The sequence below is a fragment of the Pseudomonas sp. BCA17 genome, from assembly GCF_004519405.1.
GTDB lineage: Bacteria > Pseudomonadota > Gammaproteobacteria > Pseudomonadales > Pseudomonadaceae > Aquipseudomonas.
The window spans coordinates 564987-622657 of sequence record NZ_SGWI01000003.1 but is presented as its reverse complement, the minus strand read 5'-3'; the positions used below and the strand labels follow the sequence as shown (position 1 = coordinate 622657).

General features: G+C 60.6%; 50 protein-coding genes and 1 riboswitch (1 of these 51 only partly in view). Of the genes, 31 read left to right on the top strand and 19 right to left on the bottom strand.

The annotated features are described in order from the left end of the window. Positions 1 to 40 precede the first annotated feature (40 nt). Entirely contained in the window at positions 41 to 985 is a 945-nt protein-coding gene (locus EXW71_RS15410; RefSeq protein WP_167659689.1) for a GlxA family transcriptional regulator, read from the bottom strand. A 193-nt stretch (positions 986 to 1178) separates the two neighbouring features. On the opposite strand from EXW71_RS15410, the gene EXW71_RS15405 reads away from it, so the two are divergent. The 6 genes from EXW71_RS15405 (at position 1179) to EXW71_RS15380 (ending at position 6610) form a co-directional block, all read left to right on the top strand. Then, on the top strand, positions 1179 to 2123 hold the full coding sequence (locus EXW71_RS15405; RefSeq protein ID WP_123717245.1) for a choline ABC transporter substrate-binding protein: 945 nt from the start codon (positions 1179 to 1181) through the stop codon (positions 2121 to 2123). Between the two features lie 77 nt (positions 2124 to 2200). Further along, on the top strand, positions 2201 to 3088 hold the full coding sequence (locus EXW71_RS15400) for a 3-keto-5-aminohexanoate cleavage protein (protein WP_134659082.1): 888 nt from the start codon (positions 2201 to 2203) through the stop codon (positions 3086 to 3088). Positions 3089 to 3169: 81 nt separating this feature from the next. After that, on the top strand, positions 3170 to 4135 hold the full coding sequence (locus EXW71_RS15395; protein ID WP_134659084.1) for an L-carnitine dehydrogenase: 966 nt from the start codon (positions 3170 to 3172) through the stop codon (positions 4133 to 4135). Positions 4136 to 4196: 61 nt separating this feature from the next. Beyond that, positions 4197 to 4673 (top strand): thioesterase family protein, encoded by a 477-nt coding sequence (locus EXW71_RS15390; protein ID WP_134659086.1) that lies wholly within the window; start codon positions 4197 to 4199, stop codon positions 4671 to 4673. Positions 4674 to 4699: 26 nt separating this feature from the next. Then, entirely contained in the window at positions 4700 to 5857 is a 1158-nt protein-coding gene (locus EXW71_RS15385) for a gamma-butyrobetaine dioxygenase (protein WP_134659088.1), read from the top strand. Positions 5858 to 6346: 489 nt separating this feature from the next. Further along, the gene (locus EXW71_RS15380) at positions 6347 to 6610 is read left to right on the top strand and encodes a hypothetical protein (RefSeq protein WP_028618238.1); all 264 of its coding nucleotides are present in this window, start codon (positions 6347 to 6349) and stop codon (positions 6608 to 6610) included. Between the two features lie 104 nt (positions 6611 to 6714). Here EXW71_RS15380 and EXW71_RS15375 read toward each other — a convergent pair whose 3' ends face one another. Then, positions 6715 to 7818, bottom strand: coding sequence for a GlxA family transcriptional regulator (locus EXW71_RS15375; RefSeq protein WP_060753382.1), 1104 nt, complete (start codon positions 7816 to 7818; stop codon positions 6715 to 6717). 502 nt (positions 7819 to 8320) lie between these two features. Beyond that, positions 8321 to 9697, bottom strand: coding sequence for an L-serine ammonia-lyase (locus EXW71_RS15370; RefSeq protein WP_134659090.1), 1377 nt, complete (start codon positions 9695 to 9697; stop codon positions 8321 to 8323). Between the two features lie 415 nt (positions 9698 to 10112). On the opposite strand from EXW71_RS15370, the gene EXW71_RS15365 reads away from it, so the two are divergent. The 3 genes from EXW71_RS15365 to choV all read left to right on the top strand — a co-directional run bounded on the left by EXW71_RS15365 (position 10113) and on the right by choV (position 13150). Then, the gene (locus EXW71_RS15365) at positions 10113 to 11060 is read left to right on the top strand and encodes a choline ABC transporter substrate-binding protein (protein ID WP_123717240.1); all 948 of its coding nucleotides are present in this window, start codon (positions 10113 to 10115) and stop codon (positions 11058 to 11060) included. Positions 11061 to 11129: 69 nt separating this feature from the next. After that, complete coding sequence (gene choW / locus EXW71_RS15360; RefSeq protein WP_017139374.1) at positions 11130 to 11975, top strand: choline ABC transporter permease subunit; 846 nt, start codon at positions 11130 to 11132, stop codon at positions 11973 to 11975. Continuing rightward, positions 11972 to 13150 (top strand): choline ABC transporter ATP-binding protein, encoded by a 1179-nt coding sequence (choV, locus tag EXW71_RS15355; protein ID WP_123717239.1) that lies wholly within the window; start codon positions 11972 to 11974, stop codon positions 13148 to 13150. The genes choW and choV overlap by 4 nt, the downstream gene beginning before the upstream one ends. 151 nt (positions 13151 to 13301) lie before the next feature. On the opposite strand, the gene EXW71_RS15350 is transcribed toward choV, so the two are convergent. Then, positions 13302 to 15236, bottom strand: coding sequence for a BCCT family transporter (locus EXW71_RS15350; protein WP_256657130.1), 1935 nt, complete (start codon positions 15234 to 15236; stop codon positions 13302 to 13304). 390 nt (positions 15237 to 15626) lie between these two features. Here EXW71_RS15350 and betI point away from each other — a divergent pair, with 390 nt between their 5' ends. From betI to yccS, 10 genes are all read left to right on the top strand, one after another. Continuing rightward, positions 15627 to 16220: a transcriptional regulator BetI gene (gene betI / locus EXW71_RS15345; protein WP_123717237.1), complete on the top strand. Its 594-nt coding sequence runs from the start codon at positions 15627 to 15629 to the stop codon at positions 16218 to 16220. Between the two features lie 108 nt (positions 16221 to 16328). Further along, positions 16329 to 17801 (top strand): betaine-aldehyde dehydrogenase, encoded by a 1473-nt coding sequence (gene betB / locus EXW71_RS15340; RefSeq protein ID WP_134659094.1) that lies wholly within the window; start codon positions 16329 to 16331, stop codon positions 17799 to 17801. A 128-nt stretch (positions 17802 to 17929) separates the two neighbouring features. Further along, complete coding sequence (gene betA / locus EXW71_RS15335; RefSeq protein ID WP_123717235.1) at positions 17930 to 19636, top strand: choline dehydrogenase; 1707 nt, start codon at positions 17930 to 17932, stop codon at positions 19634 to 19636. Positions 19637 to 19808: 172 nt separating this feature from the next. Next, positions 19809 to 21251: a TldD/PmbA family protein gene (locus EXW71_RS15325; RefSeq protein WP_134659096.1), complete on the top strand. Its 1443-nt coding sequence runs from the start codon at positions 19809 to 19811 to the stop codon at positions 21249 to 21251. Beyond that, positions 21251 to 22567 (top strand): TldD/PmbA family protein, encoded by a 1317-nt coding sequence (locus EXW71_RS15320; protein ID WP_134659098.1) that lies wholly within the window; start codon positions 21251 to 21253, stop codon positions 22565 to 22567. The genes EXW71_RS15325 and EXW71_RS15320 overlap by 1 nt, the downstream gene beginning before the upstream one ends. Before the next feature lie 291 nt (positions 22568 to 22858). Next, positions 22859 to 23707, top strand: a complete 849-nt coding sequence (locus EXW71_RS15315) for an alpha/beta fold hydrolase (RefSeq protein ID WP_123717232.1) — start codon at positions 22859 to 22861, stop codon at positions 23705 to 23707. Between the two features lie 35 nt (positions 23708 to 23742). Further along, entirely contained in the window at positions 23743 to 25149 is a 1407-nt protein-coding gene (gene mdtD, locus EXW71_RS15310; protein WP_134659100.1) for a multidrug transporter subunit MdtD, read from the top strand. Between the two features lie 207 nt (positions 25150 to 25356). Continuing rightward, a complete protein-coding gene (gene dbpA / locus EXW71_RS15305) occupies positions 25357 to 26694 on the top strand; it encodes an ATP-dependent RNA helicase DbpA (RefSeq protein WP_248731085.1) in 1338 nt (445 codons plus the stop codon). Positions 26695 to 26844: 150 nt separating this feature from the next. Continuing rightward, positions 26845 to 28023 (top strand): NAD(P)/FAD-dependent oxidoreductase, encoded by a 1179-nt coding sequence (locus tag EXW71_RS15300; protein WP_134659102.1) that lies wholly within the window; start codon positions 26845 to 26847, stop codon positions 28021 to 28023. A 234-nt stretch (positions 28024 to 28257) separates the two neighbouring features. Beyond that, complete coding sequence (yccS, locus tag EXW71_RS15295) at positions 28258 to 30441, top strand: YccS family putative transporter (protein WP_134659104.1); 2184 nt, start codon at positions 28258 to 28260, stop codon at positions 30439 to 30441. Between the two features lie 96 nt (positions 30442 to 30537). On the opposite strand, the gene EXW71_RS15290 is transcribed toward yccS, so the two are convergent. Beyond that, positions 30538 to 31275, bottom strand: a complete 738-nt coding sequence (locus EXW71_RS15290) for an ABC transporter substrate-binding protein (RefSeq protein WP_123717228.1) — start codon at positions 31273 to 31275, stop codon at positions 30538 to 30540. A 198-nt stretch (positions 31276 to 31473) separates the two neighbouring features. On the opposite strand from EXW71_RS15290, the gene EXW71_RS15285 reads away from it, so the two are divergent. Further along, positions 31474 to 31926, top strand: a complete 453-nt coding sequence (locus EXW71_RS15285) for a GNAT family N-acetyltransferase (RefSeq protein ID WP_134659106.1) — start codon at positions 31474 to 31476, stop codon at positions 31924 to 31926. Positions 31927 to 31947: 21 nt separating this feature from the next. Here EXW71_RS15285 and EXW71_RS15280 read toward each other — a convergent pair whose 3' ends face one another. Genes EXW71_RS15280 through EXW71_RS15270 form a run of 3 tightly spaced genes read right to left on the bottom strand, consistent with a single transcriptional unit; the run spans position 31948 to position 34913 of the window. Continuing rightward, positions 31948 to 32244, bottom strand: coding sequence for a helix-turn-helix domain-containing protein (locus EXW71_RS15280; protein ID WP_123717226.1), 297 nt, complete (start codon positions 32242 to 32244; stop codon positions 31948 to 31950). A gap of 19 nt (positions 32245 to 32263) precedes the next feature. Continuing rightward, positions 32264 to 32764: a M48 family metallopeptidase gene (locus EXW71_RS15275; protein ID WP_123717225.1), complete on the bottom strand. Its 501-nt coding sequence runs from the start codon at positions 32762 to 32764 to the stop codon at positions 32264 to 32266. 43 nt (positions 32765 to 32807) lie between these two features. Beyond that, positions 32808 to 34913 (bottom strand): bifunctional diguanylate cyclase/phosphodiesterase, encoded by a 2106-nt coding sequence (locus tag EXW71_RS15270; RefSeq protein ID WP_134659108.1) that lies wholly within the window; start codon positions 34911 to 34913, stop codon positions 32808 to 32810. A 313-nt stretch (positions 34914 to 35226) separates the two neighbouring features. On the opposite strand from EXW71_RS15270, the gene EXW71_RS15265 reads away from it, so the two are divergent. Continuing rightward, the gene (locus tag EXW71_RS15265) at positions 35227 to 35892 is read left to right on the top strand and encodes a polysaccharide lyase family 7 protein (protein ID WP_123717223.1); all 666 of its coding nucleotides are present in this window, start codon (positions 35227 to 35229) and stop codon (positions 35890 to 35892) included. A 73-nt stretch (positions 35893 to 35965) separates the two neighbouring features. On the opposite strand, the gene fba is transcribed toward EXW71_RS15265, so the two are convergent. The 6 genes from fba to tkt all read right to left on the bottom strand — a co-directional run bounded on the left by fba (position 35966) and on the right by tkt (position 42339). Continuing rightward, the gene (fba, locus tag EXW71_RS15260; RefSeq protein ID WP_134659111.1) at positions 35966 to 37030 is read right to left on the bottom strand and encodes a class II fructose-bisphosphate aldolase; all 1065 of its coding nucleotides are present in this window, start codon (positions 37028 to 37030) and stop codon (positions 35966 to 35968) included. 214 nt (positions 37031 to 37244) lie between these two features. After that, positions 37245 to 37577 carry an MliC family protein gene (locus tag EXW71_RS15255; RefSeq protein ID WP_123717222.1) on the bottom strand — a complete coding sequence of 111 codons (333 nt, stop codon included), beginning with the start codon at positions 37575 to 37577 and terminating at the stop codon, positions 37245 to 37247. Positions 37578 to 37638: 61 nt separating this feature from the next. After that, positions 37639 to 37866, bottom strand: a complete 228-nt coding sequence (locus tag EXW71_RS15250; protein WP_134659113.1) for a hypothetical protein — start codon at positions 37864 to 37866, stop codon at positions 37639 to 37641. A 29-nt stretch (positions 37867 to 37895) separates the two neighbouring features. Further along, positions 37896 to 39059 carry a phosphoglycerate kinase gene (locus EXW71_RS15245; protein ID WP_134659115.1) on the bottom strand — a complete coding sequence of 388 codons (1164 nt, stop codon included), beginning with the start codon at positions 39057 to 39059 and terminating at the stop codon, positions 37896 to 37898. Positions 39060 to 39076: 17 nt separating this feature from the next. Further along, the gene (gene epd / locus EXW71_RS15240) at positions 39077 to 40132 is read right to left on the bottom strand and encodes an erythrose-4-phosphate dehydrogenase (RefSeq protein ID WP_123717219.1); all 1056 of its coding nucleotides are present in this window, start codon (positions 40130 to 40132) and stop codon (positions 39077 to 39079) included. Positions 40133 to 40341: 209 nt separating this feature from the next. Beyond that, a complete protein-coding gene (tkt, locus tag EXW71_RS15230) occupies positions 40342 to 42339 on the bottom strand; it encodes a transketolase (protein WP_123717217.1) in 1998 nt (665 codons plus the stop codon). A gap of 271 nt (positions 42340 to 42610) precedes the next feature. On the opposite strand from tkt, the gene EXW71_RS15225 reads away from it, so the two are divergent. The 5 genes from EXW71_RS15225 (at position 42611) to EXW71_RS15205 (ending at position 47612) form a co-directional block, all read left to right on the top strand. Then, a complete protein-coding gene (locus tag EXW71_RS15225) occupies positions 42611 to 43606 on the top strand; it encodes a metalloregulator ArsR/SmtB family transcription factor (RefSeq protein ID WP_134659117.1) in 996 nt (331 codons plus the stop codon). A gap of 19 nt (positions 43607 to 43625) precedes the next feature. Next, positions 43626 to 44816: a methionine adenosyltransferase gene (metK, locus tag EXW71_RS15220; RefSeq protein WP_123717215.1), complete on the top strand. Its 1191-nt coding sequence runs from the start codon at positions 43626 to 43628 to the stop codon at positions 44814 to 44816. A 220-nt stretch (positions 44817 to 45036) separates the two neighbouring features. After that, positions 45037 to 45387 (top strand): hypothetical protein, encoded by a 351-nt coding sequence (locus EXW71_RS15215; protein ID WP_134659119.1) that lies wholly within the window; start codon positions 45037 to 45039, stop codon positions 45385 to 45387. 95 nt (positions 45388 to 45482) lie between these two features. Continuing rightward, the gene (gene ligB / locus EXW71_RS15210; RefSeq protein ID WP_134659121.1) at positions 45483 to 47147 is read left to right on the top strand and encodes an NAD-dependent DNA ligase LigB; all 1665 of its coding nucleotides are present in this window, start codon (positions 45483 to 45485) and stop codon (positions 47145 to 47147) included. 69 nt (positions 47148 to 47216) lie between these two features. Then, positions 47217 to 47612 carry a DUF1090 domain-containing protein gene (locus EXW71_RS15205; RefSeq protein ID WP_134659123.1) on the top strand — a complete coding sequence of 132 codons (396 nt, stop codon included), beginning with the start codon at positions 47217 to 47219 and terminating at the stop codon, positions 47610 to 47612. A 6-nt stretch (positions 47613 to 47618) separates the two neighbouring features. Here EXW71_RS15205 and EXW71_RS15200 read toward each other — a convergent pair whose 3' ends face one another. Beyond that, positions 47619 to 48068, bottom strand: coding sequence for a cytochrome c (locus tag EXW71_RS15200; protein ID WP_064454500.1), 450 nt, complete (start codon positions 48066 to 48068; stop codon positions 47619 to 47621). Between the two features lie 128 nt (positions 48069 to 48196). Between EXW71_RS15200 and EXW71_RS15195 the strand changes: the two genes are divergently transcribed. After that, the gene (locus EXW71_RS15195; RefSeq protein WP_134659125.1) at positions 48197 to 49378 is read left to right on the top strand and encodes a murein transglycosylase A; all 1182 of its coding nucleotides are present in this window, start codon (positions 48197 to 48199) and stop codon (positions 49376 to 49378) included. Between the two features lie 175 nt (positions 49379 to 49553). Here EXW71_RS15195 and EXW71_RS15185 read toward each other — a convergent pair whose 3' ends face one another. Then, positions 49554 to 49940, bottom strand: a complete 387-nt coding sequence (locus tag EXW71_RS15185) for an MAPEG family protein (RefSeq protein WP_123717210.1) — start codon at positions 49938 to 49940, stop codon at positions 49554 to 49556. A gap of 180 nt (positions 49941 to 50120) precedes the next feature. Between EXW71_RS15185 and EXW71_RS15180 the strand changes: the two genes are divergently transcribed. Next, positions 50121 to 51380 carry a sodium:proton antiporter gene (locus EXW71_RS15180; protein WP_123717209.1) on the top strand — a complete coding sequence of 420 codons (1260 nt, stop codon included), beginning with the start codon at positions 50121 to 50123 and terminating at the stop codon, positions 51378 to 51380. On the opposite strand, the gene EXW71_RS15175 is transcribed toward EXW71_RS15180, so the two are convergent. The 3 genes from EXW71_RS15175 to EXW71_RS15165 all read right to left on the bottom strand — a co-directional run bounded on the left by EXW71_RS15175 (position 51374) and on the right by EXW71_RS15165 (position 54726). Next, positions 51374 to 52261 (bottom strand): formate/nitrite transporter family protein, encoded by an 888-nt coding sequence (locus EXW71_RS15175; protein WP_134659129.1) that lies wholly within the window; start codon positions 52259 to 52261, stop codon positions 51374 to 51376. The two genes, EXW71_RS15180 and EXW71_RS15175, sit on opposite strands and share 7 nt — an antisense overlap. A gap of 72 nt (positions 52262 to 52333) precedes the next feature. After that, positions 52334 to 54232, bottom strand: coding sequence for a patatin-like phospholipase family protein (locus EXW71_RS15170; protein WP_134659131.1), 1899 nt, complete (start codon positions 54230 to 54232; stop codon positions 52334 to 52336). Positions 54233 to 54321: 89 nt separating this feature from the next. Continuing rightward, positions 54322 to 54726, bottom strand: a complete 405-nt coding sequence (locus EXW71_RS15165) for an acyl-CoA thioesterase (protein WP_060753419.1) — start codon at positions 54724 to 54726, stop codon at positions 54322 to 54324. Positions 54727 to 54915: 189 nt separating this feature from the next. Beyond that, positions 54916 to 55023, top strand: a riboswitch (S-adenosyl-L-homocysteine riboswitch). 21 nt (positions 55024 to 55044) lie between these two features. Here EXW71_RS15165 and ahcY point away from each other — a divergent pair. The 3 genes from ahcY to EXW71_RS15150 all read left to right on the top strand — a co-directional run. Further along, on the top strand, positions 55045 to 56454 hold the full coding sequence (gene ahcY, locus EXW71_RS15160; RefSeq protein WP_123717206.1) for an adenosylhomocysteinase: 1410 nt from the start codon (positions 55045 to 55047) through the stop codon (positions 56452 to 56454). 166 nt (positions 56455 to 56620) lie between these two features. After that, positions 56621 to 57466: a methylenetetrahydrofolate reductase [NAD(P)H] gene (gene metF, locus EXW71_RS15155; protein WP_134659133.1), complete on the top strand. Its 846-nt coding sequence runs from the start codon at positions 56621 to 56623 to the stop codon at positions 57464 to 57466. A gap of 77 nt (positions 57467 to 57543) precedes the next feature. Further along, on the top strand, positions 57544 to 57671 hold the start of the coding sequence (locus EXW71_RS15150) for a hypothetical protein (RefSeq protein WP_134659135.1). It continues 955 nt past the right edge of the window; the window shows 128 of its 1083 coding nt (coding positions 1-128); it begins with the start codon at positions 57544 to 57546; the stop codon falls past the right edge of the window.

Below are 57671 nucleotides of genomic sequence, written 5' to 3'. Positions count from 1 at the left end.
ATAAATTATAGTAACGAGTATAAATTACTATAATTGCCCGTCAAACCACCTCCCGTCGCCGATCCTCCCGCGGGCACTTCGCAAACCGCGCGCGGTAACTGCGGGTGAAATACGACGGTGACTCAAACCCACAGGCAATGCTCACTTCCAGCACGCTCATATCGCTCTGGCGCAACAGTTGCCGGGCCTTTTCCAGGCGTAGACCGAGGTAGAAGTTGCTCGGCGTATCATTCAAGTGCAGGCGAAACAGCCGCTCCAGCTGCCGCCGGGTCACCTTGATCGCCTCGGCCAGGGCCAGGGTGCTCAGCGGCGGCTCGGTGTGCTGCTCCATCTCGCCGATCACTTGCACCAGCTTCTTGTTGTTGATGCCGTAGCGCGTGGCGATCTGCATGCGCTGGTGGTCTTTGCGTGGACGGATACGGCCGAGCACGAACTGTTCGGAGACCTGAATCGCCAGCTCCGGGCCGTGGGCCTGCGCGATCAGGTCGAGCATCAGGTCGATGGAGGCCGTGCCACCGGCGCAGGTGATGCGGCGCCGGTCAATTTCGAACAATTCCTGGGTCACGCTCAAGTGTGGATACGATTCCTTGAAGGCGTCGATGGCTTCCCAGTGCAGGGTCAGGCGATGGCCGTCGAGCAGGCCAGCTTCAGCGAGCACGCAGGCACCGGTATCGATAGCGCCAAGGGTCACTCCATCGTGGTCGAGACGGCGCAGCCAGTGCTCCAGTGCAGGCGTGGCGAACTGCAACGGTTCAAAGCCGGCGACCACCAGCAACGTCGCGCCTTTTTTCAGCGGCTCCAGCGCAGCGTCGGCATTGACCGACATGCCATTGCTCGCCAGCACTGCGCCGCCATCGGCACTCAACACGTGCCAGCGGTACAGCTCGCCACGAAAACGGTTGGCCACCCGCAGGGGCTCCAGCGCGGAGATAAAGCCAATGGCCGAGAAACCTGGCATCAGCAAAAAGTAGAAATCCTGGGACATGGTGGCGCACTCGTCATACGGGCAGCGTGGCACTGTGATACTCCCGTTCATGGGCGGATTCAAGGGGGCAGGTCGCTGCAGTGCAAGAGCTGGTCGCCGCCGTGCGCTTTGCCGCCCCCTGGCTTGCGTAACTTGGGCTCACGGCGCACAAAGACGCCGGAACCCACAATAACGACCTGCCGAGGGAACCACCATGAACCGACTGATCAGCCGCTGCGTGCTTGCACTCAGCGCCAGCGCCATCTTGAGCACGAACGTAATGGCTGCCGACGCAGCGTCTTGCCAGAACGTGCGCATGGGCGTGGTGAACTGGACCGACGTAATCGCCACCAGTGCCATGACCCAAGTGCTGCTCGATGGCCTCGGCTACAAGACCAAACAAACCAGCGCCTCCCAGCAAATCATCTTCGCCGGTATCCGCGACCAGCGCCTGGACCTGTTCCTGGGGTACTGGAACCCGCTGATGACCCAGACCATCACGCCATTCATCGACGCCAAGCAAGTCAAGGTGCTCGACAAACCCAGCCTGGAAGATGCACGCGCCACCCTCGCCGTGCCGACTTACCTGGCGGACAAGGGCCTGAAAACCTTCGCCGACATCGCCAAGTTCGAGAAAGAGCTGGGCGGCAAGATCTATGGCATCGAGCCTGGGTCGGGGGCCAACACCCAGATCAAGGCCATGATTGCCAAGAACCAGTTCGGCCTGGGTAAATTCCAGTTGGTGGAATCCAGTGAGGCCGGCATGCTCGCCGCCGTTGACCGTGCGGTACGCCGCAAGGAAGCCGTGGTGTTCTTCGGCTGGGCGCCGCACCCGATGAACGTCAACGTCGCCATGACCTACCTCACCGGCAGCGACGACGCCCTCGGCCCGAACGAAGGCATGGCCACGGTGTGGAGCGTGACGTCGCCCACCTACGCCGAACAGTGCCCCAACGTTCATAAACTGCTGAGCAACCTCACCTTCACCGCCGCCGACGAGAGCCGGATGATGCAGCCGCTGCTGGATCACAAGGACCCCATCGAGTCCGCCAAACAGTGGCTCAAGGACCACCCGCAAGACCAGCAGCGCTGGCTGGCGGGCGTGACCACTTTCGACGGCAAACCGGCTGCCGCCAACCTGCAGCTGACCAGCAAATAACCTGACCCGAATCACCGTGACGCAGCCACACCCGGCTGCGCACGGCATCACTACGCCCGCCTGTAAGGAACTGCACCATGAACCACGACGTCATCATCACCTGCGCACTCACCGGTGCTGGCGACACGACCGCCAAAAGCCCACACGTGCCGGTCACGCCCAAACAAATCGCAGCGGCCGCCGTTGAAGCCGCCAAGGCCGGCGCCACCGTAGTGCACTGCCACGTCCGTGACCCGCACACCGGCAAGTTCAGCCGCGACGTCGCGCTGTACCGCGAAGTGATGGAGCGCATCCGTGAGGCCGACATCGACATCATCGTCAACCTCACCGCCGGCATGGGCGGCGACCTGGAAATCGGCGCCGGCGAAAACCCAATGGAGTTCGGCCCCAACACTGACCTGGTCGGCCCATTGACCCGCCTGGCCCATGTGGAGGAACTGCTGCCGGAGATCTGCACCCTGGATTGCGGCACCCTGAACTTCGGCGATGGCGACACTATTTACGTGTCCACCCCGGCGCAACTGCGCGCAGGCGCCAAACGCATCCAGGAACTGGGCGTAAAGGCCGAACTGGAAATCTTCGACACCGGCCACCTGTGGTTCGCCAAGCAGATGATCAAGGAAGGCCTGCTCGACAACCCGCTGTTTCAACTGTGCCTGGGCATCCCATGGGGCGCACCGGCCGACACCACCACCATGAAGGCCATGGTCGACAACCTGCCCGCCGACGCGGTGTGGGCCGGCTTCGGTATCGGCCGCATGCAAATGCCAATGGCGGCGCAAGCGGTGCTGCTGGGCGGCAATGTGCGGGTTGGCCTGGAAGACAACCTGTGGCTGGACAAAGGCGTGCTCGCCACCAATGGCCAACTGGTAGAACGCGCCGGTGAAATCCTCAGCCGCCTGGGTGCACGGGTCCTGACCCCGGCAGAAGGCCGCGTGAAGATGGGCCTGATCCAGCGCGGTTAACCCCCGGCCGTAACCGAATCAACAATGTGGGAGGGAGTAAGCCTCTCCCACAGGGATCAGCGAACTCTTCAGGAATGTGCCATGAGCTTTATCACTGAAATCAAAACTTTCGCCGCCCTGGGCAGCGGTGTCATCGGCAGCGGCTGGGTATCCCGCGCCCTCGCCCACGGCCTGGACGTGATCGCCTGGGACCCGGCGCCCGGCGCGGAAGCCGCCTTGCGCAAGCGTGTCGCCAACGCCTGGGGCGCCCTGGAAAAACAGGGCCTGGCACCGTGTGCATCCCAGGACCGCCTGCGCTTTGTTTCCACCATTGAAGAATGTGTGAAAGACGCCGACTTCATCCAGGAAAGCGCCCCGGAAAGGTTGGAGCTGAAGCTGGAGTTGCACAGCAAGATCAGCGCGGCGGCCAAGCCGAATGCATTGATCGGTTCGAGCACTTCCGGCCTGCTGCCCAGCGAGTTCTATGAAGGCTCGACCCACCCGGAACGCTGCGTGGTCGGCCACCCGTTCAACCCGGTTTACCTGCTGCCGCTGGTGGAAGTGGTAGGCGGCAAGCACACCGCGCCGGAGGCTATTCAAGCCGCGATCAACGTGTACGAATCCCTTGGCATGCGCCCGCTGCATGTACGCAAGGAAGTCCCCGGCTTTATCGCCGACCGCCTGCTTGAAGCGTTGTGGCGTGAGGCGCTGCACCTGGTGAATGACGGTGTGGCCACCACCGGCGAAATTGACGACGCGATTCGTTTTGGCGCGGGCTTGCGCTGGTCGTTCATGGGCACGTTCCTGACCTATACCCTGGCGGGCGGCGATGCCGGGATGCGGCACTTCATGGCGCAATTCGGACCGGCATTGCAGTTGCCCTGGACGTATCTGCCGGCGCCGGAGCTGACCGACAAATTGATCGACGACGTGGTCGACGGCACCAGCGACCAGTTGGGTAGACACAGCATTTCGGCGCTGGAGCGCTATCGTGATGACTGCCTGCTCGCCGTACTGGAAGCAGTGAAAACCACCAAGGCCAAGCACGGCATGACCTTCGCCGAATAACCTATGTGGGAGGGGTGCCCCTCCCTCACTTTTGTCCGAGCACAGACCCGGGATTTATGTCATGCCAGCACTGACGACCTACACCACCAGAATCCAGCCGGAGTGGGTGGACTACAACGGCCACCTGCGCGATGCGTTTTACCTGCTGATTTTCAGCTACGCCACCGATGCGCTGATGGACACCCTGGGCCTCGACAGTGAAAACCGCGAAGCCAGCGGCCATTCGCTGTTCACCCTGGAGCTGCACCTGAACTACCTGCACGAAGTAAAACTCGGCGCCGAGGTGCAGGTGCGTACGCAACTGATCGCCTTTGATGCCAAGCGCCTGCACCTCTATCACAGCCTGCATCTGGTCAACGATGAAAAGGAGCTGGCGGGCAATGAGCAGATGCTGCTGCACGTCGACCTTGCCGGCCCGCATTCAACACCGTTTACCGACGCCACGTTGGAAAGACTCGTCGCCATTACCGCAGAGCAGGCCGACCTGCCACGCCCTTCCCTGCTCGGCCGAGTGATTGGCCTGCCTCCAAAAAAATAGCCCGCCAAAATAATTCAGGAGCCACCATGCAAACCGCCGCTGTTGCCGATTTCCGCACTTACCCGAAAATCTGTGACCTCGCCGAGGCGCAGTTGCTGGACGATCAGATTCGCGTGCGCTGGGCCGATGGGCGGGTCAGCCCGTTTCATCATCAATGGCTGCGGGATAACTGCCCTTGTGCAGCGTGCGTGTACAGCGTGACCCGCGAGCAGGTGCTGGAAATCGTCGATGTGGATGAACATCTCAGCGCCATCGATGCCCGTATCGACCAGGGCTTTCTGAGCGTGGCGTGGAGCGGCGGCCATCGCAGCCAATACGATCCCGGCTGGTTGCGGGCGCATGCCTACGACGATGAGTCACGCGCCGAACGGCGTGCGGCAAAGCCTCAATCGCGGTTGTGGGACCATACCTTGAGCCTGCCGGTATTCGATTACGCGGCGGTGATGGAAGCCCCCGATGCATTGCTGCAATGGCTGTTGGCGTTACGCGACACCGGCCTGACGCAAATCCGCGGCGTGCCCACCGAGCCGGGTGCCCTGGCGCTGATCGCCCACCGTATTTCGTTTATCCGCGAGAGCAACTTCGGCGTGCTGTTCAACGTGCAATCCAAGGCCGATGCCGACAGCAACGCCTACACCGCTTTCAACCTGCCGCTGCACAGCGATTTGCCGACCCGGGAGTTGCAACCTGGGCTGCAATTTCTGCATTGCCTGATGAACGATGCGAACGGGGGCGAGAGTATTTTTGTCGATGGGTTTGCCATCGCCAACACACTGCGCACGGAAGACCCCGAGGCGTTTGACGCCCTGTGTGAAATCCCGGTGGAGTTTCGCAACAAGGACCGGCACAGCGACTATCGCCGCCTCGCACCGATTATCGCGCTGGATGCCTTGGGGGATGTGGCGGAGATTCGCATGGCCAACTTCTTGCGTGGACCGTTTGACGCGCCGGTCGAACAGATGCCGTTGTTGTATCGCGCGTATCGACGCTTTATCGCCATGACACGCGAGGCGCGCTTTCGCCTGGTCAGGCGCCTGAATCCGGGCGAATTGTGGTGCTTCGATAACCGCCGCACCTTGCATGCGCGCAATGCGTTTGATCCCGCCTCCGGGGCGCGGCATTTTCAAGGGTGCTACATCGACCGGGATGAGCTGCTCTCGCGGATTCTGGTGTTGCAGCGCTAGACCGCGGTGCGGCCATCGGGGGCAAGCCCTGATGCAGCAGTTAAAAAGACTGAAAAGTAACCTGTGGCGAGGGAGCTTGCTCCCGTTGGACTGCGCAGCAGTCCCATGCTTTGTAAACAAAGAGCGGGGCCGCTTCGCGCCCCAACGGGAGCAAGCTCCCTCGCCACACATACAGCGTTCACCCTTAACTGACTGGCGTTAGGACAAGCCCCCGGTACGGCCCTCCACAATCTCAGGCAAAAAAAAGCCCCGGTCCAGCCGTGACTGGATCGGGGCAGAGCGCTTGGTGTGAGCGTGACATCCCGAGGGTGACCAAACCTTCAAGGTGCGTGCCTGGTATCCAGTGTGCCTATTACTTGGATCGGTAAATGACCCGAAAACGACCTGCCCATAGCCATATGAGCCATTCGGGGATTCTGCCCTTGCCGACCGGTCGCCGGCCTACCAGAATTCCAATCGACCCCCGCTCCCTACACCAGGATGAACGTCATGATGCACGCGGATTTGATTGACCAGGATGACCTGCTGGGCCAACTGCGCTCGCTGGGTTTTGAAGTGTCCAGCGGCGCCACCGCTGAACAAGCCTGCGAGTGTGCAGTGCGCGGTTTGAGCCCGGCGCGGGCCAAGGCACTCAAGGGCATGGTGGAACAGATGTACACCGGCAGCGCGACGATTCTGCCGGCCGTTCGCCAGGCGATCGACAAGCAGTTGTTGCCGGCTCTGGTGCAGTTCAAACAGAACTCGGGCGCCTGATACACCGCACCGCTATCGGGGCACGTCGAACCGTCGCGCCGCCTCTTCCACATTTGAATCGTGAAATGTGGGAGAGGGCTTGCTTGCGATGAAAGCGCCTCGGCCTAGAGCCTTACACTGGCGAAAGTCGACTCGTTCCGCGCCTGGCTCAATGCCGACATAGGCCCCGACAACGGCGACAACACCAGCGCCTGCGGAATCGGCATCATCGCCACCTGTTGGGTGGTGTTGGAGCCCACACGCTCATCCCGTGGCGGAATGCCGAAATACTCGCGATAGCACTTGGAGAAGTGCGGCGTGGAGACGAACCCGCACACCGAGGCCACTTCGATGATCGACATCGGTGTCTGCTTGAGCAACTGCCGCGCACGGATCAGGCGCAGCTTGAGGTAGTAGCGCGACGGCGAGCAGTGCAGGTATTTCTGGAACAGGCGCTCCAGCTGGCGACGGGACACGGCGACATATACCGCCAGTTCATCCAGGTCGATCGGCTCCTCCAGGTTGGCCTCCATCAGCGCGACGATTTCCTGCAGCTTCGGCTGGTTGGTGCCGAGCATGTGCTTGAGCGGCACACGCTGGTGGTCCTGTTCGTTGCGGATGCGTTCATACACAAACATTTCGGAGATGGCGGCCGACAATTCACGGCCGTGGTCGCGGCTGATCAGGTGCAGCATCATATCCAGCGGTGCGGTACCGCCGGAGCTGGTGAAACGGTTACGGTCGAGGGTGAACAAGCGGGTGCTCATCGACACACGGGGAAAGGCTTCCTGCATCGACGCCAGGCATTCCCAATGCACGCTGCAATCGAAACCGTCGAGCAAACCGGCGCAAGCCAGTGCCCAACTGCCGGTGCACACCGCGCCAAGGCGGCGGGACTGGCGCGCCTGGCTCTGCAGCCACGACACGTGTTCACGGGTGACGGTACGTTGGATACCCACGCCACCGCACACAATTACAGTGTCCAGGGCCGGGGCTTTGTGCATGGCGGCATCGGGGGTGATTTGCAGACCGTCGCTGGCCCATACCTGGTTTCCGTCGACACTCAGGGTTGTCCAGCGATACAGCTCGCGGCCGGACAGCTGGTTGGCCATACGCAGGGGTTCCACTGCCGAAGCCAGGGAAATCAGCGTGAAATTGTCCAGCAGCAAAAAGCCGATGGATTGAGGCGCACGGTTCTGGGGTTGGGCCCCGGAGTTGAACGACGTCATCGCGGTATCTCCTCACACAAAGCGGGTGATGGCCTCAGGCGAGGCTCTTGTTATTGCACTCGTCCTGGGCAGGAGAGGCTTTGGATTTGATAGAGCAAATGCCATGCCTAAAGTTGAATGGCCGTCCAATAACTCCTAAAAACGACCTCATGACCTGTCTAAACAAGCCCATGCAGGAAGCGCGGATATGGCCGTAGGAGCGAGCCCGCTCAAGGCGTGTGAGCAGATAGGTAGCACTTGTGGGAAGGCGCTTTGAGAGCGTAGGGAAAGTCTGTCACCCAAAGCACAGGGAAGGGTCTGTTGGGCGAAAAATCGTTTGGGAGCTACTTATCTGTTTGCGACGCGCTAAAAGGTGGCGCTTTTGGATTAGGGTGTTCAATTTATGAGCAATGTCGATCCTTTGTGGCGAGGGAGCTTGCTCCCGCTGGCGTGCGAAGCGCTCCCAAGATTTTGGGCCGCTACGCAGCCCAACGGGAGCAAGCTCCCTCGCCACAAAGGCAGGTCAGCACTCAACCGCGCTGACCGCCAACCCACCCCGCGACGTCTCTTTGTACTTGTCATGCATATCCGCGCCGGTATCGCGCATGGTGCGGATCACCCGGTCCAGGGAGATAAAGTGCTGGCCGTCACCACGCAGGGCCATCTGCGCGGCGTTGATCGCCTTCACTGCCGCAATCGCATTGCGCTCGATGCACGGCACTTGCACCAACCCACCCACCGGGTCGCAGGTCAGGCCGAGGTTGTGCTCCAGGCCGATTTCAGCCGCGTTGCACAGCTGTTCCGGCGTGGCGCCAAGGATCTCGGCCAAACCGGCAGCCGCCATGGCACAGGCCGAACCGACCTCGCCCTGGCAACCAACTTCAGCACCGGAGATCGACGCGTTCTTTTTACACAAAATCCCCACCGCCGCCGCGCCGAGCAAATAGTCGACCACGTTGGCTTCGGTGACCTCTTCGCTGAACTTCATAAAGTAGTGCAGCACCGCCGGGATGATGCCCGCCGCGCCGTTGGTGGGTGCGGTGACCATGCGCCCACCGGCGGCGTTTTCTTCATTGACCGCCAGGGCGAACAGGTTGACCCATTCCATGGCGCTCAAGGTCGAGCCGATCACATTGGGTTTGTTCAACTCCTGCAAACTGCGGTGCAGCTTGGCGGCGCGGCGACGCACGTTGAGGCCCCCGGGCAAGATGCCTTCGTGCTTGAGGCCCTGCTCCACGCAGTCTTGCATGGCACTCCAAAGCTTCATCAGGCCGCTGCGGATCTCCTCTTCCGAGCGCCAGACCTTTTCATTGGCCATCATCAACTCGGCCACGCGCAGGTTGTGGGTCTTGCACAACTGCAACAGCTCTACCGCGCTGGAAAAATCATAGGGCAGTTCGGTGCGATCCATATCGGCCACACCGCTTTGCGCCTGGGCTTCGTCCACCACAAAACCGCCACCGACGGAATAGTAGGTGTCGCGGTACAACTCGCCGTCATCGCCGAACACGACCAACGTCATGGCGTTGGGATGGAACGGCAGGTTTTCGTCCAGCAGGCGCATGTCGCGGGCCCAGATGAAAGGCACCGGCAGGCGTCCGTCGAGCAACAGGGTGTCGGTTTCGCGCAGGGTATGGATGCGCAAACCGATTTGCGACGGGTCGATTGCGTCGGGCCATTCGCCCATCAACCCCATGATCGTGGCGGTGTCGCTGCCGTGACCGATGCCGGTGGCCGACAACGAACCGTAGAGTTGAACCTCGACGCGCCGCACATGCTCCAGCAAGTCACGCTCACGTAATGCTTGAACAAACAACGCCGCGGCGCGCATGGGGCCGACGGTATGAGAACTCGAAGGCCCGATGCCGATCTTGAACAGGTCGAAAACGCTGATAGCCATTGCCGTGGAACCTCCAGATGAGCACAGGCCGGGCGACCAGGAGCTGCTACGCTCAAGTCGCCTGAATGGCGGCATCATCAAGCTTTTTTTGCCGCCCACGGCGTCTCACACCGACGTACCCATGCTCACCAGCGCCGCCCCCGGGCAACGGGCCGTTTTGGCCGTTTTTTGCGGTGCAGATCGCTGGAAACCCTGGATTTGAGGCTTAAAAAATCTGTAAGCGACGTCACCGACACTGGATACGACCCTCCCTGTACTGGATACGACGCGCCCTGTAGGCGTCAGATTTTCACTGGTACATGATCAGTCTCGACTCGTTTGCAAGGCCCCGTGGCGCCGCCTCAAAGCACGCTCCAACCGCAACCCTTATAAAGCGCGGCGAATGCCGTCAGAAAAAACACAGGAGTCTAGCCCCATGAAAGCTTCACCCTCGTTGTTGTTGGCCGCCATGCTGAGTCTGCCAGTCCTGGCGCACGCGGCAGAACCGGCACAATGTCAGACCGTCAACTTCTCCGATGTCGGCTGGACCGACATCACCGTCACTACCGCGACCACCAGCGAAATCCTCAAGGGCCTGGGCTACAAGCCGCGCACCACGATGATTTCGGTGCCGGTGACCTACAAGTCCCTGGCCGACGGCAAAAACATGGATATCTTCCTCGGCAACTGGATGCCGACCATGGAAAACGACATCAAGCAGTACCGTGATGCCGGCACCGTGGAAACCGTGCGCGCCAACCTGGAAAACGCCAAATACACCCTGGCGGTGCCCGAAGAGCTGTACAACAAGGGCCTGAAAGACTTCGCCGATATCGCCAAATTCAAGGATGAGCTGGGTGGCAAGATCTACGGCATCGAACCGGGCAACGACGGCAACCGCACCATCCAGACCGTGATCGACAAGAACCAGTTTGGTTTGAAGGACGCGGGCTTCAAGGTCGTGGAATCCAGCGAAGCCGGAATGCTCTCCCAGGTCGAACGCGCCACCAAGCGCGGCCAGGCCATCGTGTTCCTCGGCTGGGAACCGCATCCGATGAACACCCGCTTCAAGATCAAGTACCTGACCGGGGGTGATGACTCATTCGGCCCCAACTACGGTCAGGCGACCATCTATACCAACACCCGCAAGGGCTACACCCAGGAATGCAGCAACGTCGGTCAGTTGCTGAAAAACCTGTCGTTCACCCTGAACATGGAAAGCTCGCTGATGGGCAACGTCCTGGACGACAAAATGAAGCCCGACGCTGCCGCCAAGGCCTGGCTGCAGAAGAACCCGCAAGTGCTCGAAACCTGGCTTGCCGGTGTGACCACTGTGGATGGCAAACCAGGTCTGGAGGCCGTGAAAGCTTATCTCGCCAAGTAGTAATCGCTGACCCCGGGCCGGTGCGCTGGCCCGGGATGTTTTCCCTTTCGCATGTGGACATTCACTACCATGCTGACTGAACAGAAAATCCCACTAGGCCAGTACATCGCTGCCTTCGTCGAATGGTTGACCAAACATGGCGCCAACTATTTCGACGCAATCGCATCGACACTGGAAACGATGATCCACGGCGTGACGTTTGCGCTGACCTGGTTCAATCCGCTGGCATTGATCGGTCTGATTGCGCTACTCGCTCACTTTATTCAACGCAAATGGGGCCTGACCGTTTTTGTCATCGCCTCCTTCCTGCTGATCCTGAACCTGGGGTACTGGCAGGAAACCATGGAAACCCTCGCGCAGGTGCTGTTCGCCACGCTGGTCTGCGTGGTCATCGGTGTGCCGCTGGGCATTGTTGCCGCGCACAAACCGCTGTTCTACACCATGATGCGGCCGGTACTCGATCTGATGCAGACCGTTCCGACCTTCGTCTACCTCATCCCGACCCTGACCCTCTTCGGGCTGGGTGTGGTGCCCGGCTTGATCTCCACGGTGGTGTTCGCGATTGCCGCGCCTATCCGCCTGACCTATCTGGGTATCCGCGACGTACCCCAAGAGTTGATGGACGCGGGCAAGGCCTTTGGCTGCTCGCGCCGCCAGTTGCTGTCGCGCATTGAACTGCCCCACGCCATGCCGAGCATTGCCGCCGGCATTACCCAATGCATCATGCTGTCGTTGTCGATGGTGGTGATCGCGGCCCTGGTAGGCGCCGACGGTCTCGGTAAACCGGTGGTCAACGCGCTGAATACCGCCGACATTGCCCTGGGCTTTGAAGCGGGCCTGGCGATCGTATTGCTGGCCATCATGCTCGACCGTATCTGCAAACAACCCGACGCTAAAGTAGGGGGTGATGCATGAGCATTATCCGATTCGACAAGGTCGACGTGATCTTCTCCAAAGACCCACGCGAAGCGCTCAAGCTGCTGGATCAGGGCATGAGCCGTAACGAGATCCTGAAAAAGACCGGGCAGATTGTCGGCGTTGAAAAAGCCAGCCTGGACATCGAGAAAGGCGAGATCTGCGTGCTGATGGGCCTGTCAGGCTCCGGCAAGTCGAGCTTGCTGCGCTGCATCAACGGCCTCAATACCGTGAGCCGTGGCCAGCTGTTTGTGGAGCATGAAGGACGCCAGATCGATATCGCGTCCTGCACACCTGCGGAGCTGAAAATGATGCGCACCAAGCGCATCGCCATGGTGTTCCAGAAATTCGCACTGATGCCCTGGCTGACCGTGCGCGAGAACATCAGCTTCGGCCTCGAGATGCAGGGCCGCCCGGAGAAAGACCGACGCAAGCTGGTCGACGACAAGCTGGAACTGGTGGGCCTGAGCCAATGGCGCAACAAGAAGCCCGACGAGCTGTCCGGTGGCATGCAGCAACGCGTCGGCCTGGCCCGCGCGCTGGCGATGGACGCCGATATCCTGCTGATGGACGAACCGTTCTCCGCTCTTGACCCGTTGATTCGCCAGGGTCTGCAAGATGAGCTGCTGGAACTGCAACGCAAGCTGAGCAAGACCATCGTGTTCGTCAGCCACGACCTGGATGAGGCGCTCAAACTGGGCAGCCGTATCGCGATCATGAAAGACGGCAAGATCATCCAGTACAGCGTGCCGGAAGAGATTGTGCTGAATCCGGCGGATGACTACGTGCGCACCTTCGTGGCTCATACCAACCCGCTGAACGTGCTGTGCGGCCGCAGCCTGATGCGCACCCTGGACAACTGCAAGCGCATCAACGGTTCAGTGTGCCTGGACCCGAGCGGCGACTCCTGGCTGGACCTGGCCGAAGGCAACACCATCAAGGGTGCACGCCAGAATGGCGCGGTGCTGAACCTGCAGAACTGGGCACCGGGGCAAGCGGTAGAAGGGTTGGGCCGGGTGCCGACGCTGGTGGATTCGAACATCGGCATGCGCGATGCGCTGCAGATTCGTTACCAGACCGGGAACAAGCTGGTGTTGCACGACAACAACCAAGTGGTGGGGATTCTGGGCGACAGTGAGCTCTACCATGCCCTGCTGGGCAAAAACCTGGGCTGACAGGCACTGCAAAACAACGGTGGGAGGGGGCTTGCCCCCGATAGCGATGTATCAGTAACAGATGTACTGACTGACACACCACTATCGGGGGCAACCCCCCTCCCACATTTAGTTCCAGTGGTGTCAGTGAGGACACCACAAGGCTCAACTATCAGCTATAGACACGGCCAAGGAGCTGCCGATGGCTTTCAAACTGGTCGAGCACATCCCGGGTGATCTGTTCCTGGGTAAAGCCCATCAGGTCGTACTCCTGAGGCCCGTTGTGCAGGTAGACCTCGGCCCGGTAGTAACGGGTGCGCTCTTCCTCGGGCAGGTCGCTCGGTGCCGACGAGTAAGCGTCCAGGCTCACTTCATAGACAAACGGATTGCCCTCCGGCATCTCGATGCGCACACCGATGCAGCGCTTGGACTTACCCAGCAAGGTCTGCACTTCCAGCCCCTGATCACGCAATGCCGTCGCCGCTTCTTCCAGCGCCGGCGTAACGTGCTTGTCCATGAAGCGTTGCACGGTGCCCTGGCTCGGCTGCAGGTCCAGTGCCGTCAAACGCTCGCTGAAACCACGACGGCCACGCTCGGCCAGTTGCGCCTGCTCCTGTTCGATGGCCACATCCTGACGCATGGCCTTGTGCAAACCGAACATGAAGAAAATCAGCACCACCGAGAACGGCAGCCCGGCCAGCACCACCATGGTCTGCATGGCTTCGAAGTTACCGGCAAACAGCAGGCCGATGGTCACCAGGGTGATCACCGCCGACCAGAAGATACGCAGCCAATGCGGCGCGTCTTCGTCCACGTTGCCGCCTTTGCAGGAAAGGTTGGCCATCATCACCGCGCCGGAATCCGCCGGGGTCAGGAACAGCACAAAGCCCACAAAGATCGACACACCGATGACGACTTTCGACGCCGGGTAATGCTCGAGCAGCTGGTAGATCGCCATGGACGGTTGTTCCAACGCCGTCTTGCCCAACTCCACCGCACCGTGGTTGAGCACCAGGTCCAGGGCCGAGTTACCGAAGATCGACAACCACGCCAGGGTGAAGCCCAGCGGAATCAGCAGCACGCCGGCCACCAGTTCACGCACCGTGCGACCACGGGAAATACGTGCGATGAACATGCCCACGAATGGCGCCCAGGAAATCCACCACGCCCAATAGAACAGTGTCCACAGGCCCATCCAGCGCTCGGTCTTGTTGGCATCGCCCTCGTACACATACAGATCGAAGGTTTTCAGCACCAGGCCGTTCATGTAGTCGCCGATGTTCTGCACGAAGCCGTTGAGCAGCTGCAGGGTCGGGCCGAACAACAGCACGAAGATCAGCAGGCCGCTGAACAGCACGATGTTGAGGTTGGACAGCCGGCGAATGCCGTTTTCCACACCCGACACTGCGGCAATGGTCGCCACCGTGCTCATCACGATGATCACGATCAAAAGATTGGTGTTGCTGTGCGCCATGCCGAACAGGTTTTCCAACCCGGACGACACCTGCATCGCACCAATCCCCAGGTTCGTCACCAGGCCCAGCAGCGTCACGAACATGCCGAAACCGTCCACCGCGTGGCCGGCCGCACCTTTTACCCAACGCTCTCCCACCAGCGGGTACAGCGCCGAACGCAAGGCCAGCGGCTGGTTATGACGGTACGCAAAGTACGCCACGGCCAAGCCGACCAGCGCGTAGATCGCCCAGCCATGCAGGCCCCAGTGCAGGAAGGTCAGTTGCAGTGCCTGGCGAGCCGCACTGTTGCTGGCGGCAGCGCCTTCAGGCGGGTTGAAGTAGTGGTCCAACGGTTCCGAGGCGCCGAAGTACAACAGCGAGATGCCGATGCCCGACGAGAACAACATGCCGGCCCAGGCGCCGTAGCTGAAGTCCGGGGTGTCGTCCTTGCTGCCCAGTTTCAACTTGCCGTAGGACGAAAACGCCAGCCCCACCACAAACACCAGGTAGGCGGCGATGACCACCATGTAGTACCAGCCGAAGCTTTTGGAAAGCCACGCCTGTGCGACACCGAGCATGCGCCCGGCCTCCTGCGGGGCGATGATCAGAATGGCGGTCAGCAATAGAATCAGCGCGGTGGAGGTGTAAAACACCCAACCGTTGACCCGCACCTTTTCCGGTGGGGTCTTTATAAGAGAGGCAGAACTCATGGCGCAGATGCTCCGGGCAGTGCGAAAGAGAAACACAAGGCAACGGTTATCCCGGGACATCGATTTTTCGGCAGTCGACGGACGGGTGTTATAAAGACACCCCGAAAATTCTTGTACCCCACCGAAGCGGTGGCCAGGCCCTGATACGGCCTGTTTCAAGGGTTTTTGCAGGTGTCAGATGTTGCGGCTCGCAGGTAGGAAATACCTGTAGGCAGCGACCATTTGTCGCAGATCTTATTCTTTGTTGATTGAACGTTCAATCAAAACAAAATAGACTGGCCTTCAAGCCGACGGACGTCCAACGCCCGCCGCAGGCCTAAGGAGAGGTGCTACATGCCCAAGGTCGGTATGCAACCCATACGCCGCCAGCAGTTGATCGAAGCCACGTTGACGGCCATCGATCAGGTCGGAATGGGGGATGCCAGCATTGCGCTGATCGCCCGTTTGGCCGGCGTCTCGAACGGCATCATCAGTCACTACTTTCAGGACAAGAACGGCCTGATCGCCGCGACGATGCGGTACTTGATGAATGTGCTGATCGAGAACGTCCACGAACGCAGGCTCGCGTTGAAAGACGACAGCCCCCGTGCGCACCTGCAGGTGATCATCGGCGGCAACTTCGACGCCAGCCAGGTCAACGGCCCGGCAATGAAAACCTGGTTGGCCTTCTGGGCCGCCAGCATGCACCACCCGTCATTGCACAGGTTGCAGCGGATCAACGATCAGCGTCTGTATTCCAACCTGTGCTGCCAGTTTCGCCGAGTGCTGCCGCTGCCGCGTGCACGCAAAGCAGCCCGAGGCCTGGCGGCCCTGATCGACGGTTTGTGGTTGCGCGGCGCCCTGTCGGGAGACGCTTTCGACACGGAGCAGGCGCAACGGATCGCTTACGAATACATGGATTTCCAATTGGCCAAGCAGGTGAGTTAGAGCACACATAAACGCTCATCCCCTGAACGCTTCTGATCAGTGTCGCCAGGCCTTACGGCGCACTTTTTGGAGGTTAACGCCAACCACTTATGCACTTGCGAGGACTTTATGGCCCGTTTCGAACTGCAAAAACTCTACATTGACGGCGGCTACACCGACGCTGGCAGCGATGCCACCTTCGAAGCCATCAACCCGGCTAACGGTGAAGTTCTCGCCAAAGTGCAACGTGCTACGAAAGAAGACGTTGAACGCGCCGTCGTCAGCGCCGAAAAAGGCCAGAAGATCTGGGCTGCCATGACCGCCATGGAGCGTTCGCGCATCCTGCGCCGTGCCGTCGACATCCTGCGCGAGCGCAACGACGAGTTGGCCGCCCTGGAAACCCTGGACACGGGTAAAGCCATCTCCGAAACCAAATACGTCGACATCGTCACCGGCGCCGACGTGCTGGAATACTACGCAGGCCTGGTGCCGGCCATCGAAGGCGAACAGATCCCGCTGCGCGACACCTCGTTCGTCTACACCCGCCGCGAGCCGCTGGGCGTGGTAGCCGGTATCGGCGCGTGGAACTACCCGATCCAGATCGCCCTGTGGAAATCCGCACCGGCCCTGGCTGCCGGTAACGCAATGATCTTCAAACCAAGCGAAGTCACTTCGCTGACCACCCTGAAACTGGCCGAGATCTACACCGAAGCCGGCGTTCCGGCTGGCGTGTTCAACGTCCTGACCGGCAGCGGCCGTGAGGTCGGTACCTGGCTGACCGAGCACCCGCGCATCGAGAAAGTCTCGTTCACCGGCGGCACCGACACCGGCAAGAAAGTCATGGCCAGCGCTTCGAGCTCCTCGCTCAAAGACGTGACCATGGAACTGGGCGGCAAGTCGCCGTTGATCATTTTCGACGACGCCGACCTTGATCGCGCCGCCGACACCGCGATGATGGCCAACTTCTACAGCTCCGGTCAGGTCTGCACCAACGGCACCCGCGTGTTCGTGCCCAAGCACCTGCAAGCGGCGTTCGAAGCCAAGATCGTTGAGCGTGTTGCGCGCATTCGCGTTGGCAACCCGCAAGACGACAACACCAACTTCGGCCCGCTGGTCAGCTTTGCCCACATGGAAAGCGTGCTGGGCTACATCGCCAAAGGTAAGGAAGAAGGCGCGCGCCTGCTTTGCGGCGGCGACCGTCTGACCGCAGGCGAATTCGCCAAAGGCGCATTTGTGGCCCCGACCGTATTCACCGACTGCACCGACGGCATGACCATCGTCCGTGAAGAAATCTTCGGCCCAGTGATGAGCATCCTCACTTACGAGACCGAAGAAGAAGTGATCCGCCGCGCCAACGACACTGACTTCGGCCTGGCTGCCGGCCTGGTCACCAAAGACCTGAACCGCGCCCACCGCGTGATTCATCAGTTGGACGCGGGCATCTGCTGGATCAACGCCTGGGGCGAATCCGACGCGAAGATGCCGGTCGGCGGCTACAAGCAATCCGGTGTTGGCCGCGAGAACGGCATCAGCTCGCTGAACAACTTCACCCGCATCAAATCGGTACAGGTTGAGCTGGGCGACTACGCATCAGTGTTCTGATGAGCCCCAAGCGGCAAGCTTCAAGCTGCAAGTAAAAGCAGCTTGGTTTGCCGCACCTCCCAGATACACCGCTCGCTGCTCTTTCCAGCAGCTTGAAGCTTGGAGCTTGCCGCTCCCAAGGAGACCCCATGACTCAAGAATACGACTACATCATTGTTGGCGCAGGTTCTGCGGGCAACACCTTAGCGACCCGTCTGACCGAAGACGAAGGCGTCACCGTTCTGCTGCTGGAAGCCGGCGGCCCTGACTACCGCTTCGACTTCCGCACGCAAATGCCGGCGGCGTTGGCGTTCCCGCTGCAAGGCCGCCGCTACAACTGGGCCTATGAAACCGACCCGGAACCCCACATGGACGGTCGTCGCATGGAATGTGGTCGCGGCAAGGGCCTGGGCGGCTCTTCCCTGATCAACGGCATGTGCTACATCCGTGGTAACGCGATGGACTACGACGGCTGGGCGAAACTGCCGGGCCTGGAAGACTGGACCTACCTCGACTGCCTGCCGTATTTCCGCAAAGCCGAAACCCGCGACATCGGCCCCAACGACTGGCACGGTGGCGATGGCCCGGTCAGCGTGACCACGCCAAAAGCCGGCAACAACCCGCTGTTCCACGCCATGGTTGAAGCCGGCGTGCAAGCCGGCTACCCGCGCACCGAAGACCTGAACGGCTACCAGCAAGAAGGCTTCGGCCCGATGGACCGTACCGTCACGCCAAAAGGCCGTCGCGCCAGCACCGCACGCGGTTATCTGGACACCGCCAAGAAGCGCTCGACGCTGACCATCGTCACTCACGCCCTCAGCGACAAAGTGCTGTTTGAAGGCAAGCGTGCCGTTGGCGTGCGTTACTTGATCGGGGCAGCCGAAGAGCGCGTTGAAGCCCGTGCACGCAAAGAAGTGATCGTATGCAGCGGCGCCATTGGTTCGCCGCAGCTGCTGCAACGTTCCGGCGTTGGCCCGGCCAAGCTGCTGGAAAGCCTCGACATCCCGGTGGTCCACGACCTGCCGGGCGTCGGCGAAAACCTGCAGGATCACCTCGAGCTGTACCTGCAATACGCCTGCACCCAACCGGTGTCACTGTACCCCTCGCTGCTCTGGTACAACCAGCCGGCCATCGGTGCCGAGTGGTTGTTCAACGGCACCGGCATCGGCGCCAGCAACCAGTTCGAAGCGGGCGGTTTCATCCGTACCCGTGAAGAGTTCGAATGGCCGAACATCCAGTACCACTTCCTGCCGGTCGCGATTAACTACAACGGCAGCAACGGCGTGAAAGAGCACGGTTTCCAGGCGCACATGGGCTCCATGCGTTCGCCAAGCCGTGGTCGCATCCAGCTGAAGTCGAAGAACCCACGGGACTACCCGAGCATTCTCTTCAACTACATGTCCACCGAGCAGGACTGGCAGGAATTTCGCGACGGCATCCGCCTGACCCGTGAAATCATGCAGCAACCGGCCCTGGACCCCTACCGTGGCCGCGAAATCAGCCCGGGCATCGATGTGCAAACCGATGAGCAACTGGACAAGTTCATCCGCGAGCACGCCGAAACCGCGTTCCACCCGTCCTGCTCGTGCAAGATGGGCACCGACGACATGGCGGTCGTGGACGGCGAAGGCCGTGTGCATGGCATGCAAGGTCTGCGTGTGGTCGATGCGTCGATCATGCCGATCATCACCACCGGCAACCTGAACGCGCCGACGATCATGATCGCCGAGAAAATCGCCGACAAGATCCGTGGCCGCCAGCCACTGCCGCGCAGCACCGCCGATTACTACGTGGCCGGCAATGCGCCGGTGCGTGGCAAACCGTTGCGTGAAGTGGGCCCTCTGCGCAATAACTGACGTACTTTGTGGCGAGGGAGCTTGCTCCCGCTGGAGTGCGAAGCGCTCCCAAGCTTTTGGGGCCGCTGCGCAGCCCAGCGGGAGCAAGCTCCCTCGCCACAGGTGCTCACCTCCTCCTTGATCGGCTACTCTGTTCGCTTGCCCGCGCCGAGCCGCCCACAAGGAAGGCCCCATGTTCGACCACCACGCCACGCTCAAAAAACATTTCAGTGCCCTGCGCACCACCGCCGAATTCTTCTCGCTGCGCTACGTACGCGAATCCGGCCAATACTTGTCAGTGCGCAAAAACGTCGCCGAACCGCCCCACCTGAGCCACGACGAAGGCGCCATGCTGACCGTGCGTCTCAATGGCGTGGAAGCGTATGCCGCGACCAACGATATTTCCCTGGCCGGCCTGCAGGCGGCCCTCGAACGCGCCGAACAGCAAGCCCGCCTGATCAAGCCCCACGCCCTGCTCGACCTGCGCGACCAACCGGTCTCCAGCGACGTCGCCGACTACCTGTCCCCCGACCTCGACCAGCCCTTCCCGTCCTTGAGCGACTGCTACCAGCTGCTGGGCAACGAATCGGCCGCCGTGCCCAAAGACGAGCGCCTGGTCAGCTGGGACGTGAGCCTGGGCCTGACCCACGTCGAGCAGATCTACCTCAACAGTGCGGGCGCCCAATTGCGCCAGGCCCAGCGCTTTGTGTTCCCCGGCGTCAATGTCACGGCCTATGACGGCAACGACAGCCAGACACGCACCCTGGGCGGCAGCAACTTCGGCCAGCAAGGCGGGTTCGATGTGATCAGCCGCTTCGGCCTGGTCGGCGCCGCGCCGCGCATCGCCGATGAAGCCCTGCAACTGCTTGCCGCGCCGAACACGCCCCACGGCCCGCGCGACCTGTTGCTGATGCCCGACCAGATGATCCTGCAGATCCACGAATCCATCGGCCACCCGCTGGAGATGGACCGCATCCTGGGCGACGAGCGTAATTACGCCGGCACCAGTTTTGTCAAAGCAAGCGACTTCGGCCACCTGCAATACGGCTCACCGTTGCTCAACGTGACCTTCGACCCCGACATTCCCGAACAACTGGCCAGCTACGGCCACGACGACGAAGGCACCCAGGCCAGCAAACAATTCCTGATCCGTGAAGGCCTGCTGCTCAAGCCGTTGGGCGGTGCGTTGTCGCAATTCCGCTCGGGCCTGGGCGGCGTGGCCAACAGTCGTGCCAGCAGTTGGAACCGTCCACCAATTGATCGCATGGCCAACTTGAACATCGAAGCGGGCGACAAGAGCCTCGCACAACTGATCGGCGGCATCGAAAACGGCATCCTGATGTCGACGAACCGCTCGTGGTCCATCGACGATGCGCGCAATAAATTCCAGTTCGGCTGCGAATGGGGCCAGTTGATCGAAAACGGCGAGCTCAAGGGCGTGGTGAAAAACCCCAACTACCGGGCGATTTCCGCGCAGTTCTGGCGCAACCTCAGCGCCGTCGGCGACGCCAGCACCTTCAAGGTGCTGGGCACGCCGAACTGCGGCAAGGGCGAACCCAACCAGGTCATCCGAGTCGGCCATGCCTCGCCCGCCTGTGTATTCAGCAATGTCGATGTATTTGGGGGAGATGCCTGATGAACAACTTCAAGGCACTGGTGGAATGGCTCAAGCAGGCCATCACCGACAAGGAGCAATTTCATTTGGGCTACGCGGATGAAGCGTCCGAGTTCGTACGCTTCAACCACGCGCAGGTGCGCCAGGCCGGGCAAGTGCAACAAGCCAGCCTCAACCTGAAACTGATCAACGAGGGCCGCCACGCCGACCTGGGTATCACCCTGTCCGGCGAACCCGAACTGGACCGCCAACGCCTGGCCGACGGCCTGCAACAATTGCGCGAGACCTTGCCGTTGCTGCCGCAGGACCCGTACCTGCTGCTGAACCACAACGCCTGGAAGAGCCACAATGAACAGGCGCGACCGCTGCCGGAACTGGCCCAGGTATTGGACGCGATCAACCAGGCCGCCGAGGGTGTCGACCTGGTCGGTTTCTACGCCGCAGGTCCGATCAGTCGGGGTTTCGCCAGTTCGGACGGGGCCTTTGGCTGGCATCGAGCCAACAGTTTCAACTTTGATTTCAGCCTGTTCCACGCCAATGGCGAAGCGGTAAAAGCCAGCTACGCCGGGCACACCTGGAACAGTGCCGAGTTCGCCGCGCGCTTCCAGCAAGCCCGCGAACAACTGGCGTTTCTCGGTCGCCCACTGCACCCACTGGCCCCTGGGCAATACCGCGCCTACCTCGCGCCGGCGGCGCTGGAGGAAATCATCAGCATCATCACCTGGGGCGGGTTCTCCGCCCAGGCCATCGCCAGCAAAGGCAGTTCGCTGCAAAAGCTGTATGCCGGTGAACAGTCGTTGAGCCCGCTGGTGACGCTCGATGAGCAAATCAGCGGCTCGCTCAGCCAGGCGTTTTCCACCGAAGGCTACCCTCGCGCGGACGTTACGCTGATCAATGGCGGCAAGGCAGAAGGCCAATTGATCAACTCACGCAGCGCCGCCGAATACGGCTTGAGCACCAACGGCGCCAGCAGTGATGAATCCCCGAGTGCGCTGCAAATGGCCGCAGGCAACCTGACCCAGGCCGATATTCTCAAGCAGTTGGGCACCGGCCTGTACATCAGCAACCTGTGGTACCTGAACTACTCCGACCTGCCGGCGGGGCGCCTCACCGGCATGACCCGTTTTGCCACGTTCTGGGTGGAAGACGGCGAGATCAAGGCGCCCGTCAGTACCATGCGGTTTGATGACAGCGTGTACAACCTGCTCGGCGCGCAATTGGAAGCGCTGACCGCTGAGCGGGAATTGCTGTTGTCGCCGAGCACTTACGACCGGCGCAACACGGCCTCAAACCTGCTGCCGGGGGCGCTGGTCAAGCGCCTTACGCTGACATTGTAAAAACATCCCCTGGTGGACGCGGGATTGCTCACCAAGGGGCTGGTTCAGTCAAATGTTCCAACTGAACCACCCCCTTCGTGAGCAAGCCTGCCCACATTGCTTTGTATTGATTTCAGACACCTCGTTTTGCCCCTTCCTACCGCAAAATCCTATCTCGCCGTTCTCTGCGTGCGGCTGGTTGTCGCACATCTCAAACCTCGTTATAAGGGTTAGTGGCATCCCGCCACCCACCCGATGCGTCCCTCTATGACGCATGACCTTGCCTGGGATTAAGCAAGTTGGAGCGTTGACATGGACCATGGAAGTTTTGTCATCAAGAACCTGTTCAAGCACTACAACGTCCACGTTGAACAGCTAGGTAAGCATCCGCAAAAAAACACCGTGCTCATGGTCAATGGGGCACTGTCCACCACGCGCTCCTTTGCCCGCACCAGCAAATGCCTGGCCGAGCATTTCAATGTGCTGCTGTTTGACTTGCCCTTTTCGGGCTACTCCCGCGAACACAATACCGACCTCGACCTGGTGACCAAGGACGATGAAGTCCAAATACTCCGCGCCCTGGTGGAGCGCTTTGAGGTCAACCATCTGGTATCGGCCTCCTGGGGTGGCATTTCTACCTTGCTGACCCTGGCGCATAACCCGCCCTCCATCAAAAGCTCGGTGGTGATGGCCCTGGCGCCCAACCTTAACCAGGCCATGCTCGATTACGTGGAACGCGTGCGCGTGCTGATCGAGGCCGATGACAAATCCGCCGTCGGGCATCTGCTCAACGAGACCGTCGGCAAATACCTGTCGCCACGCCTCAAGCGCAATAACCATCGACACCTGTCGACCATGGCCACCACCGAGTACCGCCAGGCGCGCTTCCACATTCACCAAGTGCTGGCCTTGGGCGATGGCAACTACCTGCCGGCGCTCAAGCGGATTGAAACACCGGTGCATTTCCTGAACGGCGCCCTGGACGAATACACCCCGGCCGCCGAGGCGCAGTTGTTCAAGCAATACGTGGGGCGAAGCAGCTTTGCCGTGGCCGAACACACGGGCCACTTGCTGGACCTTGAATCCAACGAAGCCGCGTCGGCGGTGCACCGTGAACTGCTGGATTTCCTGGTGGGAAAAGGCGCAACGAATGGCGCATAATCGCCGACACATAGCCTGCTAACAAAAGGGTCCACATGCCGAATCGCGCCCCTCTCGATGCCAAGACCGCCCGCTGGCTACCCTGGGTGGTAGCGATTGCCTTCTTCATGCAGTCGCTGGACGGGACGATTCTCAACACGGCACTCCCGGCCATGGCCCGGGACCTCGCGGAAAACCCACTGCGCATGCAAGGGGTGGTGATTGCCTACATGCTCACCGTCGCCTTGCTAATTCCGGCCTCGGGCTGGATCGCCGATCGCTTCGGCACCAAGAAAATCTTCTTTGGCGCGATCATGCTGTTCAGCATTGGTTCGCTGCTGTGCGCCCTGTCGAGCAGCTTGACCATGCTGGTAGGCGCACGCGTGATCCAGGGCTTGGGCGGTGCATTGATGCTGCCGGTCGGGCGATTGGTGGTGTTACGTGCCTACCCTCGCTCGGAACTGGTGCGCATCATGGGCTTCATTACCATCCCCGGCCTGCTCGGGCCGCTGCTTGGCCCGACCATGGGCGGCTGGATGGTGCAATACCTGACTTGGCACTGGATCTTCCTGATCAACCTGCCGGTGGGCATGATCGGCTGCTACGCCGTCTGGAAACTCATCCCGGACCTGCGCGGCAGCGAGCGCACACGCTTCGACGGCGTCGGTTTTGTGCTGTTCGGCGCGGCAATGGTGCTAATCACCATTGCCATGGAGGGCCTGGGCGAACTGCACTTGCCGCACCTGCGGGTGATGTTGCTGCTGTTCAGCGGGCTGGCGTGCCTGGCGGCGTACTGGCTGCGTGCCGGGCATATCGATAACCCGCTGTTTTCACCGGTGCTGTTCAAGACCCGCACCTTCGCCGTGGGCATCCTCGGCAACCTGTTCGCACGGCTGGGCAGCGGCGCCCTGCCGTTCCTGGTGCCGTTGCTGTTGCAGGTGGCATTGGGTTACTCGCCGTCGGAAGCCGGGATGAGCATGCTGCCGCTGGCGGCGGCGGCGATGTTTGCCAAGTCTATTGCGCGCACATTGATCGAGCGCCTGGGCTATCGCATCGTGCTGACCGGCAACACCTTGTTCCTCGGCATCATGCTGGCAAGCATGGGCCTGGTGAGCGAGCAAACGCCCTACCCGCTGCTGTTGTGCATGCTGGCGGTGCTCGGGGCGATCAACTCCCTGCAATTTACGGCAATGAACACCGTCACCCTGATCGACCTGGACGACGCCCAGGCCAGCAGCGGCAACAGCTTACTGTCGGTGGTCGCGCAATTGTCCCTCAGCCTCGGCGTAGCCTGTGCCGGTGCGTTGCTCGGCGGCTTTACCGCCGAAACCGGCAATGACGGGGTAGAAAGCGTACTCGGCGCATTCCAGTTGACCTTCCTCACCGTGGGCATCATGGCGATGCTGGCGGCAGCGATCTTCCTGCAGTTGTCGCCTAAAAGCGGCGTCAAGATGCAGGCTTGAAGCCTTAAGCTGCAAGCTGCAAGCCTTAAGCTACCGCTCTACACTTGCAGCTTGCCGCTCACAACTTGCCACTGCCCGCCCCCCCTCGTCCGGAACATGCAGGGAATTTCGCGGCGGGCTGATACACTACGCGACATTTTGTTTTGCAGAGCCAGTTCCGTGACTACCATCGCCACCGCTTTTAATACTTTGCCCCTGTCCGCCGCCATGCTGGCTAACCTCGACTCGCTGGGTTATGTCGAGATGACGCAGATCCAGGCGCAGAGCTTGCCGGTGATCCTCAAGGGGCTGGACCTGATTGCCCAGGCCAAGACCGGCAGCGGCAAGACCGCCGCATTCGGCATCGGCCTGTTGAACCCGATCAACCCGCGCTATTTCGGCTGCCAGGCCCTGGTCATGTGCCCGACCCGTGAGCTGGCCGACCAGGTTGCCAAGGAAATCCGCCGCCTGGCCCGCGCAGAAGACAACATCAAGGTGCTGACCCTGTGCGGCGGTGTGTCCCTCGGCCCGCAGATCGCCTCCCTGGAACATGGCGCCCACGTCATCGTCGGCACCCCGGGCCGCATCCAGCAGCACCTGCGTAAAGGTTCGTTGGTGCTGGACGGCTTGAACACGCTGATCCTCGACGAAGCCGACCGCATGCTCGACATGGGTTTCTACGACGCCATCGAAGACATCATCAGCCAGACCCCAGCGCGCCGCCAGACCTTGCTGTTCTCAGCCACCTACCCGGTGAGCATCAAGCAACTGGCCTCGAAATTCATGCGTGCGCCACAGCAGGTGAAAGCCGAGGCGTTCCACTCCGACGACCAGATCGAGCAGCGTTTCTACGAGATTTCGCCGGATGAACGCATGACCGCCGTGACCAAGGTGCTGGCGCATTTCCGCCCGGCCTCTTGCGTGGCCTTCTGCTTTACCAAGCAGCAAGTGCAGGAAACCGTGGATCACCTGACCGCCAAGGGCATTTCCGCCGTTGGCCTGCATGGCGACCTGGAACAGCGCGACCGTGACCAGGTGCTGGCGATGTTCGCCAACCGCAGTACTTCAGTGCTGGTTGCCACCGACGTGGCCGCCCGTGGCCTGGACATTGACTCGCTGGACATGGTGATCAACGTCGAACTGGCACGCGACTCGGAAATTCACATTCACCGCGTGGGCCGTACCGGCCGTGCCGGTGAGACGGGCATCGCGATCAGCCTGGTGGCGCCGTCCGAAGCGCACCGCGCCCAGGCCATCGAACAGTTGCAGAAAACCCCGCTGAACTGGGACCAACTGGACAATCTCAAGCCACAAAGCGGTGGCCCGCTGTTGCCGCAGATGAGCACGTTGTGCATTGCGGCCGGCCGTAAAGACAAGGTCCGCCCGGGCGATATCCTCGGTGCACTGACGGGTGAAGCCGGCATTCCCGGCGCCCAGGTCGGCAAGATTGCGATCTTCGATTTCCAGGCGTTCGTCGCCGTGGAGCGCGGGATCGCCAAGCAGGCGCTGCAGCGTTTGAATGACGGCAAGATCAAAGGCCGTTCGTTGCGCGTTCGCATCCTGTAACGACACCAACGCCCCCTGCAGGAGCGAGCCTGCTCGCGAAAAACCTTGGCGCGCCGCGTTTGACCAGACAGCACGCGTCATCGTTGAAGTTTTTTGCGAGCAGGCTCGCTCCTACGGGAATCGTATCGATTCATGTATGAGGACACCGTTTTGCGCTCGACCGAAGTTGTGATCATTGGCGCCGGCGCCGCAGGCTTGATGTGTGCACTGACCGCCGCCGGGCGTGGGCGCAAGGTGATGTTGGTCGACCATGCGAACAAGGCCGGCAAGAAGATCCTGATGTCGGGCGGTGGCCGCTGCAATTTCACCAATATGTACACCGAGCCGGCCAACTTTCTCTCGCACAACGCGCACTTCTGCAAATCCGCCCTGGCCCGCTACACCCAGTGGGATTTTATCGGGCTGGTGGCCAAGCACGGCGTGCCGTATCACGAGAAGAAACTCGGCCAGCTGTTCTGCGATAACAAGTCCAGCGACATCCTCGGCATGCTGCTCGATGAGTGCATCCAGACCGGCGTAGACCTGCATCTGGACACCTCCATCCAGGAGATCGCCAAGGTCGACGGGAGCTACCAATTGCAGACCACCCTGGGCGAACTGCGCTGCGAATCCCTGGTAATCGCCACCGGGGGGCTGTCGATTCCGACCCTGGGCGCTACCGGTTTTGGTTATCAGGTCGCCAGGCAATTCGGCCATGAAATACTGCCGACCCGCGCGGGCCTGGTGCCATTCACCATCACCGATCAGCTCAAGGAGCTGTGTGGCGAGTTGTCCGGCACCTCCGTGGATTGCCTGGTCACCTGCAACGACCAGAGCTTTCGCGAGAATATCCTGTTCACCCATCGCGGCCTCAGCGGCCCGGCGATTTTGCAGATTTCTTCGTACTGGGAGTCCGGCGACACGGTGGAGATCAACCTGCTGCCCGACCATGACGCCCACACCTGGCTGCAACAGCAACAGGTCGAGCATCCGAACAGCGAGTTGAAAACCCTGCTGGGCGAAATCTTCACCAAGAAGATGGCCAACCTGCTGGCGCAAAGCTGGTTCGTGTCCAAGCCGATGAAGCAGTACACCCACGCCGAAATCGCCGAGATCGCACACAAGCTGTCGAGCTGGCAGTTGGTGCCCGCGGGCACCGAGGGCTATCGCACGGCCGAGGTGACGCTCGGCGGGGTGGATACGCGAGAGGTCTCGTCCAAAACCATGGAGTCGCTGAAAAGCCCGGGCCTGTACTTCATCGGCGAAGTGTTGGATGTGACCGGTCACCTGGGGGGCTTCAACTTCCAGTGGGCCTGGGCGTCGGGCTATGCCGCCGCACAATATGCCTGACGGAACCGCATCAAAAAATGTGCGAGGGGGCTTGCTCCCGATAGCGGTGGGTCAGCTACAGATAAGCGGACTGACCCACTTCCATCGGCAGCAAGCCCCTTCCCATTTGGATTGCATTCCACATTGAGAATGGGTGGCGGGAATAAATTTTGCTGTCGGATGTGATCGCCACGCTTGCCGTGGCGTCATTACTGGCTCAATTTAGCGGCATCGTCCCGGAAGACTCCAGACTTCATGTCATCGACCTCGTTCAAGCAGTCCATGCGGCGCCTGTGGGCGCTGGATAAATTCAGTTACAGCGTACGGGTATTCATCGCCCTCACCGGCAGCATGGCGCTGTGCTGGTATCAGGATGAAATGACGCTGCTGATCCCGTTGTTCCTGGGAATTATCGCCAGCGCCCTGGCCGAGACCGATGACAGCTGGCAAGGCCGCCTCAATGCCCTGGCGGTGACGCTGGTGTGTTTCAGCATCGCGGCACTGTCGGTGGAACTGCTGTTCCCTTACCCCTGGATCTTTGCGATTGCCCTGGCCCTGGCCAGTTTCGGCCTGACCATGCTCGGGGCGCTGGGCGAACGCTATGGTGCGATAGCCTCGGCGACGCTGATCCTGTCGGTGTACACCATGATCGGCGTGGACCAGCGTGGTGGTGCCGTCACGGATTTCTGGCATGAACCTCTGCTGCTGGTGGCCGGTGCAGCCTGGTACGGCGTGCTGTCGGTGCTGTGGCAGGCGCTGTTTTCCAACCAGCCGGTACAACAGAGCCTGGCGCGGTTGTTCCGTGAGCTGGGACGCTACCTCAAACTGAAATCGTCGCTGTTCGAGCCTATTCGCCAATTGGATGTGGAAGCACGGCGCCTGGAATTGGCCCAGCAAAATGGCCGGGTAGTTGCGGCGTTGAACGCGGCGAAGGAAATCATCCTGCACCGTGTGGGCAATGGTCGGCCAGGTTCGAAAGTCAGCCGCTACCTGAAACTGTATTTCCTCGCCCAGGACATTCACGAACGCGCCAGCTCCTCTCACTATCCCTACAACGCCCTGGCCGAAGCCTTCTTCCACAGCGACGTGCTGTTCCGTTGCCAGCGCCTGCTGCGCCAGCAGGGCAAAGCCTGCCAGACCCTGGCCGAATCTATTCAGCTGCGCCAGCCGTTCATCTATGACGACAGCTTCGCCGAAGCCCTGGGTGACTTGAATGCATCCCTGGAGCACCTGCGTATCCAGAGCAACCCGGCCTGGCGCGGCCTGCTGCGTTCGCTGCGTGCCCTGGCGGCCAACCTGTCCACGCTCGACCGCCTGCTGAGCGACGCCAGCAACCCCGACGCCTTGGCCGACGCTACCGACAGCAGCTTGCTCGACCGCTCGCCGCGCAACTTCAAAGAGATGTGGACGCGCCTGCGCACCCAGCTGACGCCGACGTCGTTGCTGTTTCGCCATGCTTTGCGTCTGCCGCTGGCCCTGAGCATCGGCTACGGCATGGTGCATTTGATTCACCCGTCCCAGGGCTACTGGATCATCCTCACCACGCTGTTCGTATGCCAACCCAATTACGGCGCGACGCGACGCAAGCTCGGCCAGCGGATCATCGGCACCGCCATCGGCCTCACCGTGGCCTGGGCGCTGTTCGACCTGTTCCCAAGCCCGCTGGTGCAATCGATGTTCGCCATCGCCGCCGGCCTGGTGTTCTTTATCAACCGCACCACCCGCTACACCCTGGCCACGGCGGCGATCACCCTGATGGTGCTGTTCTGTTTCAACCAGGTAGGCGACGGCTACGGGCTGTTCCTGCCACGCCTGTTCGATACCTTGCTCGGTAGCGTGATCGCGGGTCTGGCGGTGTTCCTGTTCCTGCCGGACTGGCAAGGCCGGCGCCTGAACAAAGTACTGGCCAATACCCTGACCTGTAACAGCATCTACCTGCGCCAGATCATGCAGCAATACGCCGTCGGTAAAAGCGACGACCTGGCCTACCGTCTGGCCCGCCGCAATGCACACAACGCCGACGCGGCGCTGTCCACTACCCTGGCGAACATGCTGATGGAACCGGGGCACTTCCGTAAGGAAGCCGACGTGGGTTTCCGCTTCCTGGTGTTGTCCCATACCTTGCTCAGTTATCTGTCAGGGTTGGGCGCGCACCGTGAAACCCAACTGCCGGCCGAAGTACGTGAACATTTGATCGAGGGTGCTGGCAATACCCTGGCGGCGAGCATCGATGAAATCGCCACGGGGCTGGCCAACAAGCAGCCCATTGCGATTCAGAGCGATGCCGAGGAAGCGATGGCCGCGGAGCTTGAGCAGATGCCGGATGAGATCGACGAAGGGCAGCGTCTGGTGCAGACGCAATTGGCGTTGATCTGTCGGCAATTGGGGCCGTTGCGCACGTTGGCGGCGCATCTGATCAAGGATACCGGCGCAGTCTGAGCCACTATCGGGAGCAAGCCCCGTCTCACGTTGGGTCGGGTTTACACAATCGAAATGTGGGCGAAGGCTTGCCCTCGATGAGGTCCGGGAAAAACACTACATCCCGTGCTCTTTCATCAACCGCTCATAACTGCCATCAGCCTTCATCCTGGCAATCTCCCGATCAAAGCCGGCAACAATCTGGGCATGGTCCGGGTTCTTCAGGCTAACCAGGATATGCAGGCTGTTCTCGCTCAGCGGCTTGGGCAGAAACTCCACGGCATTGCGCACCCGGGGCGACTCCCGCGCCAGGTAGTAGCGGGCAACATATTCATCTTCCAGCGTCAGCCTGACGCGCTGTGCAGCGAGCATGCGCACGGCCATGGCGAAGTTGTGCACCGGCACCTTCTGCAACAGCGTGTCCTGATCGAAGGCTGACGAATAGGCATACCCACGCACGACAGCGACAGGTTCACCGTGCAGTTGCTCCAGGTTCTGGTAGTCGATAGGGTCGTCGCGGCGCTTGATGAAACGCACGCGGTTGAGCAGGTATTCACCGGAAAACTCCCCCAGCTGCGTGCGGGCATCGTCGTACCAGGCATTGATCAGCACGTCGTAGCGCCCGTCGCCAACCCCCATCAGCGCGCGAGCCCAGGGCACCTGCTCGAAATCGCTGGCGTACCCGGCGCGGGCCAACGCCGTGCTGACGATATCGGTGGCCAGACCGCCGTTGACCAAGGTCGAATCAGTGAACGGTGGCCAGGCATCCGCGACCAGGCGCAAACGCTGCGCCAGCGCGGGCTGGGCCAGCAACAACACTGCAATCAAAGCAACGGCACGAGAAAATCGCGGCATGCTCAAAGTCCTTGGCGGGCAGGCGATGGCCTGATAACAGTAGCTCATCAATGAACCTGCATTGCAGATTACACAAAGAAGTCAGCGCCGGACGCAGAGAATGATGGCAAATTGACGCCATTCACAAAAATGCACGATTTAGACAGCAGCCGTCGACGCGCTTACTATCCGGTACAGGTATTTCCAAGAGCACACATCATGACGGTTGATTGGGTCTGTAAGCATCACGACGATTTGGGCAAAGAACAGCTCTACGCCATCCTGCACCTGCGCAACGAAGTGTTTGTCGTGGAGCAGAAATGCGTTTATCAGGACATCGACGGGCAGGACCTGTCAGGCGATACCCACCACCTGATGGCCTGGAAAGATGATGAACTGGTGGCGTACCTGCGCCTGCTGGACCCGGAGTCCCAGGGCGGCGACGTGGTAATTGGCCGAGTCATCGTAGCCCCTTCGGCGCGCGGTACCGGCCTTGGGCACCAGATGATGGAAGAGGCGCTCAAGCGCATTGCTGATATCTGGCCTGACATGCCGATCTTTCTGTCAGCCCAGGCGCATTTGCAGGGGTACTACGGGCGGTACGGATTTGTGGTGGCAGGCGAGGAATACCTCGAGGACGATATTCCCCATATTGGTATGCGCCGCGCCTGATCACGCCATCGGGAGCAACGCTCAGGGGTAACCCAACACCTGCTTGATCTGGCCGAGATTTGCCTCGATCCAGCGCCGATCAATCGCACCCCAGCTGCGAATCCGATAGTGCCCGGCATGGTTGCGGGCACCGTCTTCCTGTTCGAACTCACACACAATATCCAGATCGGCCAGGGCCGTAATCGTGTCCTGCGCCGTGCGCCGGGGCATACCGGTGACGTCGGTCAGTGCCGGGACATTGCTGGCCAACTGGCTGTCGATCAAGTACGCCACGTACAAGCGGCGGTAAAAGCTGCTTTTGGTCTTGCTCACATCCATGGTCATTCGCCTCGTGCGGTCAGGGCTTGCCCTGCAGGTCGCGATACGTGAGGTACACCCGCAGGTCGAATTCCACCTGATGGTAACCCGGCATCATGTAGTCGCAGAGTTTGTAGAACGCCTTGTTGTGGTCCGATTCCTTGAAGTGCGCCAGTTCATGTACCACGATCATGCGTAGAAACTCCGGCGCCGCCTCCTTGAACAACGCGGCAATGCGGATCTCTTTCTTGGCCTTGAGGTTGCCGCCCTGCACCCGGGAGACCGTGGTGTGCAAACCCAATGCGCGATGGGTCAGGTCCAGGCGGTTATCGAACAACACTTTGTCGATGGCCGGGGCATTGCGCAGGTGTTCCTGCTTGAGTGCCAACGCGTAGGCATACAGCGCTTTATCGCTCTGCACCGCGTGGCGCTCGGGATAACGCTGCTCCAGGTAGGCGCCCAACTGGTCTTTGGCGATCAGTTGGCGCACCTGCTCCTGGAGCGCGGCGGGATAGGCCTGGAGGTATTTCAACGCAGTCATGGGGGTCTGCAACGGGGCTCGAAAGGCCACCAGTGTAGCGAATTCAAAGCGGGCGGGGGTGGGTCCAGGCCGCAACCTCCTCGGCGAGCAACGGTTGCGCCGCTAAAGGGCCCTGGATAAACAGGCAGCCATTGGCCTTGAGCCACACGGCTTGCTCCTGCGTTTCCACGCCCTCGGCGATGACCGACACATCGAAGTGTTCACACAGCTGGATAATGCTGCGCGCCATCGCCGCATCCCGCTTCGAGCCCGGCAGGCGAGCCACCAGTTGCGGGTCCAGCTTGAGCGTATCGAACTCCAGATCGCGTAAATGGGCCAACGAGCAGCGACCCGCGCCGAAATCGTCCAGCGCAATGCGCACACCGAGCTGGCGCAGCAACTTGAGCTGCCTGGTGGATTCTTGCAGGTTGTTCATCAGGCAGTCCTCGCTGATTTCCACCTCCAACTGCCGGCCTTGCAACCCATGTCGCTCCAGTACCTGCTGCAACTGGTTCACGAGGTTGGGCATGTTGAACTGGCTGATGCTCAGGCTCACGCTCAACACCAGCTCGCTATCAAAATTGACTTGCCACGCTTGGCGCTGAGCCGCGACCTGCTGGTAGATCCAGGTACTCAGCTGGCTGATCAGGCGAGCCTCTTCCAGCAACGGTAAAAACAGCCCCGGGGGAACGTCGCCGACGCTCGGGTGCTGCCAGCGCAGCAGCGCCTCCACGCCCCGCAGACGCCCATCTTCCAACGACACCTGTGGCTGGAACACCAGGGTGAACTCCTTGTTCTCGATGGCGGTACGCACACTGTCTTCGAGCATCAACCGTGAGCGGGCGCGGCCGTTCATGTCTTTATCGTAATAACGATACTGTTGACGGCCCGCGCGCTTGGCTTCGTACATCGCGATATCCGCCGCCCGCAGCAGGCCGCTCAAGTCCGAACCGCAGTCCGGGTACGTCGCAATACCGATGCTGGCCCCGAGCATGACATCCAAGCCATCGAGGTGCTGACAAACAGACACCCGCTCGATCAGCTTCTCCGAGATTTTCGCCGCCTGTTCCGGGAACTCAAGCTCCAATAACGCGGTGAATTCGTCGCCCCCCATACGTCCGAGAATGTCGTAGGAACGCAGACACGCCTGCATCTGCTCCGACACCCAGCGCAGCACGCGGTCGCCGGCGTCGTGACCCAAGGTATCGTTGACCCGCTTGAATCCGTCGAGGTCCAGGTACAACAACACCAGCGACTGATCATTGCGCTCGCTGCGCAGCAGGGTGCTCTCCACCGCCTGCTGGAAGCCACGCCGGTTCAATAGCCCGGTCAGCGGATCGGTGACCGCCTGGAACTCCAACTGTTGGTGAAGATGGTGTACTTCGGACATATCCAGCACCGTCACCACCATGGCCTTCTGCTCAACGGGCAGAGGTGCGCAAGACAACGCCACCGGCACTTGCTGACCGCGAAGGGTACGCAAAATCGCGTCGTGCTGGCGCCACATTTCCCCTTTGCGATACGCCTCGTACATCGGGAAACCCAACCAGGCAGGCACGTGGGGCTTTTGCAGGAAACTCAGAAAACTTTCACCCTGCAACTCAGCCATTGTGGCGTTGAGCAGGCGCGAAATCGCCGGGTTGGCATACTGGATGACGCTGCCCTCACCCACCACCAAAATGCCCTCGGCAGCGTTGTCCAGCACCGAGGCATTGAAGGCACGGGCAGACTCCAGGTCATGGCTCAGGCGCTGCAAGGCCCGCCGATTACGCTGGTGCTCCAGCAACACCTGCACTTTGGGCTTGAGGATATTCGGGTCAAAGGGTTTGAACAGGTAATCGATGGCACCGCTGGCATAACCTTCCTGCACTGCGGCGGAAGATTGGGCATGGGCCGTGAGAAAGATGATCGGCGTCATTCGCGTGCGCTGGCTGCCACGCATCAAGCGCGCCACTTCAAAACCATCCATGCCGGGCATACGCACGTCCAGCAGCACCAGATCGATTTCGTGGGCCAGCAGTAATTCCAGGGCTTCCAGGCCGGAAGCGGCGGTGATTACCCGCCAGTCTTCCCGCTGTAACAATGCACGCATGCTGATGAGATTTTCAGGGTAGTCGTCGACCACCAAAAGAACCGAACTGCCATCGCCGTGGTGTGGAGCACAATCCATGCTACGTCTCTTCCTTTGGGAGCTGCACCGGTCACTTCTAAGACTAAAACCGGACAAACACTGAGGCATCACTCTAGACCCGGTTCTAAAAAAGCAGAAGTGAAGTGAATGCCATCATTGCGCCAATGGTCAGGAAGCCGACTAACGGTCAAACCCTACAGGCCACGCCCCCCGCGACATATGGCTTTTTGGCATTCCGTTGACGCCAATAAATTGCCAGGAAGTGTTTAACAACCGACGCGAACCCACCTATAAAGAATCTGTGAAGCCCCCGGGCTAAAGCTTTCAACCCCCCTGCAATAAGGCCAACGCCATGATCGACCTTTCCACTTGGAACCTGAGCATTCCTGTCGGCTCCCCGCCCGCAACCATCGACACGCCGAAGCTGATGAGCGGTTTCAACGACCAGTATTTCCAGGCCGAAGGCAGTAACGTGCAATTCTGGACACCAGTGACCGGCACCCGCACTGAAAACGCCATCTACCCACGCAGTGAATTACGTGAGACCTACGCCGACGGCAGGTTGCGCAACTGGACCTATCCGGAAGCGAACAACTTCCTGCGGGCGACCCTGGAGGTCAACCAGGTACCATCGTCCGGGAAAGTCGTGATCGGGCAGATTCATGCCTACGACAGCCAGAAGCCGCTGATCAAGCTCGAATACCAGTTCAAGGAAAAAACCCAGACCGGCAACATCGTCGCCAAGGTGCGCATGCGCCCGGATGACGGCGAAGGCCGCGTGGTGACCATCGCGTCGAATGTGCCGCTGGAGAAGAGTTTTACCTACGTGATCAACCTCAACAAAGCCGGCTTGCTCAGCGTGTATGCCGCCGACGGAGAATGGAACGAGCGAATCGGCGCGGCGTGGGGGACCAAGCCGTTGTACTTCAAGGCGGGGGTGTATGTGCAGGACAACAGTGGGGATAGCAAGGAAGGCGCGCGGGTGACGTTTGCCAAGTTGGATATTGATCACGAATAAACCACGCGCAGGCATCGAATCCCAACCGAAAAAAAAGCCCGCATCACTGCGGGCTTCTATTTAAACGCGAGGCTTAGTTCACCTTAGCGTTCAACTCACCTTTCAAATACCGCTGGTACATCGCTTCCAACGAGATCGGCTTGATCTTCGAAGCATTACCGGCCGCACCGAACGCTTCGTAGCGAGCGATGCACACGTCGCGCATTGCCGTTACGGTAGCGCCGAAGAACTTACGTGGGTCGAACTCGCTCGGGTTGGTCGCCATCAGGCGACGCATCGCACCGGTGGAAGCCAGGCGCAGGTCGGTGTCGATGTTGACCTTGCGCACGCCGTACTTGATACCTTCGACGATTTCCTCAACCGGTACGCCGTAGGTTTCTTTGATGTCGCCGCCGTACTGGTTGATGATCGCCAGCCACTCTTGCGGTACCGAGGAAGAACCGTGCATCACCAGGTGGGTGTTGGGAATGCGTTTGTGGATTTCCTTGATGCGGTCGATGGCCAGCACGTCGCCGGTAGGTGGCTTGGTGAACTTGTAGGCACCGTGGCTGGTACCGATGGCGATGGCCAGGGCATCAACCTGGGTCTTTTTCACGAAGTCGGCAGCTTCTTCCGGGTCGGTCAGCATCTGGCTGTGATCCAACACGCCTTCGGCGCCGATGCCGTCTTCTTCGCCGGCCATGCCGGTTTCCAGGGAACCCAGGCAACCCAGCTCACCTTCAACCGATACGCCGCAGGCGTGGGCCATGGCCACGGTTTGTTGGGTGACGCGTACGTTGTACTCGTAGTCGGTCGGGGTCTTGCCGTCTTCACCGAGGGAGCCGTCCATCATTACCGAGCTGAAGCCCAGTTGGATGGAGCGCTGGCACACATCAGGGCTGGTGCCGTGGTCCTGGTGCATGCACACCGGGATGTGCGGGAATTCTTCGATCGCGGCGAGGATCAGGTGACGCAGGAACGGCGCACCGGCGTATTTGCGGGCACCGGCCGAAGCCTGGACGATCACCGGGGAGTCGGTCTTGTCAGCGGCTTCCATGATGGCGCGCATCTGCTCAAGGTTGTTGACGTTAAAAGCTGGGACGCCGTAGCCGAACTCGGCTGCGTGGTCCAGCATTTGACGCATGCTGATAAGTGCCATTGTGTTGTCTCTCCCGATCGAGGGTCGTTAATCGTGCAAGCCTGCCGTAGCGGCGGCTGCTATTCAAGTTATTGCAGATCAAGGGGTTAAGGCTTGGCCTGCTGAATCGTTATTGCAGTGTCCGATTCAAAATCCATGTCACTTTGGAACCGGATCTACTGTGGGAGCGGGCCCGCTCCCACCTCTGGATCTCATTAAATTCCAGACCGTGTTCTTACTGGGCTTTGCAGCCCCGTCCGATCAAGTCATCGGTGGCGACCCAGTAAACCAGGCCTTCCTCACCTTTTGTGTGAAACGCCAGTTGGCCGTCGCTGTACAGCACGCCCGAGGCGGCAACCTCTTGTTTGAGGCGGTAAACCTGGTCGGAACCGCCGAGGCGCACATCCACCTCATTGCGGGCTGCATTGGCAAAACGCCAGTTGACCTCGGCCTTGCTGTCGCAGGTCCAGGTGGTCCACTTGTCTGTCGACTCTGCCTTGTTGAACATATTCATGCTGCTGCAACCAGCCAGAAGTGCCAGTGCCGCCAGGGCGAAAACGCCTTTCATTGCCAATCCTCGAACGGCGACCCAGGGGCCGCCACTGCTGTCGGTTAGTTGATCAGACCCATCAAGGGCAACCCTGTTCCTGACCGTTGGGCGCGGCGTCGTATTTCTCCAGCCGCTCGTTGCCGATGCGCTTGTTGATCACCGGCATGGTTTCGGCTTGCCAGTCGGCCTGGTAACAGCTGTGCTTGTGCGGCGCATCGGCTTTATCCGCCTCGGACGCTACCCGCGGCGGGCTACCGCAGGCGACCAACAGGCTTGCGGTGATCACCAATGCCAGCGACTTGATCATGGGAATGCTCCTTTTCCGGATCACGCGCCTTAACCTTTGGCCCGGGTTTCCAGCACTTCAACGGCTGGCAGCACTTTGCCCTCGACGAACTCGAGGAACGCGCCGCCACCGGTAGAAATGTAGGAGATCTGGTCAGCAACGCCATATTTATCGATGGCCGCCAGGGTGTCGCCGCCGCCGGCAATGGAGAATGCCGTGCTTTCAGCAATCGCCTTGGCCAACACTTTGGTGCCGTTGCCGAACTGATCGAATTCGAACACGCCGACCGGACCGTTCCACAGGATAGTCTGGGAAGACTTCAGCAATTCGGCGAAGTTAGCCGCGGTTTGTGGGCCGATATCCAGGATCATATCGTCGGCAGCCACGTCAGCGATCAGCTTGACCGTCGCCTCGGCGCTTGCAGCAAACTCCTTGGCTACCACCACATCGACCGGCAGCGGCACGCTGACTTTGGCGGCGATTGCACGGGCGGTGTCGAGCAGGTCCGGCTCATACAGCGACTTGCCCACCGGATGGCCGGCAGCGGCCAGGAAGGTGTTGGCGATACCGCCGCCGACAATCAGTTGATTGCAGATCTGGCTCAGGCTGTTGAGCACGTCCAGTTTGGTGGACACTTTGGAGCCGGCCACGATGGCGGCCATCGGTTGAGCCGGAGCCCCCAGGGCCTTACCCAGTGCGTCCAATTCGGCAGCCAGCAGCGGGCCGGCAGCCGCGACCTTGGCGAACTTGGCCACGCCATGGGTCGAACCTTCGGCGCGGTGAGCGGTGCCGAAGGCATCCATCACAAACACGTCGCACAGGGCCGCATATTGCTGGGCCAGTTCGTCGCTGTTCTTTTTCTCGCCCTTGTTGAAGCGCACGTTTTCGAACAGCACGATGTCGCCCGCTTTTACGTCGACGCCGTTCAGGTAATCGGCCACCAGCGGCACCTCACGCCCCAAGGCTTTGCTGAGGTAATCGGCTACAGGCTTGAGGCTGTTTTCGGCGGAGAACTCACCTTCAGTCGGGCGACCCAAGTGGGAGCAGACCATCACGGCCGCACCTTTTTCCAGGGCCAGCTTGATGGTCGGCAGCGAGGCCAGGATTCGCGCATCGCTGGCGACAACACCGTCCTTGACTGGGACGTTGAGGTCTTCGCGGATCAGTACGCGCTTACCTTGCAGATCGAGGTCGGTCATCTTCAACACGGTCATGGGTCGCAGTTCCTGAATTACTGTTGAGGTTGTTTAGAAGCGATGTGCAGATAGTGTTCGGCAACATCCAGCATGCGGTTGGCAAAGCCCCATTCGTTGTCGAACCAGGCCAGGATGTTCACCAGCCTCGGGCCGGAAACGCGGGTCTGGCTGGCATCGACAATCGCCGAATGCGGGTCATGGTTGAAATCACAACTGGCGTGGGGCAACTCGGTGTAGGCCAGCAAGCCTTTGAGCGGGCCGCTGGTGGCGGCGTCGCGCAGGATCCGGTTGACCTCCGCCGCATCCGTGTCGCTGACGGTCTGCATGGTGATATCCAGGCAGGACACGTTCACCGTCGGCACCCGTACGGCTTTGGCCTGGATTCTGCCGGCAAGTTCCGGCAAAAGGCGTTCGATACCACGGGCCAGACCTGTGGACACCGGAATCACCGACTGAAACGCCGATCGCGTGCGGCGCAGGTCTTCGTGATGGTAGGCGTCGATCACCGGCTGGTCGTTCATCGCGGAGTGGATCGTGGTGATCGACACATAATCCAGGCCAATCGCCTGATCCAGCAGGCGCAACAGCGGCACGCTGCAGTTGGTGGTGCAGGAAGCGTTGGACACCAGCAGTTCATCACCGGTCAGGCAATCCTGGTTGATGCCGTAGACGATGGTGGCGTCGACATCCGCCTCGCTGGCCATCGGCTGGGAAAACAGCACGCGTGGTGCACCGGCGTCGAGGAAACGCTGGCCATCGCCACGGGTGTGGTAGGCACCGGAGCATTCCAACACCAGGTCGACGCCCAACGCCGCCCAGTCGATGCCCTCGGGGGTGGCACTGCGCAGCACTTTCACGCAGCTGCCATTAATGTGCAGACAATCGCCGTCAACCCGCACTTCGCCCGGGAACCGGCCGTGGGTGGAGTCAAAGCGTGTCAGGTATTCGATACTGGGCATGTCGGCCAGATCGTTGATCGCGACAATTTCAAACCCGGCCGCCGCCCCTCGCTCGAACAGAGCACGCAAGACGCAACGACCAATGCGGCCGTAGCCGTTGAGTGCAACTTTGTAGGGACGCGGTTGAGGCATGGGGTTCTCGCAGTATGGGCGACACAAACAACTGTAAGAGAGCGCTTGTGTGGCGAGGGAGCTTGCTCCCGCTGGAGCGCGTAGCGCTCCCAAACCGGTTGCCGAGGTGTATCTGATACAGCTCGGTCACTCGGATTGGGGCCGCTTCGCAGCCCGGCGGGAGCAAGCTCCCTCGCCACAACAAGCTCGCTCCTACAAGGGAACGCGCCTTAGTCTTCCAGCAGCTCTTCAGCCTGACCCAGGATGTTTTCCAGGGTGAAGCCGAACTCTTCGAACAACGCTGCCGCCGGCGCGGACTCACCGTAGGTGGTCATGCCGATCACGCGGCCTTCCAGGCCCACGTACTTGTACCAGTAGTCGGCGTGAGCCGCTTCGATGGCGATACGCGCGCTGACCTGCAGTGGCAGTACCGATTGCTTGTAGCCGGCGTCCTGGGCTTCGAACACGCTGGTGCACGGCATGGACACAACGCGCACGTTGCGGCCTTGTGCGGTCAGCTTGTCGTAGGCCTGAACGGTCAGGCCCACTTCGGAACCGGTGGAAATCAGGATCAGTTCCGGCTCGCCGATGCAGTCCTTGAGCACATAACCACCACGGCTGATGTCGGCGATCTGCGCGTCGGTACGCACTTGGTGCTGCAGGTTCTGACGCGAGAAGATCAGAGCCGAAGGGCCGTCCTTACGCTCGATGGCATGCTTCCAGGCCACCGCGGATTCCACCGCGTCGGCTGGGCGCCAGGTGTCCAGGTTCGGCGTGGTGCGCAGGCTGGTCAGTTGCTCGACCGGCTGGTGCGTCGGGCCGTCTTCGCCCAGGCCGATGGAGTCGTGGGTGTACACGTGGATCACGCGTTTCTTCATCAGCGCGGCCATGCGTACGGCGTTGCGGGCGTATTCCATGAACATCAGGAAGGTCGCACCGTAAGGCACCAGGCCACCATGCAGGGACACGCCGTTCATGATGGCGCTCATGCCGAACTCGCGCACGCCGTAGTACATGTAGTTGCCGCTGGCATCTTCAGCCGAGACACCTTTGCAACCTTTCCACAGGGTCAGGTTGGAACCGGCCAGGTCAGCCGAACCGCCGAGGAACTCAGGCAACAGCGGGCCGAAGGCATTCAGGGTGTTCTGGCTGGCTTTACGGCTGGCGATGGTTTCGCCCTTGGCCGCGACTTCGGCGATGTAGGCCGAGGCTTTTTCCGAGAAATCGGCAGGCAGGTCACCGGCGAGGCGGCGTACCAGCTCATTGGCCAGCTCGGGGAATTCGGCGGAGTAGGCGGCGAAACGCTGGTCCCACTCGGCTTCAGTGGCCAGGCCTTTTTCCTTGGCATCCCATTCGGCATAGATGTCGGCAGGAATTTCAAATGGGCCGTGGTTCCACTTCAGCGCTTCGCGGGTCAAGGCGATTTCCGCGTCACCCAGTGGGGCGCCGTGGCAGTCTTCCTTGCCTTGCTTGTTCGGCGAGCCGAAACCGATGGTGGTCTTGCAGCAGATCAGGGTTGGCTGCGCGCTCTTGCGGGCGGTGTCGATAGCGGTCTTGATTTCTTCCGGGTCGTGGCCGTCGACGTTGCGGATCACCTGCCAGTTGTAGGCTTCGAAACGCTTCGGGGTGTCATCGGTGAACCAGCCTTCGACTTCACCGTCGATGGAGATGCCGTTGTCATCGTAGAAGGCAATCAGCTTGCCCAGGCCCAGGGTACCGGCCAGGGAAGCGACTTCGTGGGAAATGCCTTCCATCATGCAGCCATCACCCAGGAACACATAGGTGTGGTGGTCGACGATGTCGTGGCCAGGGCGGTTGAACTGCGCGCCCAGTACTTTTTCAGCCAGCGCGAAGCCAACGGCGTTGGCCAGGCCCTGGCCCAGGGGACCGGTGGTGGTCTCGACGCCTGGGGTATAGCCGAATTCCGGGTGGCCCGGAGTGCGGCTGTGCAGCTGGCGGAAGCTCTTGAGGTCATCGATGGTGACGTCGTAGCCGGTCAGGTGCAGCAGCGAGTAGATCAGCATCGAGCCGTGGCCGTTGGACAGCACGAAGCGGTCACGGTCGGCGAACGACGGGTTGCTCGGATTGTGCTTCAGGTAATCACGCCAAAGTACCTCGGCGATATCCGCCATGCCCATAGGGGCACCGGGATGGCCGCTGTTGGCTTTTTGCACGGCATCCATGCTGAGGGCACGAATGGCGTTGGCACGCTCACGACGGCTGGGCATCGCTGATCTCCTGAGGATTTTGAATAGAGTGAATAAAAGAAACGGAAAAAAGGACCGGCATTTTCCCTCAGCCACCGCCTGCGGGCAATGACAGATAGTCACTTGGCGGTGTTTTTCCTGTGCTTCGGGCGGCAATCGCCTGCAGAAACCTTTCACCGGTTCGTCTGTAAGACTATAGGCGCTGCTTATAACCGCCACTTATCGATCAATATCAAAACTTTTTGATATTGACCTTGCGAGGATTTCCACCCATCACTAGACTGCTGGCCTTATGAACCTACCCGTGCCCTCCCTGCGCCCCGACGACGGCGATGAACTGGCAGCCTTGTGCAAGGCCGCTGGCGATCCGTTGCGCCTGAACGTATTGCGTGCACTGGCCAACGACTCCTTCGGCGTGCTGGAACTGGCGCAGATCTTCGCCATCGGCCAGTCGGGCATGAGCCACCACTTGAAGGTGCTGGCCCAGGCCGACCTGGTGGCCACCCGTCGTGAAGGCAATGCGATCTTCTACCGCCGCGCCCTGCCCCATACCGAGCTGCTCGGCGGCAAACTGCACGCGGCGTTGCTGGACGAAGTGGACAACCTTGGGCTGCCGACAGATGTGCAGTCGCGTATCGCTCAAGTGCACGGGCAACGCGCCGCCGCCAGCCAGGATTTTTTCTCACGGGTCGCCGAGAAGTTTCATGCCCAGCAGGACCTGATCGCCGGCTTGCCCCAATACCGCGAGAGCGTACTGGCGTTGTTGGACAAGCTGAGCTTCAGTGAAGAAGCAACCGCACTGGAAGTCGGCCCTGGCGATGGCGGTTTCCTGCCCGAACTGGCACGCCGCTTCGGGCAGGTCACCGCACTGGACAACAGCCCGGCCATGCTCGAACTGGCGCGCCAGTTGTGCGAGCGCCAAGCGCTGGGCAACGTCAGCCTGCAGTTGGCTGACGCCCTGAATCACACCAGCCTGCGGGCCGACTGCGTGGTGCTGAACATGGTCTTGCACCATTTCGCCGCCCCCGCCGACGCCCTCAAGCAAATGGCCGGGTTGCTGCACCCCGGCGGTAGCCTGCTGGTTACGGATTTATGCAGCCACAACCAGAATTGGGCCAGGGAGGCCTGCGGTGATCTCTGGTTGGGGTTTGAACAGGACGATCTGGCCCGTTGGGCCACCGCTGCGGGACTCGTTCCCGGGGAAAGCCTCTATGTAGGTTTACGTAATGGTTTCCAGATCCAGGTTCGCCATTTTCAGCGACCGGCTGGCGACACTCACCATCGGTAAATATCAGGAAAACATCGAGATGAGCGAATACTCCCTTTTCACCTCCGAGTCCGTGTCTGAAGGGCATCCGGACAAAATCGCCGACCAGATTTCTGACGCGGTGCTGGACGCCATCATTGCTCAAGACAAGTTCGCCCGTGTGGCGTGCGAGACCCTGGTGAAAACCGGTGTAGCGATCATCGCTGGCGAAGTGACCACTTCGGCCTGGGTCGACCTGGAGCAGATCGTCCGTGATGTGATCACCGACATCGGCTACAACAGCTCCGACGTTGGCTTCGACGGCGCCACCTGCGGCGTGATGAACATCATCGGCAAGCAGTCCCCCGACATCAACCAAGGCGTGGACCGTGCCAAGCCGGAAGATCAAGGCGCGGGCGACCAGGGCCTGATGTTCGGCTACGCCAGCAACGAAACCGACGTGCTGATGCCTGCACCGATCACCTTCTCGCACCAGCTGGTACAGCGCCAGGCCGAAGCTCGTAAATCCGGCGTGCTGCCGTGGCTGCGCCCGGACGCCAAGTCCCAGGTGACCTGCCGCTATGAAGGCGGCAAAGTGGTCGGTATCGACGCCGTTGTACTGTCGACCCAGCACAACCCGGACGTGTCCTACGCCGACCTGCGAGAAGGCGTGATGGAGCTGATCGTCAAGCACGTGCTGCCTGCCGAACTGCTGACCAAGGATACCCAGTTCCACATCAACCCGACCGGCCAGTTCATCATCGGTGGCCCGGTAGGCGACTGCGGCCTCACCGGTCGCAAGATCATCGTCGACAGCTACGGCGGCATGGCTCGTCACGGCGGTGGCGCGTTCTCCGGTAAAGACCCATCCAAGGTTGACCGTTCCGCTGCCTACGCCGGTCGCTACGTGGCCAAGAACATCGTGGCCGCCGGCCTGGCCGAGCGTTGCGAGATCCAGGTGTCCTACGCCATCGGTGTGGCACAGCCTACGTCGATCTCGCTGAATACTTTCGGCACCGGCAAGATCAGCGACGACAAGATCATCAAGCTGGTACGCGAGATCTTCGACCTGCGCCCTTACGCGATCACCACCATGCTCGACCTGCTGCATCCGATGTACCAGGAAACCGCAGCCTACGGTCACTTCGGCCGTACGCCTGCGCAGAAGACCGTCGGCGACGACACCTTCACCACGTTCACCTGGGAAAAAACCGACCGCGCCAACGACCTGCGCACTGCTGCCGGCTTGTAATCGCTCGCGGTACTCAAAGCCCCGCCCGGTTAGCCCGGCGGGGCTTTTTATTGCCCGGTGGTTTGCGAACGAAGCGCACATATTTTGGATCCAAACCTTGCAGGCCAAATAATGGCCCTCTAGAATCCGCGCCCTCTCGGGCCCTTCACCTTAATTTGGATATTGCACTGCGCCCGCCCGGGACGGATAAGCGCGCAGGCAATCGAACATTGAGGTTTTCATGCGCATTTCCACGCTCGCCCCTGCCGCACTTCTGCTCAGCCTGTTCACCCTGCCGGCTCACGCCGCTGACCTGAGCGCACTGAGCGGTGCCCTGAGCTCGCAACTGGGTGGCGGTAATTCCGGCGATTGCCAGCAACACGCCAAAGACCTGCAAGCCAAGATCGATGCAGCCAACGCTCAGAACGACGTCCTGAAAGTGAGGGCATTTGAAGCCGCGCTGGAACAAGTCAACAAAGGTTGCAACAAACTCGCCGACTCCCAGGCCAAAGTTGACGCCAGCCAGCAAAAGCAGCAGGCCAAGGCGCAGAATAATGATGCAGTGAAAGCCTTGGGCGGCCTGTTCAAGTAAGCGGAAACACCCGGTAAAAAGCCCCGCGCGTCCGGGGCTTTTTTGTGGCCGTGCGCATCACTTAGGCTGGGCGCCCTTTTCGAGCAAGGATGCTCATGATGCGCCTGCTGATTGTTTTACTGTTCAGTGCTCTACCTTTTTGGGCCGGGGCCGAAAACTGCACCGATCAGACCCGTTCACAGTTCGACACCCTGACCAGGCAGATCCACCTGTGGGACGACAGTTACCACCGCCTCGGCCAGTCCCCCGTCAGCGACGAGCTTTACGACCAGGCGCGCCAGCGCCTGAACCGTTGGCGCGAGTGTTTTCCCCACCCCGCATCGGACGCTGATAACCCCCTGGCCAGTGCGCGGGGCACACTGCCTCATCCGATCGTACACACCGGCCTCGAAAAGCTGCCGGATGAGTCGGCAGTCAGCGACTGGCTTGGCCAGCGCCAGGACGTCTGGATTCAACCCAAGGTCGACGGTGTAGCGGTGACATTGGTGTATCGCAGCGGACGTTTGAGCCAGGTCATCAGCCGCGGTGACGGCCTGCTCGGTCAGGACTGGTCCGCCTCCGCCGGCAGGATCGCCGCCATCGTCCAACAACTGCCGGAGCCCGTGGATGTCGTGCTGCAAGGCGAGCTTTACTGGCGCCTGGATGCACATGTGCAGTCGGCAGATGGCGGACTCAATGCCCGCAGCAAGGTGGCCGGTTTGATGAACCGCCACCAGTTGAATGACGTCGAAGCCGCCGGAATCGGCCTTTTCGTCTGGGCCTGGCCAGAAGGCCCGGCCAGTTTCTCCGAGCGCCTGGCGACCCTGACACGCTGGGGCTTCATCGACAGCGAGCGTTACAGCCAACCGATCAAACACATCAGCGACGCCGCGCAGTGGCGCACTCACTGGTACAACCAGCCTCTGCCGTTCGCCAGCGACGGTGTGGTGCTGCACCAAGCCGCGCATGCTCCTGCCGAACGCTGGCAAGTCGCAGCACCTTACTGGGCAGTAGCCTGGAAATACCCGGCCGCCAAGGCTCTGGCACTGGTACGCAAGGTGCAGTTCAAGGTGGGTCGCACGGGGCGTATCACCCCCATTCTGGAGCTGGAACCGGTGCGCCTGGATGACCGACAGATCAGCCGGGTCAGCGCCGGTTCCCTGAAGCGCTGGCAAACCCTGGATATCCGCCCCGGAGACCAGGTGTCCATCAGCCTGGCCGGCCAGGTGATCCCCCGGCTGGAGGAGGTCATCCTGCGCAATGAGACAAGGGTGCAAGTGCAAGTACCCGATGCCCAGGCCTTCCATGCCTTGAGCTGCTGGCAACTGGACCCCGGCTGTGAGGAGCAGTTGCTTGCGCGCCTGACCTGGCTCAGCGGCAACCAGGGCCTGGCCTTGCCGCATATGGGCCGCGAGACCTGGAACATATTGATACAGGCCGGTCTAATAGCAGGCTTTCTCGATTGGTTAACCCTGGATGCGACAGAGCTTGCTAACATTGATGGCTTCGGTGACCGCAGCCGTGCGCGGGTGCTCGACAACATCCACAGCGCCCGGCAACGCCCCTTTGCACAATGGCTCAAAGCGTTGGGTGTACCGCCTTCGGCACGCAACAACCTGAAAGGCGGCTGGCAGACCCTGGCTACCCGGGACACACAAGCCTGGCTTACTACCGAAGGCATCGGCCCGGGTCGTGCGGCGCAACTCAGCGCTTTTTTTCACGACCCGCAAGTGCAGGCGTTGGCTCAAACATTACACACGGCCGGGATAGACGGGTTTTGAACCCAGGCCAACCACCTTTAATCACGGCAGAATTCACCCTGCCATCGGATCGCAACTTTGGAGTCCCACATGAATTTTTTCGCCCCCCTCGCCCTATTGACCGTCGCAAGCTTCATGACCACACCGTTACTGGCAGCCGAAGAAGCCCAGCCACTCACCGGCTGCGCCGCCAAGCGCCAGGCCATCAGCACTCAGATCGAACAAGCCAAGGTTCACGGCAACAGCGAGCAGCAGGCCGGCCTGGAAAAAGCCCTGAGCGAAGTGACCACCCACTGCAATGACGCTTCCTTGCGCAAAGAGCGGGAAAACAAGGTGCTCGACGCCAAGCATGAAGTCAGCCGCCGTCAGGCCGACCTCGACAAGGCGATGAAAAAGGGCGACGCCGACAAGATCAACAAGCGTAAGGACAAGCTCGCCGAATCCCGCAAAGAACTGCAGGACGCAGTGGAAGAACTCGACCAGTAAGACCCGTCAGTGGTCGCGGAACTGTTTATGGCAGGCGGTGCAGGCGTCTTCGACTTTCTGCACGGCAGGGCCCAGGTTGCTGGCTTTGTAAGGCTGGACCTGACTGGCGATCACCAACTCACCGGTGGCAGCCTCAAGGTTTCGGGCCAGCTCCTGGAAGCGTGCCTGTTGTTGCCACACGTTATCCTTGGCACTGGTATGGTCTTCTTCGCGCACGCTTGGAAAATGTTTCCACGGTTCATGGGACAACGCGTCCAGCTTGACCGCACCTTCGGCGAACTTTGCGCCGTCGAACGGAATGCGTCCGCGCAACATGCCCCCCAGGTCTTCGCCGGTCTTGAGCATCTGTTTGAAGATCGCCTTGCGCTGGCCCAGGGGAGAGTTCGGATCAACACCGCCGCAAGCGGACAACGTCAGGCAGGCCAGCAATACCACGGTCAGTTTTTTAAAAGTCATGTTGGCTTCATGGTCACGGGAACGGCGGCCAGTATCCTCGCCCCGCCCACAAAGACCAATAGCCCTATTAATAATAAGGGTTGCCCGCTGGCGTTGATGCGCGGGTGATCGCTTCAGGAATTGCTTGTATGAATTTCACCTTCAAACCCTGGAGCCGCCTGGTGTGGGCTCTGCCGATGATCGCGCTGCTGGCCGGCTGTGACGGCGGCAAAGAAGCCAGTAAACCGGAAGCCGCCAAGCCCCATGCCGTCGCTACGTATGTGAGCGCGCCATGGGAAGCCTTGCCAAGCGTGTCCGACAGCGACCTGCTGGCCGGTTTTGAATCCTGGCGCAGCGCCTGCCAACGCCTCAAGGCCGATCCGGTGTGGGGTGCGACTTGTGCGGCAGCGGTAAGCGTGCCAGGCGATGTCGCGGCGATCCGTGGTTTTCTCAAGGAGCGCCTGGATGTATTCGGCCTGCGCTCGGCCGACAACACCCCGAACGGCCTGATCACCGGCTATTACGAACCGGTCTACCCCGGCAGCCTGACCGAAACCGCCACGGCCCATGTGCCCGTGTACGGCGTGCCGGACGACCTGATCATCGTCAATCTGGAAAGTATCTACCCCGAACTCAAGGGCAAGCGCCTGCGTGGTCGTCTGGAAGGTCGCGTGCTCAAACCCTATGACGACGCCGCCACCCTCAACAGCCAAGGCTCGACCGCCAAGCCGATTGCCTGGCTGACCAATCCGATGGACCTGCAGTTCCTGCAAATCCAAGGCTCGGGGCGTATTCAACTGGCGGGCGGGCGCCAACTACGCGTGGGTTACGGCGACCAGAACGGCTACCCCTATCGCCCGATCGGGCGCTGGCTGGTGGAGCAAGGCGAACTGAAAAAAGACGACGTGACCATGGGCGCCATCAGCGCCTGGGCCAAGGCCCATCCGCAACGCATTCCGGAGCTGTTGGCGAGCAACCCCAGCTACGTGTTCTTCAGCGCCCGCCCCGACAGTAACGAAGGGCCACGGGGCTCACTGAACGTACCGTTGACGGCCGGTTATAGCGTGGCCGTTGATCGCAAGGTCATTCCGCTCGGCAGCCTGTTGTGGCTGTCGACCACCAAACCCGATGGCTCACCGATTGCCAGGCCCGTCGCCGCGCAGGACACGGGTGGCGCGATCACCGGCGAAGTGCGTGCGGACTTGTTCTGGGGCACGGGTGATGCCGCGGGAGAGTTGGCGGGGAACATGAAGCAGCAGGGGCAGATCTGGATGTTGTGGCCTAAAGGCGCGACGCTGCCGCAGGTACCCGACGCACCTGCCGGCACCTGATGCTGACCTGTGGCGAGGGAGCTTGCTCCCGCTGGACTGCGTAGCAGGCCCAGTCTTTTCAAACCAAAAGCTGGGGCCGCTTCGCGGCCCAGCGGGAGCAAGCTCCCTCGCCACAGTGTTGCGCCGGCATCAGGGCAGGCCAGCTCACGACAAGCACAGGGGTTTGCGTCAGGCGTCAGATCGAGACAAAGAAGAAACTCGCAATCAATGCCATGCCCGCGAACCACACCAGCGAGCGCAACATTGCCCAATCCGCCAGGTAGCAAATGATGTACAGCAGGCGGCTGGTGATGAACAACACCGCCAGCACGTTGATCGTCACCAGCGACGCCGTACCGGCAAGGTGCGCAATAATCACCGCCGCCGCGAATGCCGGCGTCACCTCAAAGCTGTTCAGTTGTGCGTTGTGAGCGCGTCTTGCCAGGCCGTCCAGGGTATCGAGGAAGGCACGCGGGTCGTGGTTCTGCCGCAGCCCGAATTTGCCTTCGCTGAACTTGGCCACACCCGTGCACAGGTAAGGTAGAAAAATCGCGATCAATACACACCAGAATGCCACCGTCATCACAGATTCCTTTTGTTGTTTTAACCAGCGGCTGGAGTTTTAGCACTAAACATGTCCGGCCGCACTTACCCGCTATGAGCCCTGTAAAACCGAAAAGGTTCTATCCATGGCTTGCAACATCCCGCCGCTGCTGCGGTCCATCCAGCATCAATGACCTACCCCAACTTCCAAGGACCCCGGATGCTTGAACTTGTCGCCGCCTTCATTTGCCTCACCACGCTGCTCACCTATGTGAACTTCCGTTTTATCGGCCTGCCGCCCACCATTGGCGTAATGGTCACGGCTTTGCTCTTCTCACTGATCCTGCAAGGGCTGAGCGTACTCGGCTACCCCGGCCTGGAGGACCGTATCCAGCAACTGATCGGCCAGATCGACTTCGGCGACTTGCTGATGAACTGGATGCTGTCGTTCTTGCTGTTTGCCGGCGCCTTGCACGTCAACTTGAACGACCTGCGCAGTTATCGCTGGCCCATCGGCCTGCTGGCAACTTTCGGTGTGTTGATTGCTACCGTGGTGATCGGCAGCCTGGCGTATTACATCTTTGCCCTGTTTGGCTGGCACGTGAGTTTCCTGTACTGCCTGCTGTTCGGCGCGCTGATTTCCCCCACCGACCCGATTGCGGTGCTGGGCGTATTGCGTACCGCCAACGCCTCGAAACCCTTGAAAACCACCATTGTCGGCGAATCGCTGTTCAACGACGGTACGGCGGTCGTGGTGTTTACCGTGTTGCTGGGCATCGCGCAGCTGGGCGAAACCCCGACGGTGGGTGCTACCGCCATGCTGTTCGCCCACGAGGCGATAGGTGGCGTGGTGTTCGGTGGCCTGATTGGTTACCTCGTGTACCTGATGATCAAAAGCATTGAACAGCATCAGATCGAAGTGATGCTGACCCTCGCCCTGGTCATCGGCGGCTCGGCGATGGCCACCGAACTGCACGTCTCTGCACCGATTGCGATGGTGGTCGCGGGGCTGATCATCGGCAACCTGGGACGCAAGCTGGCGATGAACGACATGACCCGGCGCTACCTGGACGGCTTCTGGGAATTGCTCGATGACATGCTTAATGCCCTGCTGTTCGCACTGATCGGCATGGAGCTGTTGCTGCTGCCGTTCAACTGGCTGCATGTGTTTGCGGCAAGCTTGCTGGCCGTGGCGATCCTGCTGTCGCGCCTGCTGACGGTGGCTCCAGCGATCCTGCTGCTGCGTCGCTGGCGCAGCGTACCGCGCGGCACCATCCGCATTCTCACCTGGGGCGGCTTGCGCGGCGGTGTCTCGGTGGCATTGGCCCTGGCCTTGCCGCTGGGCCCGGAACGCGACCTGCTGCTGAGCATCACCTACATCGTGGTGCTGTCATCGATCCTGCTGCAGGGTTTGAGCATCGGCAAGCTGGTCAAGCATGTGACCCAGGGCGAACCCGAGGCCACACCCGATCCTCACTGATCCTTGTCGACCTGCTGCGGATGCCTCGGATCCGCAGCTGTTTTGCCGGGCAGGCTGCCTTCGCTGCGGATCTGCGCATGGCTGATCAGCGCAAAGATAAAGCTGCCACCAATGATATTGCCGGCCAGGGTCGGGCCGGCAAATACCAGCCAGAAGTCATGCCACGACAGCTCACCGGCGAACACCAGGTAGGAGACTTCCGCCGACCCCACCACGATATGGGTGAAATCGCCCAGCGCCATCAGGTAGGTGATCATGATGATGATCCAGATCTTGGCGCTTTCCATCGACGGGATCATCCACACCATGGTGGCGATCATCCAGCCGGAGATGATGCCCTTGGCGAACATCTGCCCAGGGTTGTTCTCCATGACTTTACGGCCGATTTCGAGGAAGGCCATGTCGGTCTTGGTGTCGAAAATCGGCAGGTGCAACATCACGTAGGCCACCAGCAAGGTGCCGCACAAATTGCCCACCAGCACCACTGACCACAGCCGCAGAAGCCGGCCCGCGTTGTTCAGCGTGGGTTTGCTCATCACCGGCAGCACGGCCGTCAGGGTGTTCTCGGTGAACAGTTGCTGGCGCGCGAGGATCACCGCGAGGAAACCCGCGCAGTAGCCAAAACTGGCGATGACCTTGAAGGCTTCGCCCTCCGGCAGCCGCGAGTTGAGCAACCCCATGGCCATCAATGACAGCCCCATGGTCAACCCAGCGGCCAACGCCGACCACCACAACGCTGCAACATTGCGCTCCAGCTCCTGGTCGCCCTGGGTACGGATGATTTCATGCAGCACAGCCGCTCGGGGTGGCTGGTTTTTGTCTACGTCCTGTTGCTCTTCCTGCGACAGGTTGGGGGTCTTGCCGTCTTCGGGGGTGGCCATGATCTACCAGAGTCCTAAGGAGTACTTGTAGCTACGACACGCCGCAACGATGGCTGTTCAGTGGCCCGGTATTTAAACCGGAATGCGCCAGGCCTTGGCCATTTCAACGGTGGTAGAGCTTATCGGCTTGCTCCAGGGTTTATTGCGCGCACCGTAGTGTTCAATGATGCCGTCGAGTACGCGGTTGAACTCGGCGGGCGTGGTCGCGTCGGCCAAGTCACGCACCGAACGCTGTAATAACTCGCTATTGGCGGTCGATTGGCCCGGACGGTGCATTGAGGGGTAAATCACCTCACGCGTGAAGTTTTCGGCTTTTACCGCGATGTCGCGCCTTTTCATTTCAGCGACGGCACTGGCCATCACTTTGGACAGGGGCGGAGCCTGTCTGGCAGCCACTTGTAACAGCTGCTGAAAATTGCGCCGGCCCGTCGCATTCAAGCGTTGCCCCAACCACTCGACGTGCTCGGGTCGACGGGCCAGCGCGTCCAGGTTACGCAAGGCTGCCGCTACCTTTGGCGTGAGCTTGAGGGCGCCACCGACTTGATTGGCCTCGCTGATGGCGCCATCCAAGGCGTGCAAGGCTTGCTGTGCATGCTTGCGAAACATCAGTACATCTGCGGCGGCGGAGTCTTTCTGGAGTGCCGTTTGCACGCCGGCAAGCAGTTCATCGTCCATCGCCAGCACCGCGCTTTCCAATGAGGGGAACGCGTGAGACTCACGCACCTGTGCACGCTTATCCAGATGCCCTGCTACTGCTTGCCGGCTGCGTGCCTGCAATTCCTGTTTCTGTTCGGGCGTCATGGTGAAGTTGACGGTGCCCTTGAGCAGGCCGCGAAAGTCACCTTTTTCCGTCTTCAACGGCAAGGTCACTGTCTGATCGCTATACGCCTTGAGTCGCTGCTCCTGGTAAGCACCGGCAGCGGCGTGGGGTGTCCCGGTAACGCGGTCGACCCAATGACTGAAGAACCTACCACTTTTCTCTGGCGCTGCGGCCTCGGACTCGAACTTGACGACCAACGACTCGGGCCGATTCAACGGGCTCTGCACAACGGTACCTTCGATCACCCCCGGCGCGGGCGTATTGACCAGCAAGCCACCGTCCTGAAACGCCGTGATCTGTGCCTGTGCCTGGAATCCATGGCCTTGCTCTTCCGGGCTTTTGAACAAGCCCGGCAAAGCGCCCGAAATACGCGCGGCTCGGGCAATGTCCATATCCGGGGTGAGACCGGCATTGAACACAACCAACTGCGGGCGCCCGTCGAACATACCCGTGCCGGTGATATTGAGCGTCTTGATCGCCGGAATATACCGGCTCAACACATCCAGATCGCGAAAAGTCGGGGCACCACCGGCACTGAGCCTGTCGGCGATCTTTATCATGTCGGCGGGTTGTTTAGCCCTGGGCACCTTGGCGATATGAGCGAGGAGCGATTTGCGCGACTCGGTGCGTATCATTTCCTCCAGCGGCGAGGCCTCGGTTTGCAGGCGCGGCAACAGGGTCAGCAGCAGTTGGGAAACGTTGCCGGCGGCACCAGGCAGGCGCCCGGCGAGTTTGCCAAGTTCAGAGCCGACTGTTTGCAGCCAGGCCGTCACCGGGTCTTTGCTATTGAGCAGGCTGGGCAGGTCAATACTGTTCGAGAGCTGACCGAACGCCTGCGCGCCCATGCCGCTGGCGATCAGCGTGGCGGAGATCGCACCGGCGGATGAGCCGGAAACCACTTTGACACCCGATAGCGTGTTGCCCTGCTCAAGCGCCTGCAGCATCCCCGGGAAGGCGATGCCCTTCGCACCGCCACCACTGAGCACAAGATGGCTCACCGGCGGCGGTGAGAGCACCACCCTCACACGGCCATCGCTGTAGCGATACAGGCATAACTTGCGCGGGCCTACCTCGTTGACCAGAGGCGTTTTTACCGCCTGATCGGCCGCTAGAGGCAGCGAGGATTGGACAGGCGAGGTTGACACTTTCATACATGAGGCTCTCTCTGCAGGGTGTAGGCCTGAGTGATGAGAGAGCCCCGCAAAGATCCTTACGGAATAACCCGGTAAAGAATCAACATCTAACCGGCGACGGCGTCATCCTGGAACTGGTCCTTCACGTATTTGATTTCGGTACGGCCGTGGGGCGCAGGCAAGCCATCTTCACCGAGGTTGACGAACACCATCTTTTCCACGGTGAGGATACTTTTACGAGTGATCTTGTTGCGCACTTCACACGTCAGGGTGATGGAGGTGCGGCCGAACTCGGTGGCGGTGATGCCCAGTTCAATGATATCGCCCTGGCGCGAGGCGCTGACGAAGTTGATCTCGGAGATGTACTTGGTCACCACTCGCTGGTTGCCCAGTTGGACAATCGCGTAAATGGCCGCCTCTTCATCGATCCAGCGCAGCAGGCTGCCGCCGAACAGAGTGCCGTTGGGGTTGAGGTCTTCGGGTTTTACCCATTTGCGGGTGTGGAAGTTCATGGGGGTTCCAGGTTCGAGGGGTGTAATCAATAAGGTTGCGCCCCCAGCTGTAAGTTTCAAGCTACAAGCTGCAAGTAAAAGCCGATTCGCTGTTAACTTGCCGCTTGTAGCTTGTCACTTGCCACTAGCCAGACAAAGAAAGCTATAATCGCCCCCGATTTCGAACGGCTGATGCCGTTCTCCCGCCACCTGTCCGAGGGGCGCTGCAGCAGGTCCAACCTGTCAGGCTCGGATGGGGCGTTGTCCGGCCTGGTTGCACCTGGCCTGATACTAAACGCACAACGGCGCCCATTCGCACACTACGAATGGAGGCTCTTCATGAGCGCTGTCAACACGCCTGCAGATTTCACCGACTACAAAGTCGCCGACATGTCCCTCGCCGCCTGGGGCCGTCGCGAAACCTTTATCGCCGAATCCGAAATGCCTGCCCTGATGGGCCTGCGCCGCAAGTACGCCGCTGAGCAACCGCTCAAGGGCGCGAAGATCCTCGGCTGCATCCACATGACCATTCAGACCGCCGTACTGATCGAGACCCTGGTTGCCCTGGGTGCCGAAGTGCGCTGGTCGTCCTGCAACATTTTCTCGACTCAGGACCAGGCCGCTGCCGCAATCGCCGCCGCCGGTATCCCGGTATTCGCCTGGAAAGGCGAGACCGAAGAAGAGTACGAGTGGTGCCTGGAGCAAACCATCCTGAAGGACGGCGCGCCTTGGGATGCCAACATGATCCTCGACGACGGTGGTGACCTGACCGAGCTGCTGCACAAGAAGTACCCGCAGATCCTCGACCGCGTCCACGGCGTGACTGAAGAAACCACCACCGGCGTTCACCGCCTGCTGGACATGCTGGCCAAGGGCGAGCTGAAAATCCCGGCCATCAACGTCAACGACTCGGTGACCAAGAGCAAGAACGACAACAAGTACGGCTGCCGTCACAGCCTGAACGATGCCATCAAGCGTGGCACCGACCACCTGCTGTCGGGCAAGCAAGCCCTGGTGATCGGCTACGGCGACGTGGGCAAGGGTTCGTCCCAGTCCCTGCGCCAGGAAGGCATGATCGTCAAGGTCTCCGAAGTCGACCCGATCTGCGCCATGCAAGCCTGCATGGACGGTTTCGAAGTGGTTTCGCCGTTCATCAACGGCCAGAACGACGGCACCGAAGCCAGCATCGACAAAGCCCTGCTGGGCAAGATCGACCTGATCGTGACCACCACCGGTAACGTGAATGTGTGCGACGCGAACATGCTCAAGGCCCTGAAAAAGCGCGCCGTGGTGTGCAACATCGGTCACTTCGACAACGAGATCGACACCGCTTTCATGCGCAAGAACTGGGCATGGGAAGAAGTGAAGCCACAGGTACACAAGGTTCACCGTACCGGCGCTGGCGATTTCGACCCGCAGAACGACGACTACCTGATCCTGCTGGCTGAAGGCCGTCTGGTTAACCTGGGCAACGCCACCGGCCACCCGAGCCGCATCATGGACGGTTCGTTCGCCAACCAGGTACTGGCGCAGATCTTCCTGTTCCAGCAGAAGTACGCCGATTTGTCGCCAGCCCAGAAAGCCGAGCGCCTGACCGTGGAAGTACTGCCGAAGAAACTCGACGAAGAAGTGGCCCTGGAAATGGTCCGCGGTTTCGGCGGCGTAGTGACTCAACTGACCAAGACCCAGGCCGACTACATCGGCGTGACCGTTGAGGGTCCGTTCAAGCCGCACGCTTACCGGTACTAAGCAGCTGCAAGCTTTCAGTTACAGGCGGCAAGAAAACGCGTTTGTGCTGAGGGTTTGCTACGTCATTGCCCTTTAAGCAGCGATGAGCTGTGAGCTCCAGGCTACAAGAGCAGGCACACCGCCCTCTTGCAGCTTGTAGCTCGCAACTTGCAGCTGGAGACTTCCCATGTCCCAAGACCGTCGCTACAGCTTCGAATTCTTCCCGACCAAGACCGATGCTGGACATGAAAAACTGATGGCCACTGCTGCGCAGTTGGCCACCTACCACCCCGACTTCTTCTCCTGCACCTACGGTGCCGGCGGCTCCACCCGCGATCGCACGATCAACACCGTGCTGCAGCTGGAAAGCCAAGTCAAAGTTCCCGCCGCGCCACACTTGTCGTGCGTGGGCGACAGCAAGGCCGACCTGCGTGGCCTGCTGACCCAATACAAGCAAGCCGGCATCAAGCGTATCGTCGCCCTGCGTGGCGACCTGCCGTCCGGCATGGGCATGGCCAGCGGTGAGTTGCGCCACGCCAATGACCTGGTGAGTTTCATCCGTGAAGAAAGCGGCGATCACTTCCATATCGAAGTGGCGGCTTACCCGGAGATGCATCCCCAGGCGCGAAATTTCGAAGACGATCTGCGCAACTTCGTACGCAAAGCAAATGCTGGCGCCAACAGCGCGATCACCCAGTACTTCTTCAACGCCGACAGCTACTTCTACTTTGTCGAGCGCGTACAGGCCATGGGTGTGAATATCCCGATCGTGCCGGGCATCATGCCGATCACCAACTACAGCAAGCTGGCGCGTTTCTCCGACGCCTGCGGCGCTGAAATCCCACGCTGGGTGCGCAAGCAGCTGGAAGCCTATGGCGATGACGTCAAGAGCATCCAGGCGTTCGGCGAACAGGTCATCAGCGAAATGTGCGAGCAATTGTTACAAGGTGGTGCGCCAGGGCTGCATTTCTATACCCTGAACCAGGCTGAACCCAGCCTTGCCATCTGGAACAACCTCAAGCTGCCACGCTAAGGCTTGCCCGGTGTGCCGAGGCCCTCGTCCAGACGAGGGCCTTTGTCGTTTTACGTACCCACGGAACCCCGCAGTCCATGAATACAGTGTCCCCGACTTCCCGCCCGCAACTGGTCTACCTGGTCTTCGGCGCCGAAACCTACCATCAGGAAGCGGTATTCAGCATCGCCAGCGCACTGGCGTTCCTGCAGGACACCCCGGACGC

What these genes read in the sequence shown, in the direction of transcription:
- EXW71_RS15175 (WP_134659129.1), bottom strand. Translation starts at nt 52,261, where the DNA reads ATGGCCACCCCCGAAGACGGCAAGACCCCCAACCTGTCGCAGGAAGAG.
- betB (WP_134659094.1), top strand. Translation starts at nt 16,329, where the DNA reads ATGGCCCGTTTCGAACTGCAAAAACTCTACATTGACGGCGGCTACACC.
- mdtD (WP_134659100.1), top strand. Translation starts at nt 23,743, where the DNA reads ATGCCGAATCGCGCCCCTCTCGATGCCAAGACCGCCCGCTGGCTACCC.
- EXW71_RS15165 (WP_060753419.1), bottom strand. Translation starts at nt 54,726, where the DNA reads ATGAACTTCCACACCCGCAAATGGGTAAAACCCGAAGACCTCAACCCC.
- dbpA (WP_248731085.1), top strand. Translation starts at nt 25,357, where the DNA reads ATGCTGGCTAACCTCGACTCGCTGGGTTATGTCGAGATGACGCAGATC.
- betA (WP_123717235.1), top strand. Translation starts at nt 17,930, where the DNA reads ATGACTCAAGAATACGACTACATCATTGTTGGCGCAGGTTCTGCGGGC.
- EXW71_RS15400 (WP_134659082.1), top strand. Translation starts at nt 2,201, where the DNA reads ATGAACCACGACGTCATCATCACCTGCGCACTCACCGGTGCTGGCGAC.
- EXW71_RS15370 (WP_134659090.1), bottom strand. Translation starts at nt 9,697, where the DNA reads ATGGCTATCAGCGTTTTCGACCTGTTCAAGATCGGCATCGGGCCTTCG.
- EXW71_RS15225 (WP_134659117.1), top strand. Translation starts at nt 42,611, where the DNA reads ATGAACCTACCCGTGCCCTCCCTGCGCCCCGACGACGGCGATGAACTG.
- fba (WP_134659111.1), bottom strand. Translation starts at nt 37,030, where the DNA reads ATGGCACTTATCAGCATGCGTCAAATGCTGGACCACGCAGCCGAGTTC.
- choW (WP_017139374.1), top strand. Translation starts at nt 11,130, where the DNA reads ATGCTGACTGAACAGAAAATCCCACTAGGCCAGTACATCGCTGCCTTC.
- EXW71_RS15390 (WP_134659086.1), top strand. Translation starts at nt 4,197, where the DNA reads ATGCCAGCACTGACGACCTACACCACCAGAATCCAGCCGGAGTGGGTG.
- EXW71_RS15395 (WP_134659084.1), top strand. Translation starts at nt 3,170, where the DNA reads ATGAGCTTTATCACTGAAATCAAAACTTTCGCCGCCCTGGGCAGCGGT.
- EXW71_RS15265 (WP_123717223.1), top strand. Translation starts at nt 35,227, where the DNA reads ATGATCGACCTTTCCACTTGGAACCTGAGCATTCCTGTCGGCTCCCCG.
- EXW71_RS15270 (WP_134659108.1), bottom strand. Translation starts at nt 34,913, where the DNA reads ATGGATTGTGCTCCACACCACGGCGATGGCAGTTCGGTTCTTTTGGTG.
- EXW71_RS15290 (WP_123717228.1), bottom strand. Translation starts at nt 31,275, where the DNA reads ATGCCGCGATTTTCTCGTGCCGTTGCTTTGATTGCAGTGTTGTTGCTG.
- EXW71_RS15285 (WP_134659106.1), top strand. Translation starts at nt 31,474, where the DNA reads ATGACGGTTGATTGGGTCTGTAAGCATCACGACGATTTGGGCAAAGAA.
- EXW71_RS15375 (WP_060753382.1), bottom strand. Translation starts at nt 7,818, where the DNA reads ATGACGTCGTTCAACTCCGGGGCCCAACCCCAGAACCGTGCGCCTCAA.
- EXW71_RS15320 (WP_134659098.1), top strand. Translation starts at nt 21,251, where the DNA reads ATGAACAACTTCAAGGCACTGGTGGAATGGCTCAAGCAGGCCATCACC.
- EXW71_RS15180 (WP_123717209.1), top strand. Translation starts at nt 50,121, where the DNA reads ATGCTTGAACTTGTCGCCGCCTTCATTTGCCTCACCACGCTGCTCACC.
- metF (WP_134659133.1), top strand. Translation starts at nt 56,621, where the DNA reads ATGTCCCAAGACCGTCGCTACAGCTTCGAATTCTTCCCGACCAAGACC.
- EXW71_RS15275 (WP_123717225.1), bottom strand. Translation starts at nt 32,764, where the DNA reads ATGACTGCGTTGAAATACCTCCAGGCCTATCCCGCCGCGCTCCAGGAG.
- epd (WP_123717219.1), bottom strand. Translation starts at nt 40,132, where the DNA reads ATGCCTCAACCGCGTCCCTACAAAGTTGCACTCAACGGCTACGGCCGC.
- EXW71_RS15205 (WP_134659123.1), top strand. Translation starts at nt 47,217, where the DNA reads ATGAATTTTTTCGCCCCCCTCGCCCTATTGACCGTCGCAAGCTTCATG.
- EXW71_RS15200 (WP_064454500.1), bottom strand. Translation starts at nt 48,068, where the DNA reads ATGACTTTTAAAAAACTGACCGTGGTATTGCTGGCCTGCCTGACGTTG.
- yccS (WP_134659104.1), top strand. Translation starts at nt 28,258, where the DNA reads ATGTCATCGACCTCGTTCAAGCAGTCCATGCGGCGCCTGTGGGCGCTG.
- EXW71_RS15385 (WP_134659088.1), top strand. Translation starts at nt 4,700, where the DNA reads ATGCAAACCGCCGCTGTTGCCGATTTCCGCACTTACCCGAAAATCTGT.
- EXW71_RS15250 (WP_134659113.1), bottom strand. Translation starts at nt 37,866, where the DNA reads ATGATCAAGTCGCTGGCATTGGTGATCACCGCAAGCCTGTTGGTCGCC.
- EXW71_RS15325 (WP_134659096.1), top strand. Translation starts at nt 19,809, where the DNA reads ATGTTCGACCACCACGCCACGCTCAAAAAACATTTCAGTGCCCTGCGC.
- EXW71_RS15365 (WP_123717240.1), top strand. Translation starts at nt 10,113, where the DNA reads ATGAAAGCTTCACCCTCGTTGTTGTTGGCCGCCATGCTGAGTCTGCCA.
- EXW71_RS15215 (WP_134659119.1), top strand. Translation starts at nt 45,037, where the DNA reads ATGCGCATTTCCACGCTCGCCCCTGCCGCACTTCTGCTCAGCCTGTTC.
- EXW71_RS15170 (WP_134659131.1), bottom strand. Translation starts at nt 54,232, where the DNA reads ATGAAAGTGTCAACCTCGCCTGTCCAATCCTCGCTGCCTCTAGCGGCC.
- EXW71_RS15405 (WP_123717245.1), top strand. Translation starts at nt 1,179, where the DNA reads ATGAACCGACTGATCAGCCGCTGCGTGCTTGCACTCAGCGCCAGCGCC.
- tkt (WP_123717217.1), bottom strand. Translation starts at nt 42,339, where the DNA reads ATGCCCAGCCGTCGTGAGCGTGCCAACGCCATTCGTGCCCTCAGCATG.
- choV (WP_123717239.1), top strand. Translation starts at nt 11,972, where the DNA reads ATGAGCATTATCCGATTCGACAAGGTCGACGTGATCTTCTCCAAAGAC.
- ligB (WP_134659121.1), top strand. Translation starts at nt 45,483, where the DNA reads ATGATGCGCCTGCTGATTGTTTTACTGTTCAGTGCTCTACCTTTTTGG.
- EXW71_RS15195 (WP_134659125.1), top strand. Translation starts at nt 48,197, where the DNA reads ATGAATTTCACCTTCAAACCCTGGAGCCGCCTGGTGTGGGCTCTGCCG.
- EXW71_RS15280 (WP_123717226.1), bottom strand. Translation starts at nt 32,244, where the DNA reads ATGGATGTGAGCAAGACCAAAAGCAGCTTTTACCGCCGCTTGTACGTG.
- EXW71_RS15380 (WP_028618238.1), top strand. Translation starts at nt 6,347, where the DNA reads ATGATGCACGCGGATTTGATTGACCAGGATGACCTGCTGGGCCAACTG.
- metK (WP_123717215.1), top strand. Translation starts at nt 43,626, where the DNA reads ATGAGCGAATACTCCCTTTTCACCTCCGAGTCCGTGTCTGAAGGGCAT.
- EXW71_RS15410 (WP_167659689.1), bottom strand. Translation starts at nt 985, where the DNA reads ATGTCCCAGGATTTCTACTTTTTGCTGATGCCAGGTTTCTCGGCCATT.
- EXW71_RS15255 (WP_123717222.1), bottom strand. Translation starts at nt 37,577, where the DNA reads ATGAAAGGCGTTTTCGCCCTGGCGGCACTGGCACTTCTGGCTGGTTGC.
- betI (WP_123717237.1), top strand. Translation starts at nt 15,627, where the DNA reads ATGCCCAAGGTCGGTATGCAACCCATACGCCGCCAGCAGTTGATCGAA.
- EXW71_RS15245 (WP_134659115.1), bottom strand. Translation starts at nt 39,059, where the DNA reads ATGACCGTGTTGAAGATGACCGACCTCGATCTGCAAGGTAAGCGCGTA.
- EXW71_RS15185 (WP_123717210.1), bottom strand. Translation starts at nt 49,940, where the DNA reads ATGACGGTGGCATTCTGGTGTGTATTGATCGCGATTTTTCTACCTTAC.
- EXW71_RS15315 (WP_123717232.1), top strand. Translation starts at nt 22,859, where the DNA reads ATGGACCATGGAAGTTTTGTCATCAAGAACCTGTTCAAGCACTACAAC.
- ahcY (WP_123717206.1), top strand. Translation starts at nt 55,045, where the DNA reads ATGAGCGCTGTCAACACGCCTGCAGATTTCACCGACTACAAAGTCGCC.